Origin of the sequence: Thiocystis violacea (assembly GCF_016583565.1) — a bacterium.
Taxonomy (GTDB): domain Bacteria; phylum Pseudomonadota; class Gammaproteobacteria; order Chromatiales; family Chromatiaceae; genus Thiorhodococcus; species Thiorhodococcus violaceus_A.
The window spans coordinates 1-56,000 of the sequence record NZ_NRRF01000032.1 but is presented as its reverse complement, the minus strand read 5'-3'; the positions used below and the strand labels follow the sequence as shown (position 1 = coordinate 56,000).

At 65.0% G+C, this 56,000-nt stretch carries 43 protein-coding genes and 1 pseudogene; 23 read left to right on the top strand and 21 right to left on the bottom strand.

Features of this window, described 5'->3' with window-relative positions; translation table 11 throughout:
- A pseudogene (locus CKO23_RS14020) lies at positions 1-235 on the top strand (IS1595 family transposase); the annotation flags it as partial.
- A 153-nt stretch (positions 236-388) separates the two neighbouring features.
- On the opposite strand, the gene CKO23_RS14015 reads toward CKO23_RS14020, so the two are convergent.
- Positions 389-3,631 carry a S8 family serine peptidase gene (locus CKO23_RS14015; RefSeq protein ID WP_207168547.1) on the bottom strand — a complete coding sequence of 1,081 codons (3,243 nt, stop codon included), beginning with the start codon at positions 3,629-3,631 and terminating at the stop codon, positions 389-391.
- A 378-nt stretch (positions 3,632-4,009) separates the two neighbouring features.
- On the opposite strand from CKO23_RS14015, the gene CKO23_RS14010 reads away from it, so the two are divergent.
- Genes CKO23_RS14010 through CKO23_RS14000 form a run of 3 tightly spaced genes read left to right on the top strand, consistent with a single transcriptional unit; the run spans position 4,010 to position 6,710 of the window.
- Positions 4,010-4,588 carry a hypothetical protein gene (locus CKO23_RS14010; RefSeq protein WP_200332199.1) on the top strand — a complete coding sequence of 193 codons (579 nt, stop codon included), beginning with the start codon at positions 4,010-4,012 and terminating at the stop codon, positions 4,586-4,588.
- Positions 4,585-5,949, top strand: a complete 1,365-nt coding sequence (locus CKO23_RS14005) for an autotransporter domain-containing protein (protein ID WP_200332197.1) — start codon at positions 4,585-4,587, stop codon at positions 5,947-5,949. The genes CKO23_RS14010 and CKO23_RS14005 overlap by 4 nt, the downstream gene beginning before the upstream one ends.
- Complete coding sequence (locus CKO23_RS14000) at positions 5,946-6,710, top strand: glycosyltransferase family 2 protein (RefSeq protein ID WP_200332189.1); 765 nt, start codon at positions 5,946-5,948, stop codon at positions 6,708-6,710. Before CKO23_RS14005 ends, CKO23_RS14000 begins: the two co-directional genes overlap by 4 nt.
- Positions 6,711-7,179: 469 nt before the next feature.
- On the opposite strand, the gene fabG is transcribed toward CKO23_RS14000, so the two are convergent.
- From fabG to CKO23_RS13960, 8 genes are read right to left on the bottom strand one after another with little or no spacing between them, the layout of a single operon-like run.
- Complete coding sequence (fabG, locus tag CKO23_RS13995; RefSeq protein WP_200332187.1) at positions 7,180-7,902, bottom strand: 3-oxoacyl-ACP reductase FabG; 723 nt, start codon at positions 7,900-7,902, stop codon at positions 7,180-7,182.
- A 25-nt stretch (positions 7,903-7,927) separates the two neighbouring features.
- On the bottom strand, positions 7,928-8,374 hold the full coding sequence (locus CKO23_RS13990) for a 3-hydroxylacyl-ACP dehydratase (RefSeq protein ID WP_200332185.1): 447 nt from the start codon (positions 8,372-8,374) through the stop codon (positions 7,928-7,930).
- A complete protein-coding gene (locus CKO23_RS13985) occupies positions 8,371-9,174 on the bottom strand; it encodes a beta-ketoacyl synthase chain length factor (RefSeq protein ID WP_200332183.1) in 804 nt (267 codons plus the stop codon). The genes CKO23_RS13990 and CKO23_RS13985 overlap by 4 nt, the downstream gene beginning before the upstream one ends.
- A complete protein-coding gene (locus tag CKO23_RS13980; protein ID WP_200332181.1) occupies positions 9,167-10,366 on the bottom strand; it encodes a beta-ketoacyl-[acyl-carrier-protein] synthase family protein in 1,200 nt (399 codons plus the stop codon). Before CKO23_RS13980 ends, CKO23_RS13985 begins: the two co-directional genes overlap by 8 nt.
- Before the next feature lie 21 nt (positions 10,367-10,387).
- Positions 10,388-11,119: a methyltransferase gene (locus CKO23_RS13975; protein ID WP_200332179.1), complete on the bottom strand. Its 732-nt coding sequence runs from the start codon at positions 11,117-11,119 to the stop codon at positions 10,388-10,390.
- Complete coding sequence (locus tag CKO23_RS13970) at positions 11,116-11,976, bottom strand: polysaccharide deacetylase family protein (RefSeq protein ID WP_200332177.1); 861 nt, start codon at positions 11,974-11,976, stop codon at positions 11,116-11,118. Before CKO23_RS13970 ends, CKO23_RS13975 begins: the two co-directional genes overlap by 4 nt.
- Before the next feature lie 2 nt (positions 11,977-11,978).
- Entirely contained in the window at positions 11,979-14,357 is a 2,379-nt protein-coding gene (locus CKO23_RS13965; protein WP_200332175.1) for an MMPL family transporter, read from the bottom strand.
- A complete protein-coding gene (locus CKO23_RS13960) occupies positions 14,354-14,956 on the bottom strand; it encodes a LolA-related protein (RefSeq protein ID WP_274600217.1) in 603 nt (200 codons plus the stop codon). Before CKO23_RS13960 ends, CKO23_RS13965 begins: the two co-directional genes overlap by 4 nt.
- Before the next feature lie 278 nt (positions 14,957-15,234).
- On the opposite strand from CKO23_RS13960, the gene aroQ reads away from it, so the two are divergent.
- The 8 genes from aroQ (at position 15,235) to lpxA (ending at position 22,328) form a co-directional block, all read left to right on the top strand.
- Entirely contained in the window at positions 15,235-15,684 is a 450-nt protein-coding gene (gene aroQ / locus CKO23_RS13955; protein ID WP_200332172.1) for a type II 3-dehydroquinate dehydratase, read from the top strand.
- Positions 15,685-15,700: 16 nt separating this feature from the next.
- Complete coding sequence (gene accB / locus CKO23_RS13950) at positions 15,701-16,165, top strand: acetyl-CoA carboxylase biotin carboxyl carrier protein (RefSeq protein ID WP_200332170.1); 465 nt, start codon at positions 15,701-15,703, stop codon at positions 16,163-16,165.
- A gap of 93 nt (positions 16,166-16,258) precedes the next feature.
- A complete protein-coding gene (gene accC / locus CKO23_RS13945; RefSeq protein ID WP_200332168.1) occupies positions 16,259-17,608 on the top strand; it encodes an acetyl-CoA carboxylase biotin carboxylase subunit in 1,350 nt (449 codons plus the stop codon).
- Between the two features lie 9 nt (positions 17,609-17,617).
- The gene (prmA, locus tag CKO23_RS13940) at positions 17,618-18,511 is read left to right on the top strand and encodes a 50S ribosomal protein L11 methyltransferase (protein WP_200332166.1); all 894 of its coding nucleotides are present in this window, start codon (positions 17,618-17,620) and stop codon (positions 18,509-18,511) included.
- Positions 18,508-19,593: a tRNA dihydrouridine synthase DusB gene (dusB, locus tag CKO23_RS13935; RefSeq protein WP_200332164.1), complete on the top strand. Its 1,086-nt coding sequence runs from the start codon at positions 18,508-18,510 to the stop codon at positions 19,591-19,593. Before prmA ends, dusB begins: the two co-directional genes overlap by 4 nt.
- Positions 19,590-19,898, top strand: a complete 309-nt coding sequence (locus tag CKO23_RS13930; protein WP_200332162.1) for a helix-turn-helix domain-containing protein — start codon at positions 19,590-19,592, stop codon at positions 19,896-19,898. The genes dusB and CKO23_RS13930 overlap by 4 nt, the downstream gene beginning before the upstream one ends.
- Positions 19,899-19,963: 65 nt before the next feature.
- Positions 19,964-21,523, top strand: a complete 1,560-nt coding sequence (purH, locus tag CKO23_RS13925; RefSeq protein ID WP_200332160.1) for a bifunctional phosphoribosylaminoimidazolecarboxamide formyltransferase/IMP cyclohydrolase — start codon at positions 19,964-19,966, stop codon at positions 21,521-21,523.
- A gap of 28 nt (positions 21,524-21,551) precedes the next feature.
- Complete coding sequence (gene lpxA / locus CKO23_RS13920) at positions 21,552-22,328, top strand: acyl-ACP--UDP-N-acetylglucosamine O-acyltransferase (RefSeq protein WP_200332158.1); 777 nt, start codon at positions 21,552-21,554, stop codon at positions 22,326-22,328.
- A 187-nt stretch (positions 22,329-22,515) separates the two neighbouring features.
- On the opposite strand, the gene CKO23_RS13915 is transcribed toward lpxA, so the two are convergent.
- Together CKO23_RS13915 and CKO23_RS13910 are read right to left on the bottom strand one after the other, a co-directional pair.
- A complete protein-coding gene (locus CKO23_RS13915) occupies positions 22,516-31,053 on the bottom strand; it encodes a hypothetical protein (protein WP_200332156.1) in 8,538 nt (2,845 codons plus the stop codon).
- Positions 31,013-31,441 carry a hypothetical protein gene (locus CKO23_RS13910; RefSeq protein ID WP_200332154.1) on the bottom strand — a complete coding sequence of 143 codons (429 nt, stop codon included), beginning with the start codon at positions 31,439-31,441 and terminating at the stop codon, positions 31,013-31,015. The genes CKO23_RS13915 and CKO23_RS13910 overlap by 41 nt, the downstream gene beginning before the upstream one ends.
- Before the next feature lie 75 nt (positions 31,442-31,516).
- Between CKO23_RS13910 and purD the strand changes: the two genes are divergently transcribed.
- The 5 genes from purD (at position 31,517) to CKO23_RS13885 (ending at position 38,110) form a co-directional block, all read left to right on the top strand.
- Complete coding sequence (purD, locus tag CKO23_RS13905) at positions 31,517-32,800, top strand: phosphoribosylamine--glycine ligase (protein WP_200332152.1); 1,284 nt, start codon at positions 31,517-31,519, stop codon at positions 32,798-32,800.
- A gap of 150 nt (positions 32,801-32,950) precedes the next feature.
- Positions 32,951-34,570: a tetratricopeptide repeat protein gene (locus CKO23_RS13900; protein WP_200332151.1), complete on the top strand. Its 1,620-nt coding sequence runs from the start codon at positions 32,951-32,953 to the stop codon at positions 34,568-34,570.
- 18 nt (positions 34,571-34,588) lie between these two features.
- The gene (locus CKO23_RS13895) at positions 34,589-35,263 is read left to right on the top strand and encodes a sensor histidine kinase (RefSeq protein WP_200332149.1); all 675 of its coding nucleotides are present in this window, start codon (positions 34,589-34,591) and stop codon (positions 35,261-35,263) included.
- A gap of 52 nt (positions 35,264-35,315) precedes the next feature.
- Positions 35,316-37,175, top strand: coding sequence for a VWA domain-containing protein (locus CKO23_RS13890; protein ID WP_242482436.1), 1,860 nt, complete (start codon positions 35,316-35,318; stop codon positions 37,173-37,175).
- Complete coding sequence (locus CKO23_RS13885) at positions 37,172-38,110, top strand: hypothetical protein (protein ID WP_200332147.1); 939 nt, start codon at positions 37,172-37,174, stop codon at positions 38,108-38,110. The genes CKO23_RS13890 and CKO23_RS13885 overlap by 4 nt, the downstream gene beginning before the upstream one ends.
- Before the next feature lie 146 nt (positions 38,111-38,256).
- Here CKO23_RS13885 and CKO23_RS13880 read toward each other — a convergent pair whose 3' ends face one another.
- A complete protein-coding gene (locus tag CKO23_RS13880) occupies positions 38,257-40,098 on the bottom strand; it encodes a PhoX family protein (RefSeq protein ID WP_200332145.1) in 1,842 nt (613 codons plus the stop codon).
- Positions 40,099-40,321: 223 nt separating this feature from the next.
- Positions 40,322-41,326 carry an aminoglycoside phosphotransferase family protein gene (locus CKO23_RS13875; RefSeq protein WP_346014607.1) on the bottom strand — a complete coding sequence of 335 codons (1,005 nt, stop codon included), beginning with the start codon at positions 41,324-41,326 and terminating at the stop codon, positions 40,322-40,324.
- Between the two features lie 213 nt (positions 41,327-41,539).
- Here CKO23_RS13875 and lptD point away from each other — a divergent pair, with 213 nt between their 5' ends.
- The 3 genes from lptD (at position 41,540) to pdxA (ending at position 46,540) form a co-directional block, all read left to right on the top strand.
- Positions 41,540-44,167: an LPS-assembly protein LptD gene (lptD, locus tag CKO23_RS13870; RefSeq protein WP_242482435.1), complete on the top strand. Its 2,628-nt coding sequence runs from the start codon at positions 41,540-41,542 to the stop codon at positions 44,165-44,167.
- Positions 44,148-45,482, top strand: coding sequence for a peptidylprolyl isomerase (locus CKO23_RS13865; RefSeq protein WP_200332133.1), 1,335 nt, complete (start codon positions 44,148-44,150; stop codon positions 45,480-45,482). Before lptD ends, CKO23_RS13865 begins: the two co-directional genes overlap by 20 nt.
- A 68-nt stretch (positions 45,483-45,550) precedes the next feature.
- Positions 45,551-46,540 carry a 4-hydroxythreonine-4-phosphate dehydrogenase PdxA gene (pdxA, locus tag CKO23_RS13860; protein WP_200332131.1) on the top strand — a complete coding sequence of 330 codons (990 nt, stop codon included), beginning with the start codon at positions 45,551-45,553 and terminating at the stop codon, positions 46,538-46,540.
- Positions 46,541-46,636: 96 nt separating this feature from the next.
- On the opposite strand, the gene CKO23_RS13855 is transcribed toward pdxA, so the two are convergent.
- The gene (locus CKO23_RS13855; RefSeq protein ID WP_200332129.1) at positions 46,637-47,617 is read right to left on the bottom strand and encodes a Gfo/Idh/MocA family protein; all 981 of its coding nucleotides are present in this window, start codon (positions 47,615-47,617) and stop codon (positions 46,637-46,639) included.
- A gap of 408 nt (positions 47,618-48,025) precedes the next feature.
- Between CKO23_RS13855 and apaG the strand changes: the two genes are divergently transcribed.
- Both apaG and CKO23_RS13845 read left to right on the top strand, forming a co-directional pair.
- Positions 48,026-48,397 (top strand): Co2+/Mg2+ efflux protein ApaG, encoded by a 372-nt coding sequence (apaG, locus tag CKO23_RS13850; RefSeq protein ID WP_200332127.1) that lies wholly within the window; start codon positions 48,026-48,028, stop codon positions 48,395-48,397.
- Between the two features lie 60 nt (positions 48,398-48,457).
- Positions 48,458-49,294: a symmetrical bis(5'-nucleosyl)-tetraphosphatase gene (locus tag CKO23_RS13845; RefSeq protein ID WP_200332125.1), complete on the top strand. Its 837-nt coding sequence runs from the start codon at positions 48,458-48,460 to the stop codon at positions 49,292-49,294.
- 30 nt (positions 49,295-49,324) lie between these two features.
- Here CKO23_RS13845 and CKO23_RS13840 read toward each other — a convergent pair whose 3' ends face one another.
- The 6 genes from CKO23_RS13840 to CKO23_RS13815 all read right to left on the bottom strand — a co-directional run bounded on the left by CKO23_RS13840 (position 49,325) and on the right by CKO23_RS13815 (position 54,483).
- On the bottom strand, positions 49,325-49,858 hold the full coding sequence (locus CKO23_RS13840; RefSeq protein WP_242482434.1) for a dihydrofolate reductase: 534 nt from the start codon (positions 49,856-49,858) through the stop codon (positions 49,325-49,327).
- Between the two features lie 4 nt (positions 49,859-49,862).
- A complete protein-coding gene (gene rsfS / locus CKO23_RS13835; protein ID WP_200332123.1) occupies positions 49,863-50,219 on the bottom strand; it encodes a ribosome silencing factor in 357 nt (118 codons plus the stop codon).
- Positions 50,220-50,362: 143 nt separating this feature from the next.
- A complete protein-coding gene (gene nadD, locus CKO23_RS13830) occupies positions 50,363-50,992 on the bottom strand; it encodes a nicotinate-nucleotide adenylyltransferase (RefSeq protein ID WP_200332115.1) in 630 nt (209 codons plus the stop codon).
- 354 nt (positions 50,993-51,346) lie between these two features.
- The gene (locus CKO23_RS13825) at positions 51,347-51,505 is read right to left on the bottom strand and encodes a hypothetical protein (protein ID WP_200332113.1); all 159 of its coding nucleotides are present in this window, start codon (positions 51,503-51,505) and stop codon (positions 51,347-51,349) included.
- Positions 51,506-51,589: 84 nt separating this feature from the next.
- A complete protein-coding gene (locus tag CKO23_RS13820; protein ID WP_200332111.1) occupies positions 51,590-53,047 on the bottom strand; it encodes an NAD(P)/FAD-dependent oxidoreductase in 1,458 nt (485 codons plus the stop codon).
- Between the two features lie 161 nt (positions 53,048-53,208).
- The gene (locus tag CKO23_RS13815) at positions 53,209-54,483 is read right to left on the bottom strand and encodes a glutamate-5-semialdehyde dehydrogenase (protein ID WP_200332109.1); all 1,275 of its coding nucleotides are present in this window, start codon (positions 54,481-54,483) and stop codon (positions 53,209-53,211) included.
- 435 nt (positions 54,484-54,918) lie between these two features.
- Between CKO23_RS13815 and CKO23_RS25675 the strand changes: the two genes are divergently transcribed.
- Complete coding sequence (locus tag CKO23_RS25675; RefSeq protein WP_242482433.1) at positions 54,919-55,050, top strand: DUF4277 domain-containing protein; 132 nt, start codon at positions 54,919-54,921, stop codon at positions 55,048-55,050.
- A 33-nt stretch (positions 55,051-55,083) separates the two neighbouring features.
- Here the strand turns inward: CKO23_RS25675 and CKO23_RS13810 are convergent, their stop codons facing one another.
- Positions 55,084-55,644 (bottom strand): Uma2 family endonuclease, encoded by a 561-nt coding sequence (locus CKO23_RS13810; protein ID WP_200332107.1) that lies wholly within the window; start codon positions 55,642-55,644, stop codon positions 55,084-55,086.
- Positions 55,645-56,000 lie beyond the last annotated feature (356 nt).

The following is a 56,000-nucleotide window of genomic DNA, read 5'->3' as shown; positions in this document are numbered from 1 at the left end:
ACGCAAGCGCGTCTGCCATGGTCGCGGTGAATACGCTCGCGACGAGGACGGCGACGGCTTTCACCAGGTCCATGTCAACACCATGGAGGGGTTTTGGTCGCTGCTGCGCTCCTGGCTGCGTCCGCACAGCGGCATCTCACAAGAAAAACTGTCGCTTTATCTGGGGTTCTTCGAATTCGTGCATAACGCCAGGCGGCGGGGACGGGCCTTGCTGGGATCACTCCTTGAGACATGATTGCAGCCTGAAGCATGTTCTCAAAACCCACGATGAGCCTCCGTCACCCGCTAGAACACGCGGCCTTGCCAGGCCGCAGTGCCCTTTTAAGCGGTTGCCTTCTGAGCACCGCCGCGCATTGCTGCGGCGCTCCAAAGGACCTACACGAGACGCTCAGGGAACGACGCGCTCTCCTGTCAGGATGAGCACGGTACCGGTTTCGTCGAAGTACAGCCGATCGTTGTCCTCGACATCGCTAGGACAATCCGCGGTCATGAGCTCGCCGCTGTCACGTGCGATGACACGGATGGCGCAATCCAGCGTGCCGGGCTTACCGCATAGATAGGCCAGCCGGCGCGCATCGGCGCTCAGGGCCGGATGCTGGGCGGCGCAGTCGCCGGCGTCCTGGCGCTGGGCGAGGAGGCTGTCCTGGTCGTTGGCATAGATGCTGCTCTGCCCGGTCTCGTCCATGCGCTCGTAGACGACTAGCAGATGCTCACCACCCAGGTCGGGGTGGGCGGAGGCGGTTGGTGTTTCTTCGCCCGTCTCGGTCCAGCTGATGCGCTGAGTGTTGCCGGCACGCAGGTCGGCCAGATAAATGTCAGCGACGCCGTTGGTGTCAGCTGTCGCGGTCAGGTTGTCGGCCGCGCTGCGGTAGACCACGTACTCGCCCCAGCCGTCGATGCGCGGCTGATCGCTGGCGCCGTTGCCGACGTCGCCGTCCACGTTACGACTAAGCAGCTCCAGCTGGTCCTCGCGGGCGTGATAGAGGTAGACATCGCGCTGGTCGTTATAGTCGTCCGGGACGAGGGCAGAGGTGGTGGCAAAGACGATTGTCTCCCCGTCGGCACTGGACTGGAGATCCTCGAGATCGCTGGGATCTAGGCCCAGGGCCGCGAACTGCTGGTGCAGCGCCAGGGGCAGCTCATCAGCGCGCATCAGCCGAGGCGCCGGAATGACGGTCACCGGCGCCGCAGCTGGATTGTCGGATCCTCCTGCGTCCTGCTCACGCTCGGCGTAGCGCTGTGAAAGTGCTGACTGCGCGGTGCCCAAACAGGCGACCGCGGCGAGGCGGGCGGTGAAGCGCGCGCCGGTGGCGACGCGAAAACCGCTCGTGAGGCGGATGCTGTTCTTGGCCACGAAGGTGATATCGGCCTTGGTGCTCACACTGACCGCACCGGTGGTGCTCAAGACTGTCTCGGATTGATAGATCTGGGTCCCGTTCAGGGTCACCGGGCCGAGCATCAACGGGCCGGGCTGACAGCCAACATCCCCATCGTAGCGGGCCGCCGAACATTGCGCCACGCCATTCAAGCCCGTGCATGACCAGGACCAGGGGCCGCTGCCGCTGACGACGCTAGGCGTGCCAACACTGCACAGATTGGTCGGTTTGATCGCCAACGTTTGGCCGTTGTCGCTGCCGCAGACAGCCGAGCCAGCCGCAACCACAGCTTCGTACGCCATGATGATGCCGTGACCTGAATTACGGTCCCATCCGGGAGCCATGATGTCGATGGCGGACGCCTTGAGCGCGGCAATGACGCCTGCGTTGCTGATTCCCGGGTTGGCGGACTTGACCAGGGCGGCCAAGGCAGCCGAATGGGGGGCTGCCGCCGACGTTCCGAAGAACGGAGTTTCAAAACCGCCGGAACCGGTCACAGCATTGCCATCCGCCGCGGTAAAGTCCGGTTTTTGCAGAACTTGGCCGCCGGTGGAACTGAAATTGCCTGGGGTAATCGGGGTTCCGTCCGCTTCGAAAAAGATATGACGGGGACCGTCCGAGGTGAAGAGTTCGACGGAATTCCCGGCATTGAAGGCATTCGGGAAGGGTCCAGTCGGTGAGCCGGGGCGATAGATATCCGCCTCCGCCGCGGGAGTGGCGGCGATGGAGATGGACTTGCGCGAACCGTTGTGGCCCAGTATCTGGCCGGACGTCGCGTATTGAAGCACGCCGTCGTAGTTTCCCACGTAAAGAAACCGTGCGTTACCGCTCTGCTTCACAATGACGATGAGATTGCCCGGCTCGACTGAAGACTCGCCGACTGATTCGAAGGGGTCTTGGCTGCCGTTCTGGACGTTGGTCGACGACCCCACCACCGAGGTGCCTGTCTTGTCGAGGACGTAGAGGTCGTAGTCGTTGCTTGATCCGCCCAGAGGATCGGCCCAGTACAGATTCACGGCCGAACCTGCGTCGACAACTCGGTTCGTGATGACGCCGGGCGCGAACAAATGGACACGACCGGTGCCGCCGACGAGGTTAGCGGCGGGTCCGCCATCGGAAAAATCGCCCTGCCAGGTACCGGAAGTGCCGCTGTCCAGGTTGCCTTCATTGCCGGCCGAAGAAAAATAGAGCGCGCCATCCGCCACGACATCGTTCACGGCTTGGGTAATGGCACCGCCGTTCGTGTTTGAAATGACGCTGGGGGCCTGCCCATCCTGGAAAGGAGATTCGGCATAGGCGGTCAGGTCGTCGACGATGATGTCGCAGCCCTCCTGGCGCAGATCCCGGATGTTCTGCGCGAAGTTCTCATCGAAGCCGCTGGCGAAAAATAACTGGGCGTTGGGTGCGAGGTCGTGGATGAGCTCCAGCATCGCCGTGCCCTCTGAGCCTGAGCCCTCTTGCCCCGGCAGCACCGTGACCGCTGCCAAGTCACCCGAGGCCTGGCTGTCCGCCAAGCCGTCGACTCCATCCGACAGAACACCGATCTTGACGCCGTCGCCGCAGATGCCGAACGTGCTCCGGGCCAGATCGGCCTTGTGCGCCTTGTCGCCCTGGGAGACCACGCTCCCCTGGGACGCGCACGACGCCAGCACCTGATTCAAAGCGCCGCCCACCTTTGGAAACGGCAGGGCGGCAGGACCGACTCCATTGCCTGCGCCATGCGTGACGACCTTGCGCCGCGGACTGATGAAGTAAATATCGTCCCAAGCCGCGATGTCATCCATTTTTTCGAACGGGACGAGCGCCCTGATGTTGTGACCGGGCGTATTGGAATGCACGATCGATGCGCCTGCCGCTACGAGGCGGTCTTGAAGGTCAGCGCTGACCTTCGCCGAGATGTCGACGTAGAGCCTGTTGCTGTCATCGAGCTCGACATCCGTCTCCAGCGTCGGGACGCCTTCTGCGACCGGTCTTCCCTGCAGCATGCGTATGGTTTGAAGCAGCCGAGAATCGATCTTGTCTTGCGCGGCGGCGCGCGATTCCTTTTCCAAGTCCAGAGCATTAATCTGCTCTATCGCGGTGGGGCCCAGGTTGCGCGCGCCCACAGGCCCTGCTTCCGTCGATGACTCAACACGGGCGCCCTGCTGCGCAACGCCGGTTGGCGCAGCCTTGGGGTGAAAGGTGTGAACCTCGATGTTGAGCCCTGGCACGCTGGCCGCGTATAGCAGCGTCCACGGCGCCGCAAGCAGTGCCATCCACGGAATCAAGTTCAGAGTGACACGTCCGCTCATCATATTACCGATCTCAGTTGAGTGAGGTTCACGCGGCTTATTGTCAGCCGAGGGCGCACAGGCCGCGAGCATAGTCTTCATTCTCCGCCCACTGCAATGCTGAATGCTGAATGGGTTTTTTCTCTAAACGTCCGGTGTCGCCCCCGGTGTCAGGATAGAGGCGCCACCCGCGTCCTTGTCGGACCTCGAGACTTGCGCGCGGCTTTCCTGCGGGTGGAGCTTGGTCGCTCGGATACACACCGACATCCTTCAACGATGTCGTGATCGATCTCCCTGCCGGTCCGGTCATGGAATCGCCTGACGCAGCAGCCGCCACGCTCTACGTTGGCCGGGTCGGGCTCCTTGAGCATTCTCGCGGGCGGCTCGCCGACCGACGCACGCGCCATCATCGGCGAGACTGGCGACGCGGTCGGCGCCGTGAGCGTCATTGGCAATGGCTCATTCTGGACGAATGCCACGGAGCTATTCGTCGGTCAGTCGGGGAGCGGATCCCTGGTGATCCAAGACAGCGCTGGCGTCAGCAGTCGGCAAGGCACCATCGGCGACGCGCCCGGCGCATCCGGCGCATCCGGCGTCGTCAGGGTATCGAGCGGCTCGATTTGGGTGGTCAACGGTGACGGCGGGGAACTGAGGATCGGCAACTTTGGCGCGGGCGTACTCCTCGTCGAGAATGGCGGCTCGGTGGTATCGCAGGGCGGTTTGATCGGCACGATGCAGGGCGGATCAGGGAGCGTCCGGATAGATGCCTCGTCCTGGAGCACCCCGTGGATTCAAATCGGGATCCTCGGCGGCAAAGGCGCACTGACGATCGATTTCGGCGGATTGGTCACCACCGACCAGGTCACCATGGGCCTCAGTTCCGATGCATCCGCGTCCATCCGCGTCTCCGGTGCGTACTCCGTCCCAGCTACCCCTTCGTGAGCAGCGCAACCGTGTTCCTCGCGGCCATGCCCGGATCATCCGGCACACTCAACATCGGCGCCCCTGCTGGTCAGCCGCCGGTGGCGCCTGGGACGCTGATTGCCGACCGCGTCAGCTTCGCCAACGGCACCGGCGAACTCGTCTTCAATCATACCTCGCGCGGTTATCGCTTTTCGCCGGCCATCACGGGTGCGGGCAGCATCACCCTGCGTTCCGGCTCGACCATCCTGGCCGGCGACATGAGCGCATTCAGCGGTTCCATTCAGGTGGAACCGACTCCCCGGCAGGTTGCTGGCTATACGACGCCCGCCGCTCAGCAGGCCACGGTCCAGGCGCTGGGCGATCAGCAGATGGTGATGGCCGTGCAGAGCCGCGCGACCCCTCATCAGCTTCTCGGTCTCACGCGCCCGATCCAGCAGGGCAGCTACGTCTTCGTGGGAGGAATATTGGGGAGCAGCGCGGTCATGGTCGGCGGTCAGGTTTCGCTAGGCCAAGCCACGCTCATCGGCGGGATCAGCCAAGGCGCTCAGGACGATGGAGACCTGACCCAAAGCACCGACCCTACCTTGGCCGCGGCCGCTCGCTTCGAGTTCGACGACCCCGTTGCCCTTGCCGGATACGCCTTGCATCCGTTCGCCGAGATCGGCGGATGGGTGACCCCCGATGAGACCCTGACACGCACCCGCGTCTATGACGCCGGTCTTGGCCTGGTCTCGGGCCATGGCAGCAGCGATGCCACCGCCTGGGGCGAATACGCTCGCGCTGGCCTGATCTGGAAGATCGACGACAAGAACCAGCTGGCTGGCTTTGCCGAGTTCGGCGGCCAAGGCGTGCGTTTCGGCCGTTACACCGAGGCCTACGGTCAGAACAACCCGTTTCCAGCGACCGTTGACTCGGGCACCCTCTCTTTCGGCGTCTTGCGCTTCGGTGCCTCGTGGACTGCCGACCTTCAGAGCGCGCTGGGGCAGCCCTGGACACTGACGCTGGCAGGCGCCCTCGCCCGCCCCTTCAGCATCGATTCGGGCCTCAGCGTCACGGAGGCCGGGCTCGACCCCATGACGGACAGCCCCTTGGGTCCGACCTGGGGCGAGTTGGGCGCCCAAGTCGATGCGCAGCTCACGAAGCAGCTGTCGGTCAGCCTGTCCATGATCGGCTGCACCGGCTCGCATGACCTCGGCTCGACCTTTCACGGAGGACTCGCGCTGAACTTGACTCGCCCCGCTCGATGCCTGGCTGCGCTACAACGGTATAATTCGCGAGACGTCCCGTCGTGGAGCCAGTGCGACGCCTCGTTGCGCCTTGCCAAACACCATGCTCGACGCGCCCTGGATGCCGCTCAACCGCCGGATCGAGAACCATGACAGAGAGGACGCGGATCGTTCTGATCCCAAGCTACGACCCGGGCCCCATCCTCTATGAAACGGTGGCGGCCGCGCGGGAGCAATGGCCGGATGTTTGGGTTGTGGTGGATGGAAGCTCGGACGGAACGGCTGCGGGGCTTGACCGGCTTGCCCAAGCGGATCCGGGGCTGAGAGTCATCAAGCTCGCCGAGAACCGGGGGAAAGGAGCCGCTGTGCTCCGAGGGCTGGAAGCCGCGGCGGCGGAAGGCATCACCCATGTGCTGACCATGGACGCGGATGGGCAGCATCCGGCCGGGCTGATCCCGCGCTTCATGGCGACCTCGGCGGAGCACCCGGACTGCATGATCCTCGGCAAGCCGGTTTTCGATGCGCAGGCTCCACTGCTCCGGGTGCGCGGTCGGCGCGTCTCCAACTGGTGGGCAAACCTGGAAACGCTCTGGATCGGCATCGGCGATTCACTCTTCGGTTTTCGCGTCTACCCGGTCGCCCCCCTGCTCGCCGTGATGCGAGGGCAGCGTTGGATGCGCCGCTTCGACTTCGATCCCGAGGCCGCCGTGCGGCTTGCCTGGCGCGGGGTCCGCCCCGTCAACATCGACGCACCCGTGCGCTACCTGAGCGCAGACGAAGGCGGAACCTCACATTTCAACTATTGGCGCGACAATGTGCTCCTGACCTGGATGCACATGCGGCTCTTGGCGGGCTTCCTGGTCAGGCTGCCCGCACTGCCAGGGCTTCGATCTCGGGCACGCCGAGCGGTTTAGGCGATGTCCGGAAATGACCTTACCCAAGTGGATCCGGATCGGTAGGATGGGCAAAGTCCGCGCTCTGGGCTCACGCCCAACCTCGACGCCAGACGGACGTGCCCATCTTGCAAGACGCCGAGCGGGGATGATGGGCACGCCCCGCCACCCTCGGCACTCCGAAAGAAGCGCATCGCCAGGGCTTTGCCCATCCTACGGGATCTTCGATCTCGGGCACGCCGAGCGGTTTAGGCGATGTCCGGAAATGACCTTACCCAAGTAGATTCGGATCGGTAGGATGGGCAAAGTCCGCGCTCTGGGCTCACGCCCAACCTCGACGCCAGACGGACGTGCCCATCTTGCAAGACGCCGAGCGGGGATGATGGGCACGCCCCGCCACCCTCGGCACTCCGAAAGAAGCGCATCGCCAGGGCTTTTCCCATCCTACTGGATCTTCGATCTCGGGCACGCCGAGCGGTTTAGGATGCCGTCACACCATGCCCCCGTTGACCGAAATCACCTGTCCGCTGACGTAGGAGGCGGCCTTCGAGGCAAGAAAGGCGACGACATCGGCCACCTCTTCCGGCCGGCCGGCGCGCTTCATGGGAACCAGCTGGGCGATGGCCTCGGTGGAAAAGTGATCCTCGCTCATCGCGGTCTCGATGATCCCGGGCGCGACCGCGTTGACGGTGATGCCGCGCCCGGCCAGCTCCAGGGACAATGAACGGGTGGCGGAGTGCAGGGCGCCCTTGGCGGCCGAGTAGTTCACCTGGCCGCGGTTGCCGAGAATGGCGGCGACGGAGGTGATCGAGATGATCCGCCCCCAGCGGGTGCGGATCATGGGCAGGGTGAGCGGCTGGGTCACGTTGAAGAAGCCGTTCAGGTTCACGTCCAGCACTTCCCGCCACTGCCCGGCGCGCATCCCAGGAAAGACCGCGTCATCGTGAATGCCGGCGTTGTTGACGAGGATCTGCACCGGCCGCTCATCGGTCAGCGCCTCCAGCACTTCCCGGCAGCGCTCCGCGTCCGTGACATCGAGGATGAGCGGCCGGGCGGCTCCACCCGCGGCCTTGATCTCATGCACCACCGCCTCGACGCGCTCTCCATTGCGGTGGCCGTGAACCAAGACCTCATGTCCATCGGCGGCGAGGCGTCGGCAGATGGCGGCGCCGATACCGCCGCTGCCGCCGGTGACGAGCGCGCGTGTTGTCACTGAATCCTCCTGGGGCGCCACTCGATCATCGCCCTGTCGCCTGGCACGGAATCGCGAGGACGATGGTCAGCCGACCGCTCATGAGTCGGCGGCCGTCCCCGTGAAGCTCGAAGTCATAAAGCAGCGCCGATGCATCCCCGCCCAGTCGATGGACGCGCACCTGCAAGGGTCCAGCGACACTGTCCAGCCGGTCGCAGTCACAAGTGAGGCCGCGAACGCTCCCCAGCATGCCCGGCGCGGCGCCTGAACCCTGCAAGGCCCCATGAATGGCGACCGCCTGCGCGGCATACTCGATGCCCATCAGGGCGCTCAGTCGGTCTTCCAAGCGCAGCGGGTTCTCCACCGAGCGATGACTCCAGGCGGTACAGGTCAGGCTGTCCCGATCCCAGGACTCGACAGCATCGTTCAGACACATGACACCCTGATGCGGGATCCGCGCCAGGATCCAGTCGCGGTCGAGCGTCTGAGTCATGGCTGAACCTCGACGATCAGTGTCTGACCATTCAGAGACTCCAACGCGACAGATGCGGCAACTCCACCCGCGAGCGCCCTCAGCAGGGGCAGGCAGCGCGCGGCGGGAACGCTGCGACGCAGCGCCTCAAGCACGGGGTCCGCGAGTCGATCCGCCGGCGCGCAGCCCAGTCCGCGCAGGTTCAAAACCGGTCCGGAACCGCCCTCCACCGCGAGCAGGAGACCCACGCCGAAGGCAGGCCCAAGCGGGCGACACTCGTTCAGGGGCGAGGGATAGGGATGGTCATAGGTCACCAGAAGCACCGGTTCCCCGTCCGTCGCGACCAGCGCGAAGGCCTCCATGAGCCCCACGACGAAGCTGCCATCAAAGGCCGAGAGGACGCTGGAGCCCGTCTGGGCACCCGTCGCAATGCCCCAGTAGCCAGAGGCCGCGTTGTTCACGGAATTGTGGAAGCGGATCGGCGAGATGCGCCGGTCCTCGCCCGCCAGCAGCTCGCAGATGGCGTGACAGTTCTCGCCGTCGCCCCCCGAAGAGGCGAAGACGGTTGCCGGCCCGGCAGGATCGATCCCCGAGTCCCGGCATGCACCCAGTCCCGCCGCGAGGGCGAGCTTGACGACCTTGCCAACCCGACGCCGCTCCGTCGGCGGAAGCCCCTCGGGGTTGGGAATCTGTGTCGGCGTCAGGGGCTGGCCGCTGTCGGCCAGGAGCCGCTCGCGCATCCCCGACCAGTCGCTCATGCCCGGTCCCACGACACCGATGCCGGCGACACGCGCGCGCATCGAGAACCCGTGCTCAGTCATGGCCGCCCTCCTGCCCCGCGCGCGCGAAGATCAGACTGCAGTTGGTCCCGCCGAATCCGAACGAGTTCGTCAGGACATTGCGCGGGCGAGCCCGGCGCGTGACTGGCTCCAACCCGATTCGGATCGCGGGATCCGCCTCGATCAGGCCGACGCTGCCGGGGATCAGCCCGTTCTCGAGTGCGAGCAGACAGAGCACCGCCTCGACCCCACCGGCGGCGCCGAGGGTATGCCCAGTGGCGCCCTTGGTGGAACTGGCGGGCACGGTCGTGCCGAAGCGCTGGGCAACCGCCTTGCCCTCGGCCAGATCGCTGGACGGCGTCGCGGTCCCATGCAGATTGATGTAGTCGATCTCGGAGGGCGCCAGCGCCGCACGCGCAAGCGCCGCGTCCATCGCCTGAAGCGCGCCCCGCGCCTCGGGATGCGGTGATGACATGTGGTAGGCATCGCTGGATTCGCCGTAGCCGCTGAGCCAGAGGCTGGCAGGCACATCAGGCTCCAGGAGGGCAAAGGCCGCGGCCTCGCCGATCGACAGACCTTCGCGATGGCGGTCGAAGGGGCGGCAAGGCCCCTTGGCGAGCAATTCCAGCGAGTTGAAGCCGTAGAGCGTCGTCAGACAGAGCGTATCCACGCCGCCGACAATGGCCGCATCGACCAGCCCGCAAGCCATCTGGCGAGCCGCGGTGGCGAAGGCCTTGGCGCTCGATGAGCAGGCCGTGGAAATGACCGCGAGAGGTCCGGTCGTGCCGACGATCCGACTGACGCACTCGGCCAGCGATGAGATGCTGTGACTGGCGCGGTAGTCCAGCCATGACGGCAGCTGGCCGTTCAGGGGATCGCGCGTCCGGTAGGCTAGCTCGGTCTCCAGAATTCCGGACGTGCTGGTGCCCAGATAGACCGCGACCCGAGCGGCCCCATAGCGGCTCACGGCGTCGCGCGCGGCGTCGAGAAAGCCGTCCTGCTCCAGCGCCAGCGCCGCGAGCCGATTGTTGCGGCAGGCGCGCGGACTGGCGCCATCCGCTGGCGGGGGCGCATCCAGTCCCTCGACCATGCCGATCCAGGTGTCGAGATCGACATCCTCGAACGCGCGGGCGGCGAGACCGCTGCGGCCGCTCACGAGGGCCTCTCGATGCGCCTCGTTGCCCCGACCGAGACAAGTCGTCAGTGTGTGTTTAGTAACGGCGATCCGCTTCAATCCGGCTTCCTTCTCACTGCGTCAGGCGGCGTTGCGCCCAGGGTCTCCAGGGTGAGCGATCAGCAGATGGTTGGCAAATGGGGTGCCGGCGCTCATGGGGACGGCCCGCACCGCGAAGCCCAGCGCGCTCAGTTCCGCCAGCCAGGCGCTGAGGGGCCGACACTGCAGTCGCCCCAGGGACTGTCCGCGCAGGCGCGTCACCAGGGCGTCCACCGCCAGGCTGATCCGAAACGGTAGCCCACCGGCGGCGTCGCCGACGCGCAAGAGCAGCGTCCCGCCCGGCTGGAGACAGGCGCGGACCCGTTCGAGCACGCGCCGCTGGTCCGCAAGCGCGATGTAGTGGAGCACGTCCAGGATGACAACGAGGCCGGCCTTGCCGAGCGCCGCATCCCGGATGTCGCCGCGCTCGACGCGGAAGACCGCTGGGAGCGCGCAGCGCGCACGGGCCACGTCACGCGGCTGCAGCTCGATTCCGCGATAGGCCTCGATCCGCGGCGGGGCCGGCCAATCCGCGGGCCAATCACCGCGCGCGTGCAGCTCGGCGGCGGCGAGCAGCCAGCTCGCCAACAAGGCCTCGCCGCAGCCGAGGTCCAAAATGGTCGTCGGGCTCGGCAGGAGCCCATCTCGAAGCATGGCGACGAAGACCGGATCGCCCCCCAGCTTGCCGCGCGCGAAGTGCCAGGCATAAGGGCCGGCGACCTTGTAGCGGGCAGCCGCGTGCGCGATCAAACGCCGTTCGAAGTCCGTACTCACGCGCCGCCCTCCTCCGCAAACGCCTCGCCCAAGGTCACGGGTTTCAGTCCAGCCGCACGGATGCGCTCGATCAGGGCCGGCAGGACCTCCAGGATCACAGCCTGCCCCCGGCTGCCGCGTGCCGCATTGCCGTCATGCAGGAGCAGGATCCCGCCCGCTCTTACCCCAGGCTCCAGGCGCGCCAGGACGCGCAGCGGATCGCGCTCGCGGGTGTCGAAGCCGCGCCGCGTCCAGCTCACCAGCTGGAGCCCAACCCGCGCGAGCACGGGTTCGAGAAAGGGATTGCGCAGCCCGGCGGGGGCGCGAAAGAAGCGCGACGGGGCGCCCGCAAGCCCAGTGAGCAGGGTCTGTGCGCGGTCGAGATCGGCCCTGATCCGACGAGGACCGAAGAGCGAAAAGTCATGACGATGCCCGTAGGAGTGGTTTTCGACCGCGTGTCCCGCGGACAGGATTTCAGCGACCAGCTCCGGATGCGCGGCTGCGCGCACGCCGATGCAAAAGAAGGTCGCCTTGACGCCATGGCGCGCCAGGATGGTCAGGACGGCCGGGGTCACGGACGGATCGGGGCCGTCATCGATGGTGATCGCGATCTCCCCGCGCCGGGCGGCGCACGGCGGCAACCCGCGCCAGTTCGGCCCGAGCCAGGTGGAGCGCGGCCAGAGTCCGGCGAGCGTGAGCACCAGATGATTGGCGACCAGCACGGCGAGCCACCACGGCCAAAGGCCTGGCCGCCACAGCCAAACGAGGGCGATCACGAGGTGCAGGATCAGACTCAGCCAAATCAGCGCCGAGGGTCGCCAGGGTCGCGCGCACCCCGCGCGATTCGCCGGCTGGCTGCTTGCGCCACATTGAGCCATGGCTAGGTCGCCCTCCCCCACCGCGGACGACTGAGCATGGCCGCGAAGAGGAGCGCCAGGAAGGCACCTGGTCCCACGGTGAGGCCGATCGCCTGGAGCACGGGGACGGAGGACGTCGCCAGCAGACCGAAACCGGCCAGGGTCGTCAGGTTGGCGAAGAGGAGCGACGCCAGCGTGCGCGGGGCCGGAATGCCGTCCGCCCCGGAGCCGCGGGCGAAGAAGAGCGCGTAGTTCGAGCCGACCGCCACCACCAGAAGGAGCCCCACCAGATGCATCAGGATGAGCGACTGACCAACCATGATCAGCGCCGCGGTCACGGTCAGCACCGCCGCCAGGAGCGGCAGCACGACCCGCCAGACGGCCACAACGGACCGTAGCGTGATCGCGAGCAGCACGAGCACGGCCAGGAATCCGGCCAGTGATAGCCAGATCGCTTCTTTCAGATAGTCCGCGTAGAGCGCGTCGGATTCGCGCTTGAGCTGGAGCAGGCGCAGCGTCACGCCGTCCGGGTGCGCGGTCTCCGCCAACGCCTCGGTCAGCCGCTCGGCATCCATGTCAAGGTTGCCGGCAGCGTCTTCCGCCGCTCTGAGCGGCAGTGTGACGCGCCAGCCGTCGGCCCCCTCGTTCAGCATGGAGACCACCGCGAGCGCGAATGAGGTCTCGGCCAGCGCATCCGCCCCGATCGGCCCGCCCTGCCGTGCCGCGTCGACATCGTCGAGAAATGGCTGAAGTCGCTCGGTCTTGAGGGGCAGATCGGCCGTCGCGGCCGTCAGCCTGGCGGCCAGGGCATCGCGATCCGGCAGGCTTGCGAGCCTGGCCTGCTGAGTCCGCAGACTGGGCAGGTAGGTTGCTGGGCTGTCGAAGCCCGCGATGGCGCCCTCCTCGACCAGTCCGCTCAATGTCTCGGCGACCCGCTCGGCCTGACCCAGCGCGGTCTCGCGGTCCGGGGCGTCGATCACGACCAGCGCGCTTGCCTCGGGTGCGCCCATGTCCGCGCGCAGCCGTGCATCCAGGGCCTGAGCCTCGGGTGAGACCGGGCTCAAGGCGAGCAGCGAGTCGTTCCAGAGCCCGTCGCGATGGGTCCAGATCACCAGCAGGCCAACCAAACAGATGACCGGGACCAGCCAACGCAGTCGCGCCAGTGCAGCGGTCATCCGAACGAGCGCCTCGCCAAAGGCCGTCAGGTCGCGGAGCTTGGGCTTGGCTGGCAGAAAGGCCGGCAGCACCAGGCGCGTGACCAGCGCCGCCGCGATCAGACCGGTCGTGGAGTAGAGCCCCAGCTGGGCGAGCCCAGGGAACCCGGAGCCCAGCATGACGCCGAAGCCGCAGATCGAGGTCAGCAGACCGATCCGGATGGTCGGCCAGAGCCCGACCATCGCCGCTTCGTCAGAATCGGCGCCGCCGCGCTGGACGAAGAGATAGATGCCGTAGTCGACCGCCTCACCGATGAGGGTCGCCCCGAAACCGATGGTCAGGCCGTGGACGACACCGAAGCCCAGGCTCACGGCGGCGATGCCGGCCAGGGCGCCGGTCACCACGGGCAAGAGCCCGAGGAGCAGGACCGGCACCGAGCGGTAGACGAACAGCAGCAGGGTCACGATGATCGCGGTGGCGAGCAGCGCGATGCGCGTGACCTCCGCCTTGATGGTCGCGCGCGAGCTGACCGCGAAGACGCCAGGTCCCGTCTTGACCAGCGCCAGCGCCTCGGCGTCGGGTAGCGCCGCGCGGGCGCTTGCAAACGCCGCGTCGATCTCCGCGAGTGCGGCCTCCTGCCCATCGAGATCGGATCCGGCCGCGCGCGTCAGGGCGAGCAGCAGGGCCTGCTGCCCGTCGCGGCTTACCCAGACCCCTGCGTCACGCCTTGGCTGCGTTCCGGATTCGATCCGCTCGAGGATCTGGATCAGCTCGGACGTCGGGTCGCGCGGCACCAGGTCCTCGATCAGCATCCCGGCGGGCGAGACGAGCCAGTCCAGCGTCTCGGTCAGCGCGGCACGCAAACCCTCGACGGTGAAGCGCTGCGCGTCGACCGCCGGACTCAGGAGATAGCGATGCGCGAAGAGCCAGGCGCGGTCCTTCGCCAGCGCCGCCTCGTCTCCATTCGTCACCAGGTCGAAGGTTCCGCTCGAACGCAGTGCCGCAGCCATGGCCTTGGCGACCTGCGCGCGCTGCGCCATTTCGCCGCCCGCGATGGCGACCAGAACCAGTCGCGAGACCGTCCCCTCCTGGAGCTGATCGACCAGAAGCGCCTGCTCGGGCGTGGGCGACCGGGGCAGGAAGACCGACATGTCGGCCGAATAATCGGCCTTGACGACCAGCACCACCAGCAGCACGACGGCCATCAGCCAGCCGAAGAAGCGCGCGAGCCTGCCGCCTGTCGTCATGATCGGGCGTCACCGATCTCGATGACGCTGCGATCGCCGTCCGTCTCGATCATCTCGACCCGCTCGACCTGCCCGCCGCGCCCGACGAGGTGGATACGGCGCAGCGCGGGCGTCAGCTCGGGCTCTCTGGGCAGGAGGTCGAGGATCCAGGCGTCCGGCGTGCCGGCATGATTGATCGTGAAGTCGCGTTCGAGCCGCGCGCGGTCGCCGCCCAGGACCGCCCTGAGACTACCGATGAGGAGCGCAACGCTGGGATTCTCGCGCAGGGACATCGCCCGACGGCGGCCGTCGCGGACCAGCGTCAGGGTATCGCCGTCCAGGATCGCCGACTCCTCACGCGGCTCCCGAGTGTGGCGCTCCAGCCGGTCGGGCGGGATATAGACCAACTCACCGCGGGCCTCGATCGGCCGATCGAGCAGCGCCAGGTGGCGTGTCTCGACGAAGCTCACACGACCGTGTGGATGATCGGCCAACAGCCTCATGAGCGCGTCCAGGTCGAATCCTGCGCAGAATGCGGGCGAAGGATTCCAGAAGCAGCAGGCCAGGATCCAGACCAGGAGGAAAGACGGCTGGCAATGTCGGGGGCGTCGGGATGGCATTCGGTTGGATGGGCTCCAAGGTGACTTCCGGACATGACTTTACCAAAACCACAAACGCCGATTGAACTGCACGCCTCGGCGCGAGCGGCCCATCATTGACCCAAGCTCGGACTCGAACTCATGGGTCCCCACGCGGGCCGGATGACCCGCTCCTGCACAATCCTTCCTTACTGGACAAGATCCGCTGAAATCGGGACAATTCGCCGCGATTTGCCGCCGATTCCGTCCGGACGGCAGTACCGCTGGTTTTCACCCTCGTCTGGAAGGCAGTTGGCACGATGGCCACGATTCTGGTCCTGAACGGACCCAACCTCAATCTGCTCGGCACGCGCGAGCCCGGCCACTACGGCCAGGTGACGCTCGCGCAAATCCAGCGCTCGCTCGAAGCGACGGCGCAGGCAGAAGGCCATCGGCTCCAGTTTATCCAGAGCAACGCGGAGCACCTGCTTATCGAGGCGATTCACAAGGCTCCGCAGGATGATGTCCATTACATCATCATCAACCCCGCTGCGTTCACCCATACCAGCGTCGCGCTGCGCGACGCCCTGCTGGCCGTGGCCATTCCCTTCATCGAGGTGCACCTGTCGAACGTGCACGCCCGCGAGCCCTTCCGCGCCCACTCCTATTTTTCGGACGTGGCGGTCGGCGTGATCTGCGGGCTCGGGGCCGAGGGATACGCACTGGCGCTGCGCGCCGTGCTGAGCCGCCTGGCGCAGAACAACAAGTAACGAGAACAACTGAACAATGGACATCCGCAAGGTTAAGAAGCTGATCGAGCTGTTGGAGCAATCCGACGTCGCCGAGATCGAAATCCACGAGGGCGAGGAATCCGTGCGCATCAGCCGCCACGGCAGCAACGCCATGCCGATGTACATGCCTCAAGGCATGCCGATGCCCTACGGCGCGCCGGCCGCCCCCGCACAGGCCCCCAGCGCCGCGGCCAAGGAAGACGACGACGCCGAGGAAGACTTTGCCGGCACGATCGTCCGCTCTCCCATGGTCGGCACCTTCTATCGGGCGCCCTCTCCGGGCTCCAAGCCCTTTGTCGATGAGGGCCACTCGGTCAAGGCCGGCGACACCCTCTGCATCATCGAAGCCATGAAGATCCTGAACCAGATCGAGTGCGAGCAAGCAGGGCGCGTCACGCGCATCCTGGTCGAGAACGGACAGCCGGTCGAGTACAACCAGCCCCTGTTCGTGATCGAATGACGCCCGAGGCCCGCGCCCTGCCCCGCGGCTGCGCCCGGGGCGGGGCGCGGGCCTTGACTCCATCTGCCGTCACCAACTGAAGACATTCCCATCATGGCTGCAACCATCGAGAAGGTTCTGATCGCGAATCGGGGCGAGATCGCGCTCCGCATTCTGCGCGCCTGCCGCGAACTCGGCATCAAGACGGTCGCCGTGCACTCCGAGGCGGACCGCGATCTCAAACATGTGCTGCTAGCGGACGAGTCGGTCTGCATCGGCCCCGCCCCGGCGCTGCAGAGCTATTTGAACGTCCCCGCCATCATCAGCGCGGCGGAGGTGACGGATACGGTCGCCATCCATCCGGGCTATGGATTCCTCTCCGAGAACGCCGACTTCGCCGAGCGGGTCGAGCATTCGGGCTTCATCTTCATCGGCCCACGTCCCGAAACCATCCGGATGATGGGCGACAAGGTCTCGGCCATCGCCGCCATGAAGGCGGCCGGCGTGCCCTGCGTGCCCGGCTCGGACGGTCCGATCGACGACAACAAGAAGCGCACCCTGGAGATCGCGCGCGAGATCGGCTACCCGATCATGATCAAGTCCTCCGGTGGCGGCGGCGGGCGCGGCATGCGGGTCGTGCACTCGGAAGCCACGCTGCTCAGCGCCATCGCGCTGACCAAGGCGGAGGCGGCGGCGGCCTTCAACAACGACATGGTCTACATGGAGAAGTACCTGGAGAACCCGCGCCACGTGGAGTTCCAGGTGCTGGCCGATCAGATGGGCAACGCCATCCACCTGGGCGAGCGCGACTGCTCCATGCAGCGTCGCCATCAGAAGGTGGTGGAGGAGGCACCCGCCCCCGGCATTACCGAGGAGCAGCGCAACGAAATCGGCGAGCGCTGCGCGGCGGCCTGCCGCAGCATCGGCTACCGCGGCGCCGGCACCTTCGAGTTCCTGTACGAGAACGGCCACTTCTACTTCATAGAGATGAACACCCGCGTGCAGGTGGAGCACCCCGTGACCGAGATGATCACGGGCGTGGATATCGTCAAGGAACAATTGCTCATCGCCGCCGGCGAGCCGCTGAGGTACACCCAAGAGGACATCGCGATTCGCGGTCATGCCATCGAGTGCCGCATCAATGCCGAGGACTCCGAGACCTTCATGCCGAGTCCAGGCAAAATCACCGAGTTCCACGCCCCCGGCGGACCTGGCGTACGGGTCGAGACCCACATCTATTCCGGCTACACCGTGCCCTGCCACTACGATTCCATGATCGGCAAGCTGATCACCCACGGCGAGGACCGCGAGGCGGCCATCGCACGCATGTGCAACGCCCTGCGCGAGACGGTGATCGACGGCATCAACACCAATATCAAGCTGCAGCGCTCCATCCTGCGCGACGGCGCCTTTCTCGCCGGTGGAGCCAATATCCACTACCTCGAAAAGAAGCTCGGGATGTAGTCCAGACACATGCCTTGGCTTCAACTCAAGTTCCAGGTTCCTCAGTCCGAGGCGGAGGTCACGGAGTCCGCCCTGGAGGCGGCCGGCGCCCTCTCGGTCACACTCGGCGATGCCGGCGACGAGCCGCAGCTCGAACCCGGGCCGGGCGAGACCCCGCTGTGGTCGGAGGTCGTCGTCTCGGCCTTGTTCGAGGCGGATGCCGCCAGTCAGGCGTTGGTCGATCGGCTGGCCGCCGGGATCGCCGCACGAACGGGCACGGCTCCGACGGTCGAGCGGATCGAAGACCAGGTCTGGGAGCGCGTCTGGCTGGATGATTTCAAGCCAACCCGCTTCGGCACGCGGCTGTGGGTCTGCCCGCACGGACAGCCAACCGACGCCAAGGATGCCGTCGTCGTCTGGCTCGACCCCGGCCTCGCCTTCGGCACCGGGCATCACGCCACCACGGCCATGTGCCTGGAATGGCTCGACGGCGCCGACGTCGCGGGCAAGACGGTCCTCGACTTCGGCTGCGGCTCCGGCATCCTCGCCATCGCCGCCCTCAAGCTCGGCGCGGCGCGGGCCGTCGCGGTCGATCATGACCCCCAGGCCATCGACGCGACCCGCGACAACGCGGCCGCCAATGGGGTCGCCGAGCATCTGGATGTCTATCTGCCGGATGAGGCGCCCGACATGACCTACGATGTCGTGCTCGCCAACATCCTCGCCGGCCCACTGGTCGCACTCGCCCCCAGGCTCATCGAACGCATGCGCCCAGGCGCGGCGCTTGTGCTCTCGGGCGTGCTGGCGGATCAGGCAGACGCGGTCTGCGCGGCCTACACTGAGGTGGTCGATCTGGATCCGCCCCGGATTCGGGAGGATTGGGTCTCCATCGCCGGCAGCAGGAAGACGAAGCAGTCACCATGAACCAGCGCCACCGCCACGACGGGCGCCGATCCGATGAGGCGCCCGCGTTGAGCGCTGGCCTCATCCGCCCCTTCAGCATCGGCCCCTACCGACTCGCCAACAATCTCGTCCTGGCGCCCATGGCCGGCGTCACCGACCGCCCCTATCGCGCCATCTGCCGCGAACTGGGCGCGGGTCTCGCCGTGGCCGAGATGGTCTCCGCGAACACCACACTCTGGAACACCCGCAAGTCGATCCGGCGGCTGGACTACGCCGGCGAGACGGGACCGGTCGCGGCGCAGATCCTGGGAACGGACCCGGCGGCCATGGCCGCGGCCGCCCGCATCAACGTCGACCTGGGCGCGCACATCATCGACATCAACATGGGCTGCCCGGCCAAGAAGGTCTGCAAGGTCGCGGCGGGCTCCGCACTGCTGCGTGACGAACGGTTGGTCGGGCGTATCCTGGAAGCCGTGGTCTCGGCCGTCGACGCCCCCGTCACCCTCAAGATCCGCACCGGCTGGGCGCCGGAGAGCCGCAACGCCGTCCAGATCGCCCGGATCGCGCGCGAGTCCGGCATCGCCGCACTCACGGTGCACGGGCGCACACGGGCCTGCACCTATGGCACGCCGGCCGAGCACGAGACCCTTCGCAGGATCAAGGACGAGGTCGAGATACCGCTGATCGCCAACGGCGACATCGACTCCCCGGAGCAGGCTAGACGTGTTCTGGACTACACGGGCGCTGATGCTATTATGATCGGACGCGCTGCCCAAGGACGTCCCTGGATCTTCCATGAGATCGCCAGGGCACTGGATCCAGCCGACCCCGCGCGCCCCCTGGCACACGCCGGCGGTCGAGTCCCACCCAGGGACTGGATCAAGAACATCCTCAGAACCCACCTCGAGGCGCTCTACGCCTTCTACGGTGACCGTGACGGGGTACGTATCGCCCGCAAGCACATCGGCTGGTATTGCCGAGAGTTGCGTGACGCGGCATCGTTCAGGCAAGCGATCAACCGAACCGAGCACCCGGCAGATCAGTTGTCGCAGGTTCTCGCGTTCCTCGACCAAAGCCCCGAGATGGAGACAGAAGCAGCATGAGAGTCGAAGCTGCACGACCGGCACCCGACATGGACTCGACGGGGCTGAGTATCGTCGATGCCGACCGCACCGACCCACTGAGCAAATGCGTTCGGGACGCCTTGCGGTTCTATCTCGAGAACATGGCCGATCACGAGGTGAAAGGGCTTTACGCCCTCGTCATGGAAGAGGTCGAGCGGCCCTTGTTCGAGACCGTGCTAGACCACACTAGCGGCAACCTCAGCCACGCCGCCAAGATGCTTGGCATGACCCGCAACACCCTGCGCAAGCGACTCGGCGACTACGGGATTGCGCGCGAGCGCTGAAAGCCCCCCGTCGTTCCCTCAGAACCCAGGTCCTCAGGACCCAAGAACACCCGAGACACCCCCAGATGCAAGCCATTGAACGCGCCCTCATCAGCGTCTCCGACAAGACCGGCCTGGTCGACTTCGCCCGCCAGCTCGCCGAGCGTGGCATCGAGATCCTCTCCACCGGCGGCACCGCCCGACTGCTCGCCGACAACGGCATCGCCGTCACCGAGGTCTCCGACCACACGGGCTTCCCGGAGATGATGGACGGGCGCGTCAAGACGCTGCACCCGCGCATCCACGGCGGCATCCTCGGCCGTCGCGGGATCGACGACCAGGTGATGCAGGCCAACGAGATCGCGCCGATCGACCTCGTGGTGGTCAATCTCTACCCCTTCGAGGCAACGGTCGCGAATCCGGACTGCGACCTGCCGACCGCGATCGAGAACATCGACATCGGCGGCCCCACCCTGCTGCGAGCGGCCGCGAAAAACCACGCCAGCGTCACCGTCGTGGTCGACGCGGCCGACTACGCCCGGGTCGCCGAAGAACTCAAGACCAACGGCGGTGTTGGCGATACGACCCGCTTCGATCTCGCCGCCAAGGCCTTCGAGCACACCGCACGCTATGACGGCGCCATCGCCAACTATCTCGGCGCGCGCGCGGAATCCGGCTCGGAGGTGGATTTCCCCCGCACGCTGAGCCTCCAGTTCAAGCGCAGCCAGTCCATGCGCTACGGCGAGAACCCTCATCAGAAGGCGGCCTTCTACGTCGAGCACAGGATCGAGGAGTCAGGCATCGCGACCGCGCGTCAACTCCAGGGCAAGGAACTCTCCTACAACAATATCGGCGATACGGATGCCGCCCTGGAGTGCATCAAGCAGTTCGACGAGTCACCTGCCTGCGTCATCGTCAAGCACGCCAACCCCTGCGGTGTCGCCCTCGGCACCAGTCTGCTGGAGGCCTACGACCGCGCCTACCGCACGGATCCCGAATCGGCCTTCGGCGGCATCATCGCCTTCAACGGTGAGCTGGACGGCGAGACCGCGCGCGCCATCGTCGAGCGCCAGTTCGTCGAGGTCATCATTGCGCCCAGCGTCTCGCAAGACGCCGTCGCGGTCGTCGCCGCCAAGAAGAACGTCCGTCTGCTAGCGTGCGGTGACTGGACGAGCGAGTCCATCCATCGGCTCGACTTCAAGCGCGTCAACGGCGGCCTGCTAGTGCAGGACGCGGATTTGCAGCTGAGTCATGAGACACGCGTCGTCACCGACCGCGCGCCATCGGACAAAGAGATGGAAGACCTGCTCTTTACCTGGCGGGTCGCCAAGTTCGTCAAGTCCAACGCCATCGTCTACGGCCGCGACCGCATGACCATCGGGGTGGGTGCCGGCCAGATGAGCCGGGTCAACTCCGCGCGCATCGCCCGCATCAAGGCCGAGCAGGCGGACCTCGCCGTGGTCGGCTCGGTCATGGCCTCGGACGCCTTCTTCCCCTTTCGCGACGGCATCGATCAGGCCGCGGACGCCGGGATTACGGCCGTCATCCAACCGGGCGGCTCCATGCGCGACGAAGAAGTCATCGCCGCGGCCAACGAGCACGGCATCGCCATGGTCTTCACCGGCATGCGGCACTTCAGGCATTGAGATGACGATCGGCAGGATGGGCTAAAGAATGAAGATCCACCCAACCGCCATCATTGAGGACGGTTCGTCCGTCCACGCGTCAGTCAGCGTCGGCCCCTACTCCATCGTCGAGTCAGGCGCCGAGATCGGCGAGGGCTGCCGCATCGACAGCTGCGTGCGCATCTACGGCAACACCCGCATGGGCGCCCACAACCGCGTCTGCCACGGCGCGACCCTGGGCTCCGAACCGCAGGACCTGAGCTTCACGCCAGAGAAGGCCAAGCCGCTTGTCATCGGCGACCACAACCACTTCAAGGAAGGCGTCAACATCAGCTGCGGCGTCAAGTCCGAGGAAGGCACGCGGATCGGCAGCCACAATTACTGGATGGCCTTCTCACACGCCGGTCACGACTGCATCGTCGGCGACCACAACATCTTCGCCAACACCGCGACGCTCGCCGGCCATGTCGAAGTCGCCCACCACTGCTTTCTCTCGGGCCAGGTCGCGGTCCACCAATTCTGCCGAATCGGCGCCTACGCCATGGTCGCCGGCGTCACCGGCGTCCCCCAGGACGTCCCCCCCTTCGCGCTAGTCGACGGGCACCGCGCCCGCCTGCTCGGGCTCAACGTGGTCGGACTGCGACGCAATGGCTTTTCGCAGGAGCAACGCAGCCGGATCAAGGGCGTCTATCGCCTGCTCTTCAAGTCGGGTCTGCCGCTGAAGCAGGCGGTCTCGGCCGCGGAGCGGGACTATCCGGGACCGGAAACCGAAGAGATCCTCGCCTTCGTCCGAACGAGTCAGCGAGGCATCGTCTCCTTCGCCTAATACAGCGGCCCCGGAGTCTCGATCACGCCGCTGCTTCATCGCAGCTCCAGCTTTACGCGTTCGGCCGCCGGACCTTGCCGGACGTTGAGATCGACCGTTGTCACCTCGCGAAGCAGCGGGTTTGCTCTGGACGACGCAGCTCACGCTGCGCCGCCAGGGCGGCTATCGAGACTTCGACGCGGCGGTACTAGGGGCGCAGCGGATTAGAGGTGCTCAGGCGCCCTGTCTGCTCATCCGCATCCGAGCGAAGCGACCAGATAACCGCGTCGTTCACGTCATCGTAGTCTGCGCCAATGAGTTGGCTGAACTCCAACCCGCCGGGACAGGCCTGATAGAGCGTCTCCCCAGTGTCTCGGTCCTGCGTAACCACGCGGCAAGGCTCGGATGCCATCGGCTGTTCCAGGTAGACGACGTAGCGACCGTCCGCACTGATCGAGGGCGAGTAATTGTCCAGCCACCGCCCTTGCTCGTCTCGCTCGCGGCTCCAGAGATGAACCTGCTGATCCGTGTAGCCGCCGTCACTGGTGGCGTAGATTTGACTGTAGCCGAGGCGGTCCTGGCGCTGATAGAGGACGAGCGGACCCTCACCGCCGATGGCCGCATGCGTCGCCGGCGTCACGCCCTCGGTGTCGTTGGAGGCCCAGCTCAGTCGGTCCGTCCATTGGGTGCGAATGTTGTAGAGGTAGATATCACTGACCGTATTGGGATCCGTATCGGTCAGGTTATCGGCCGTTGACTGGTAGACGATGTAGTCGCCACTCCCGTCAATGCGCGGGTGCGTGCTCGCACCATTGCCAGCCTCACCGGTCGGACAGGCGCTGACCAGCACCAGGTGATCCCTGTCGACCTCATAGAGATAGATGTCAGCACGCGCGTTGCTGTCCCAGGGATCGAGCGGCTGCGCGGTGCTGAAGACGATCGACTCGCCATTGGCATCACTCTGGAGATCATCGGGCTGGACATCCGCCGCCTGCAGGACCGTTTGCAGGGCTTCTGGCAGCATATCCCAGGCAAGCGTCACCGGCGCGGGCGCAGCCGTGTCGGCAACCACCGACGTCGCTAGCGAAGATACCGTATCGAGTTCCATCGCAGGGCTGGCGGCGCAGTTGACGGCTGCCTTGCGGATCTGCACCCGGCTGCCCGCCTTGGCTTGAAAGCCCCGATTCAGCGTGATGCCTCTGCCAGCCTCCAGCAACGCCGATGCACCGCGCGCGACAACGACAGCGCCACGGGTCGTGATCGTCGCCGACGAGCGCAGACGCAGGGTCTGGCCACTGCCGTAACTGGCGGGTCCAAGATAGAGGGATGCGGCGAAGCATTGATCGCCCGCGCCGTTGAATGGCTCAGCCGAGCAACTGGCATCGCCACCACCGTTGGTCCCTTCGCAGCTCCAACTCCAGGGCCCGCTGCCAGTCACCGCGCTCGCGATGCCCGCGGTACAGAGCGCCTCCGTTGGTGCGCTGGTAAAGCGTGCTCTATGACTTTCACCGCAAACGCCATCGGTCACGGGCGGATCGTCCGGATCCCGTGGATCCGTGCCCATCTGATACTCCTCCAGGTTGGTGAGGCCATCGCCATCCGAGTCTTGTTCGGGTCGCGCCGAGGTACTGCCGAAATACTCACGTTCCCAGGCGTCTGGCAGACCGTCCAGGTCTTCGTCGTCCGTCAGCACGGTGCGGCCGTCCATGGTGAAGGTGACCGCTTGCGGTGAGGTGGCGGTGTTGGCCATGAGCAGGTAGTAATCATGCCCCGGTTGCCAGGGGTAGTTGTCCAGCGTGGCGCTCTCGTAAAGATACTTGCTGTAGTTGGCGTTGGCGGCACGACTATACCAATGGGCAGAGCTGCTCTCGGTCGGCACGGTGTCCTGCATCAGATACAGCTTCACATCGGCGCTGTGCTGGGCCAGGTGACGCCAGCGCATGGCATCGGCGGGCACCGAGACCCTGTAGAGCTGCTTCTGCCCCGCCGCCAACGTGGTGGTGACCGTCCCGGCATCGAAATCGAGCAAGCCATCCAGGTTTAACCGCTCGGATCCCACCCGCGAGTCCAAGCTGAAGTTGGCATCGTTGCAGGCATAGACACCTAGATAATAGGTCTTGCCAGGTTTCACCGGCGGCATCTTCAGCGTGTATTCGCCCGGATCCTTGAGGAAGAGATAGGGGTTGTCCGGCAGGGTGCTGTTCTCGTCCCGCCAGTCGGTCGCGTCGCTCTCAGTGGCGCAGAGGCTGTTGCGTCCATCCTTTGCCGAGTTCCCCGGCGGCACCTGGTCCCGGATGAAGACCCTGACGTCGCCGCTCTGTTTGGACAGCCGCAGCTTCCAATCGAGCGGCGTGCTGCTCGCTTGGTTGATCGACGAGGCCGGCACGACAACCCGATAGAAGCGCATGTCATTGCCCGCCAGGGTCTGGCCCGAGACCTGGCCACCCGATTGGGCCAGATCCTGGACGAGACCGATGGTATCCAGCAGATGCCCCTGGGTGTCCGCCACCCCGCCGGCACTGACCGTTAGGCGGTAGCGGACGTTCGTGCCATTGGCACGGACCGCGAGCCACCAGTCGCCTGGCGGCAACTGCGCGCCCAACCGCGCGTCCAGCGGGACCCAACTGCCGTAGAGGCTGACGTCGCCGGTATGGGAGCGGTCGTAGAGGGAACCGCTCCAGCCGCCACTCCCGTTATCGTGATTCAAGGTCGGCGGGGCGACCGCACGCAGGTAGAGGTCCACATCACCGCTCAGGGCGATCAGGCGCGTGTGCATGAGGCCCGCGTTGTCCTCCGGCACTTGCACGCGGTAGTAATGGAAGTGCTCGTCCGCAAGATCAGTGCCCTGATCGCCCGTCTCTGGATTGATGATCGCCTGACCGCGCTCGTCGATGCCGGAATCACCGATCTGCGGGGCCGTGAGCCCAGGATGGGTCGCCGCCGCCCAAGTGCCCGTGAGCACAGCCGGCGGCATCTTCCAGGTGCGCAGCGGCTCGAGACTCTCGCTGCGTAACCGGAAATCGGTCAGACCCTTTGCGATGACCTCCACGAACCAGGTTCCCGGCGTCAGATAGGGCGCCGTCAACATGGTTTCCACGGTGCTGCTGGCGAGGGTATTGCTGTCCCCATTGGGAACCCCATCCTTCCGGAAGCGCAGTGTGGCATCACCGATGTCCGCGTAGAGCCAGAGTCTCCAGCCGATGGTCCCTTCCGGGACTTCCACACGAAAGAAAGCGGATTGATTGTCGACGAGGGTTCCTTCGACATAGTCGTAGGGATCCTCGCCAGCGCCGGGGTCAGGAAGCATTGGGGTCACGAAGTCGATGCCCCTAGGCTCGCGAACGCTGATGGCGAGATCAAAGCTGGCATCGGCTTCGGCAATCCCGGCCTTATCGGCCGCCACGACCAGGGTGTAATCTCCCGCCGCCGGCTGTGGAAGAGTCATCAGCGCCGCATCATAGGCCGTGCGCGATTGACCGCCTTCATGTGCCACATAGCCGCTGACATAGGCCGTCGGCAGCAATCCCGCATCCACGTCGGCGCGATAGAGCGCCACCTGGGGATTCCCGACGCGGTTCTTGAGACGGATCTCCAGTGCCGGCAGGCCCGCCGGCACGCGGAACCGATAGGCCTTCTGTTGACCGTACAAGGCCGTCTGGCCGAGCCAGGTCACCGGCGCACTGGCCGACAGGGGTGTCGCCGTCTTATTTGCCACTGGCATTCGACCCTGACTGGTCAGAGAGAAACTGACCGTCTCCGAGCCGACCTTGGTGCTCGTCTCGGGATCTAGCCCCTCGCTGACCACCGCGATGTAATAGTCGCCCGGCTTGATCGTGGCTTCTCTGTCATAGGCGTATTTGTAGAAGAACTCGCGACCGGTCTTCTGGCGCTTGATACCGGCGTATGCCGTGCTGTCGCTCTTACTGCTCGCACTGCTGCTCGCCTTGACGTTTGGCAGCACCGCTTCACGAATTGCGAGTAGGGATTCACCCAAGGTCGGCTCCAGGGTCAGCGACCAGGAATCCTGGTGCTCCGGCACCGTCACGCGATAGTAGGCGGCTTCGCGCGGCGCCAGATCCGCACCTGAAAGCGTCCCGCCGGTGAAGGGCAGATCCTGGATCTGAATCGCCCACGGGAGGCCATCACTGTCGTCGCCGGCCCCGATGCCCCGGCTCTGCAGGGTATAGCTCAGCGGCGCGGCTGGCGCGCGCGCCTTGGTGCTCACACCGATATAGTATGTGCCGGCCTCCAGCGGCGAGCCCATGCCCATCGCCAGGATGCGGTATTGCTCGTCCTCGCCCGAGGCCGACGAGCTGCGGCCCGTCCAGTCAGAATCGGCCGCCCAGCAGGCACCGCTCGGCCAAACACTCCCGTTATAGAGGTTGCTGCTGGCGAAGCTGCTTGGCGAGACGTCGCGGCAGACCACCAGGCCCGGTTGCCCCGAGGTGACATCCTTGAGGCGCAGATCCCAGCCCTTGGTATCCGCGGGCACCTCCACTTGGAAATAGCGCCAGGTCGCCGGCTCCTGCTCAGCGACCGTCGCCGTGCCTCCATTGAAGCGAAAGACCGACTCGGTCTGCGCGATCACTTCGACCGTATAGCCGGCATCGGCCTCGACGTTCGACGCCTTGTCGGCGGCGACCACCAGGGTGTAGTCGCCCGCCGCCGGTTGGGCAAGTGTGATCAACTCAGCGCCGGAGGCAATTCTGGTTTGACCACCCTCGTCAGCGACATAGCCACTGACGTAGGCGTCGGGGAACAAACCCGCGCCCGCCTCGGCGCGGTAGACCGCCATCAGCGGATTGCCCACACGATCCTTCAAACGGATCTCCAATGCAGGCAGGCCCGCCGGCACGCGGAACCGATAGGCCTTCTGCTGACCATACAAGGACGTCTGACCCAGCCAGATCACGGGCTGACTGGTCGACAAGGGCGTCGCCGTCTTGTCCGCCACCGGCATCCGTCCCTCACTGGTCAGGGTGTAACTCACTGTATCGGTGCCGACCTTGGTACTGCTTTCCGGGTTCCGCCCTTCGCTCACGACCGCGATGTAGTAATCGCCGGGCAGGATGATGGGGTCCCCGTTCGAGGCATATTTGTAGAAGAACTCTCGGCCGCTCTTTTGCCGCTTGACGCCATTGAAGGCGGTGCTGTCGGTCTGCGCAGTGGCGCTGTTGCTTGCGGTGATGTTCGGAAGCACGGCATGGCGCGCCGCCATCAGCGCCTCGCCCAGGGTCGGGACCATTGCCAGCGACCAACTGTCTTGGTCCGCCGGCACGGTCACTCGGTAGTAGGCTGCCTCACGCGGCGCTAGGCCGGTTGTCGAGAGGCTGCCGCCGCTGAAAGCGCCCAGATCGCGGATCTGAATCGCCCAGGGCTGGCGGTCGCCGTCATTGCCCACGCCGATGCCACGGCTGTGCAGGGTATAGCTCAGCGGGTTGGTGCCCGCCCGCGCACTGACCCCGACGTAATAGGTGCCCGCCTCCAGGGGTGAGCCCATGCCCATCGCCAGGATCCGGTATTGCTCATTCGCGCCGGTGGCCGAGAAGGAGCGACCCGTCCAATCCGCATCGGCGGCCCAGCAACTCCCGCGCGCCCATTGGTCTTTGCTGGAGAGACCGCCGGTGGTGGCGAAGCTGCCCGGCAAGACGTCCCGACAGACCACCAGACCAGGCTGCCCCGAGGTCACATCCTTCAGACGCAGGTCCCATCCCTTGGCATCAGCGGGCACCATCACCTGATAGTACCGCCAGCTTGCCGCCTCCTGATCGGCGACGGTGGCCAATCCCCCATTGAAGCGGAAGACCGATTCGGCCGTTGCAGTGACCTCCACGTCAAAGCTGGCGTTAGCCTCAAGGTTCGACGCCTTATCGGCCGCCACGACCAAGGTGTAGTCGCCCGCCGCCGGCTGGACAAAGGTGAGCAATTCCGCATGGGCGCCAATACGCGTTTGACCGCCCTCCTCGGCTGCGTAGCTGCCGCTATTAGCGTCAGGGATCAGCCCGGTATTCAGATCTGACCGATACACTGCCATCAGCGGATTGCCGCTGCGATTACGCAACCGGACTTCCAGGGCTGACAGCCCTGTCGGGACCCGAAAACGATAGACCTTCTGCTGACCGTAGGCGGCACTCTGGAGCAGCCAGGTCACGGGCGAGGCAGCAGAGACAGGCGTCGCCGTCTTGTCCGAAACGGGCATCCGACCCTGACTGGCCAGGGTGTAAGCGACCGGACTCACGCCCACCTTGCTGCTACTCTCGGGCTGCTGACCCTCGCTCACCACCGCGATGAAATAGTCTCCGGGCGTGATCGTGGTTTCACGGTTGTCGGCGTATTTGTAGAAGAATTCCTGGCCCGTTTTCTGGCGCTTGATACCGGTGTAGGAGGTGCTGTCGGTCCTGGCGCTTGCGCTGGCGGTGATGTTTGGCAGGACATCCTTACGCACCGCCATCAGTGCCTCACCCATAGCGCTAGGCACCATCTCCAGCGACCAACTGTCCAGATCCGCGGGCACGCTCACCCGATAGTAGGCCGCCTCGCGAGGAGCCAGATCCGTACCGGAGAGCGAACCTCCGACAAAGGCCAGATCCCGGATCTGGATCGCCCAAGGCTGGCCTTGGCTGTCGTTCCCCGCGCCGATGCCGCGACTGAGCAGTCGGTAGCTCAGCGCCACTGTGCCCGATTTCGAACCCACGCCGACATAGTAGGTGCCCGCCTGCAAGGGAGCGCCCATGCCCATCGCCAGGATCCGGTATTGCTCATTCTCGCCGGTTGGCGACGAGGAACGACCCGTCCAATCCGCCGCGGCCGCCCAACAGGCACCACTTGCCCAGACGGAGTTGCTGTTGATGCCGCTCGTGGTCGTAAAGCCATCCGGCAACAGCTCCCGGCACACCACCAGCCCGGGCTGCCCGCCGCTCACATCGGTCAAGCGTAGATCCCAGCCCTTGGGATCCGAGGGCACGTTAACCTTAAAGAAACGCCAGTCCGTGCCCCTCTGAGCCGTGACCGTTTTGCTGCCACCATTGAACGCCAGGTTCTGGCTTGGGACCGATCGGGTCTCCAACTCGAAGGCACCCAGCGCCCGCTCCGGTTGATAGATACCGATATACCAGACATCCGCCTGGTGGCGGGGCCGTTGCAGCAGACCGGAGGTACTGCTGGCATCGAGGTGCGCACTGCCCCTAAGCGTCGTACCGCCGTCGGTACGATAATTCCAGCGGGACGGCAGGGCATTGCGTCTCACAGCAATTTCGGTCCCCGCTTGCTGGGCGGACAACTCGAGCTCCCAGCCGAGGTACTGGAGCTGCGTGTTGATATCGTCAACCCGGTAATAGCGCCAACCCACATGATCCCGATGAGCAACGTCATTGATGATCGGTGTCGGGCTGTTGATGAAGGGTTTGACGTCGACATCCGGGTTCTTGTTGCCGAGGTCGTAGGTAAAGCTCCCGTTACCAAAAACGGTGATATACCAGGCGCCGTCGGTCAATGAGGGCCGACTCTTGCTATCCGGCACCAGGGTCAGGCTGTCCTTGATCCCCGTCACGTTCTCTGAAAGGCCGTCGTTATTCCACTGGTTGGGAATGTCCCCGTGACGTACATAGAGTTCGGGATTGCCGCTGCCGGGGGTTAGGGTAATCTCCCAGCCAATCTGCTCGATGGGCACATCGACCCGGTAGGTCACGAAACCGTAACCACCATCGTCGCGGCCGGAGACGGTACCGCCACTGAAAGCCAGCGGAAGGATCGCATGCTTGCGCGAATCCAGCGCCAACGTGGTCCCTGGATCGCCCGGCACGCCAACGAAATAGAGATTGCTTTGGAGGTAAGTCGGAACCAGCAGCATCTGGCCTTGGGCGGTCTTTTCCTTGGCGGTGCTGGTCGGTGCGTTATTCTTTTCCACCAAGATCGGCAAATCGGCCCCCTTCAACCAGAGGCGCCAGGCCTGGGTGGCATCATCGCCGGTGGGGGCCTCGATGGATGTCTTGAAATAGACGGTGCCTTCCGGCCCGATGGTGACATCGCCGCTGCCACTGCTGGCATCGCTGGCCAGGACGCCGAGGTCATGGACATGGATGTCGCCGCTGACCAACTTCCATCGGGAACCGGGCGCGGCATGCACCCGGTAGTACCAGGTCTGGTTGTCTTGAAACTGCCGATCGTCGAGCACGAAGCCATCGGATCCGGAACGCGAGGAGCGATAGCTCCCCGTATTCGTCCCGGTGGGTGCGGAGCCTTGCTTCAGATACAGATCCGCTTCACCGCCGGTGACCGTCAGCGCATGACGCCACACGCCGTTGGCACTGGTGCGGCTGGTGATGCGCAGCAGATAGTCGCCGCCAAAGGTATCCGGTTGGTTGAATGCGATGGTTCCGCTCTCGGAGGTACCGGGATCCCACGTCAGATCGTAGGCATAGACCCACTCCCAGCTCAGGGTGTACTCCAGATAGGCATCGGCATGAATCTGGATGTAGTAGGCATCGCCCGGCGAGAGGTCGGCCTCGGACACATGGAAGCTATGGAGCTGGGCATTGGAGCTCGTGCCAATTCGAGTATCCGGGCTGGGATCCGGCAGATCTCGGTAGAGGGAAACGTCCGCATTGGCGGTCGCCGACAGGACGATGCGGAGCCCCTTCTGACCAGCCGGCACCGTCAGCGCGTGAGAGCTATCCTTGCCGGTCAGAAGCGTACCCGTGAGGCTGTCAGCGGCGAATGCCGGTGAGAGCGATGCCACCCAGAGCAAAAGAAGGCTCGGCAGAAGGCCGAGGGAGCGTCGACAGCACGCGACAAGTGCGGACGACAACAAAGAGGAGACGAAACGACCAGACGAAGGTGTTGCTTGCAGCATCCGCTGAACTCCCGCACAGGTTCCTTAGACTCGAATCAAGCACCCTGCCATCACCAACAGCATCCACGCTGGGCGCACGAAGCCAGGACCATACTGTACGCACGGCGTTGACTACAGTGAGCTCGATCACGTTTTCGACATTTGAATCCGACATCGTCGAGGTGTCCCAGAGTTCGCCCGGGTTCACGCCTTCATCCGACTGCGCGCTGGCGAAGCCCCGCCCGGCCGGGCGCACGCCCGCTCCCAAAGGGCAAGACTCCAGTTCGGCTACAATGGGCAACAACTCTCGTCCGTCCTATCAATCTTGCAAATCCTGTCGATGCATGGGGTGTGCAGGACGCACCTTGCGGAGAATTGCATGAAAGTTCTGATCATCGGCGGTGGCGGGCGCGAGCATGCACTCGCCTGGAAAGCCGCCCAATCCCCCCTGGCCGATAAGGTCTTCGTCGCGCCCGGCAACGGCGGTACCGCCCGCGAGCCGGACTTGGAGAACGTCCCCATCCCGGCGGACGACATCCAGGGACTGCTGGACTTCGCGCGCGAGGAGTCGATCGGGCTGACCATCGTCGGCCCGGAGGCGCCCTTGGTCGCCGGCCTCGTCGATGCCTTCCAGGCCGCTGGACTGCCCTGCTTCGGCCCAACTCAGGCGGCGGCCCAACTGGAAGGCTCCAAGGCCTTCACCAAGGACTTCCTGGCCCGCCACGGCATCCCGACCGCCGCCTATGGGGTCTTCACGGAGATCGCGCCCGCGCTCGATTATCTCAGGCAGGTCGGCGCGCCCATCGTGGTCAAGGCCGATGGGCTGGCGGCCGGCAAGGGCGTGATCCTGGCCGACGACCTGACGACGGCCGAAGACGCCGTCCGCGACATGCTCGGCGCCGGGCGTTTCGGCAACGCCGGGGCCCGGGTGGTCATCGAGGAGTATCTGACCGGCGAGGAGGCCAGCTTCATCGCCATGATCGATGGCCGCCACATCCTGCCCATGGCCTCCTCGCAGGACCACAAGGCGCGCGACGACGGCGACCAGGGCCCCAACACCGGCGGCATGGGTGCCTATTCACCCGCCCCCGTGGTCACGCCAGAGGTCCACGCGCGCATCATGCGCGAGGTGATGGAGCCCACGGTGCGCGGTCTCGCCAGCGAGGGCATTGCCTACCTCGGCTTCCTCTACGCCGGCGTCATGATCGCCCCGGACGGGGCGCCCAAGGTGCTGGAGTTCAACTGCCGCATGGGCGACCCCGAAACACAGCCGCTCCTGATGCGACTCCAATCCGATCTGGTCGCGCTCTGCCAGACCGCGCTCGCGGGGCGGCTCGACAAGGTCAGCGCCGACTGGGATCCGCGTCCGGCGCTCGGCGTCGTCATGGCGGCGGGCGGCTATCCTGATCAGTACGAGAGCGGAAAGCCGATCTCCGGACTCGAGGACGTGCCGCCAACCCTGGCCAAGGTCTTCCACGCGGGTACCAAAGAGCAAGATGAGACCGTCGTCACCAGTGGCGGACGCGTGCTTTGTGTCACAGCTCTCGGACAGGACATCGCATCCGCGCACACACTCGCCTATCAGGCCGTCGATCGCATTCATTGGGACGATTGCTACTGCCGACGCGACATCGGGCATCGGGCCATCGCGCGGGAGTCCTGAGCCGGTCCTCGGGGCGTCGCGCCCCGCCAACCCGGCGCGTAACATGAGGACCTAGAGCCGAGGAGCAGTCGTCTGGATGCGGGCGCAGGGTCGCGGCCCAGCGTTCGGTCGACCCTCTCGGCCGATGTCTCGCGTGTGGAGCGCACTCAAATGGCGAACGATTTTTCCGATAAGTCCTTCCTGATCATCGACGACTTCGCCGACATGCGCTCGGCGATCAGGAATTTGCTGCGCTCACTCGGCGTGGTCAAGCTGGAGCAGGCACGCGATGGCCAGGACGCCATGACTCAGCTCGCGCACAAGAGCTTCGATGTCGTCCTCTGCGACTACAACCTAGGCCCCGGCAAGGATGGCCAACAGGTGCTCGAAGAGGCACGCTATCGTCAGCTGCTCGGCGTCGACAGCCTTTTCATCATGATCACCGCCGAGAACACGCGCGAGATGGTCATGAGCGCCATCGAATACTCGCCGGACAGCTATCTCGCCAAGCCGTTCACCAAGGAGCTGCTCAAGACGCGCCTGACCAAGCTCTTCGCCCTCAAGGCCAATTTGTCCCAGGTCAACAAGGCGCTGCTCACCAAGAGCTACGGGGCCGCGCTCAAGGCGCTCGACGGGCTCATCGAGGCCAAGCCCAAGAATCTCTCCGAGCTTATCCGCACCAAGACCGAGATCCTGCTCACCGCGAAGCGCTACGACGAGGCCAAGGCGCTCTTCGAGGAGGTTCTGAACGCGCGCGAGCTGCCCTGGGCGCGGCTGGGACTCGGCAAGGTGCTCTTCTGGCAGAAGAAGTACGCGCAGGCCCAAGAGGTCTTCGAGCATCTGCTGACGCTCGACACGAACATGGTCGCGGCCTACGACTGGCTGGCCAAGACCCAAACGGCGCTCCAGCACTTCGCTGAGGCCGAAGAGATCCTCAAGAACGCCGCCAGGCTCTCCCCACGCGGGCTGTCGCGCCAGCAGCTGCTCGGGACGCTCGCGCTGAGCAACGGCAACAGCGAGGAAGCGGAGCACGCCTTCGGCAGAGCGGTCGCGCTTGCCAAACACTCGGCGTTGAATCATCCATCGCTCTTCGCCGGTCTGGCGAAAGCGAAATCGGCCAACGGCAAGCATGTCGAGGCCCTGAAGGTCATCGGCGAGATGGTCAAGACCTTCGCGGCGGAGCAGGAGGCCAAGCTCTATGCCGCCACGGCGACCGCCTTCGTCAAGAAGGGTCTGGGCGACATGGAGGGCGCCACCGAGGCATTGCGGGCGGCCGAGGAAAGCATGCGGCAGATGGCGGGCACGGGCCGCCCCACCAGCCTGATGCTGGAGATGGCCAAGACCTATGCCCAGCTTGGCGAGCAGGACAAGGCCACCGCGCTCATCCATGAGGCGATCGCCAATAACCACGACGAAGACGAACTCCTGATGGAGGTGGTGCAGGTCTGCCGTGAAGCGGAGCTCGACTACGATGCGGAGACCGCGATCCGCGAGATCCAGAAAGCCGTCGTCAAGACCAACAACGACGGAGTCCGGTTGATCAGGCAAGGTCAGTTCGACGACGCCATTCAGCTGCTCAGCGGCGCGGCCGACGAGATGCCGGCCAACAAGACGATCAACCTCAACGCTGCCAAGGCTATCATCATGAAAATGGAGAAACTCGGCGCGACGCGGGAAGACATCTCCGCGGTTCGCTACTTGGTCGAGCGGGTTCGCGGATTGGATCCCAACGACTGGCGTCTCGGCGACGTCATCGCGCGCCTGCGCCATCTCGCAGCCACGGCTTCCTGACGACGAGGGCAAGATCGCATGGATTTCTCAGACATCCTGGCTTCATCCATCCACGACATCAAGAACTCGCTCGGGTTGATTCTGGGCAATCTGGACGAGCTGATCGACAACCCGGACAACAAGATCGCCGATCTGCGCCAGGCCAGTTTGCTCAAGCACGAGGCACAGCGCGCCAACAGCAATCTCATCCAACTGCTGACGCTCTACAAGCTCGGCAATCAGCAGCTCGTGGTGCGCGTCACCGAGAACAATCTCGATGACTTCCTCGAGGAGATCGTTGCCAACAACTCGGCCGTCTGCGAGGCCCTGGACGTCCAGCTGAGCTATACCTGCGACCATGACCTCGGCGGCTACTTCGACGCCGATCTCGTGCGCAGCGTCCTCGACAGCACCATCGGCAACGCGCACCGCTACGCCAAGACCCAGATCCAGGTCAACGCCGTCCAGGAAGACGGCTATCTGGTCATCCGCGTCGAGGATGACGGGGGCGGTTTTCCAGCCTCGCTCTGCGGACTTCTGGAAACCATGGCGGAGCGGCCGCAAAACGCGCAGAGCGCCGGGCGCACCCAGCTCGGGCTCTTCTTCGCGAGCAGCATCGCGGAACTGCACCAGAACGCCGGCAAGAAGGGCCGCATCCGCTTGAGCAACGGGCACAACCTCAGCGGCGGCTGCTTCGAACTCTGGCTGCCCTGAGATCGGCAGGCCCGTGGCTCAAGAATCGCGGCCCGCCGCCGTCATACACAGCATGATGCACTCACACCCGCACGCCCCGCGACTCAAGCGGCTGCGCACGCTCGCGCTCCTGGCGCTCGTCCTCATCAGCAACAGCCTCTGGGCGAACACCGAGGTGCGCGTACTGATCGACGTCTCCGGCAGCATGCGTCAGAACGACCCCCAGAACCTGCGGGTGCCCGCCCTGCGGCTCGTCAACGAGCTGCTGCCCGCGGGCACCCAGGCCGGGGTCTGGCTGTTCGCCGAGAAGACCGAGCTCCTGGCACCGCCCGGCACGGTCGACGCCGCCTGGAAGCGCAAGACCAGCGCACGCCTCGAGCGCATCCATTCGCGCGGCCTGCTGACCGACATCGAGCAGGCGATCAAGACCGCGGTGAGCGGGTGGGATGGCCCGGCCGGCAAGGACGACGAGCGCCACCTGGTCCTGCTGACCGACGGTCTGGTCGACGTCTCCAAGGACGCGGGCGAGAACGCCACCTCGCGCGAGCGCATCGTCAAAGAGCAGCTCGAACAGCTTAAGGCACTGGGCGTGCAGGTCCACACGGTGGCCCTCTCGGACAAGGTCGACATGGCGCTGATGGGCCTGCTGTCCAAGGAGACCGGCGGTTGGCTGGAAACGGCGCAGAGCGCGGACGCCCTGCAGCGCGTCTTCCTGCACATGCTGGAGCAGACGGCCGCGCCGACCACCGTCCCCCTGAAGGCCAACCGCTTCGAGATCGACGATCAGGTCTCCGAATTCACCTTGCTCGCGTTTCGTGCCGAGGGCGCCGAGACGTTGCTGATCTCACCCAGCGGCCAACGCATCTCCGCCAAGCAGTTGCCGAAGGGTGCGGCCTGGCGGTCGGAGGCGGGTTACGACCTGGTGACGCTCTCCAGCCCCGAGGCCGGCACATGGCAGCTCAAAGGCGTTCAGGACCCGGACAACCGTGTCGTCGTGGTCACGGCACTCGATATCGCCACCAGCGCGCTTCCAGGCGCCTTGAGCGCGAGCGAACGGCCGAAGATCGAAACCTGGCTGACCGATCACCAGCAGCCCCTGGTTCGCAAGGATCTGCTGCGGCTCCTGACGGCCTCGGTCGAAGTCTCACGCGCAGCCGCCAGCGAGCCGGGGCAGCGCGAGGACGGCGCGGCGGCGGACACCGACCAACCGCCGAGCGCCGCGCCAGCCGACGCGCCCTCGGCCATCAAGATGCCGCTGGACACCAAGAGCGGGCGCTTCGTGACCGAACTCGACACCGAGGGACTCGCGCCAGGCGCCTACGAGCTGCGGCTGCTGATCGACGGCGGCACCTTCAAGCGTCAGACCATCAAGCACTTCAAGGTGACGGGCACACCCATCACCATCGCCTACGACCAGCAGCTCCCGAGCGAGGAGGATCCGAGCGCAAGGATCGCGCTCACCCTGAGCTGCGAGCCCGACCTGATCGACCCCGAGGGCGTCCTCGGCTACCTGCTCATCCAGGGTCCGGACGGCAAGGACTCCGTGGTCGAGATCCCCGCCTCCGTGCGGCTGCCGCTCGCGATCAAGGTCCCGGTCCAACGCCCCGGGGACTACCTCATCAAGAGTCAATTCATCGCCCGGACACTCGGCGGGGAGAGCATCAGGGTTCAGCCCGAGCCGCATCGCATGACCTTCGACTTCCCGAGGCCCGACGAGCCGTCGCAAGAGACCGAGGACGGAGCACCCAAGCCGCCCATTCGCTGGCTTGCGCTCGGCGGCTATCTGCTCGGCGGCAACCTCCTGCTCGGCGGCGTGCTCGGTCTCACCTGGTGGCTCCTGCAGCATCCCAAAGCGGCGGGCGGCACGGTGCCCGGGGAGACGTCCGAGAAGACAGCGGCGAAAGGCAAGACGGTCAAGGGGACGCGTTCATGACGACACTGGAGCTCAGCGGCCTGATCCTGACCGGGGAGTTCGCCCTGATCTCCTGGGCCATCCTCTTCCTCATGCTGCGCCGCCAACGCCACCACCACCATCAAGACCAGGCGCACGCAGGGGCGGTCATCAAACACCTGGAGACGAACGAGGTCTCGCGACGCGACGCCCTGGCAACCCTCTTCGAAACCACCTATCGGCTCGATGGAGACGATCTGAACGCCAAGGTGGACGAGTACGTGGCGAGGGAGAAGGCCTTCTACAACGCCATGCTGAGCCTCTATCTGAGCCGCGATGGCAACCGGCTGAGCGAAATCCCCGAGGAGCTGGCCAAGGTCCTGACGCCCTGGGTCGAGATGACGCCGAACGGCATGATCCCCGCGAGCGATGTCAGCGACCTCGAGAATGAAAAGGCCGCCTTGGCGGCTGAGCTTGGAAGCACCAAGGACACCTTGGAGCAGCTGATGGACGAGTACATGGCGGCGTTCAAGAAGACCCAATCCGTGGCCGAGCCGCAAGCGGTCCCGTCGTCACCGGAGCCAGGGCCAGAAGAGCCAGTGGACAGCGCGGCGGTGACGGAACGACCGCTCGGCGCCGAGCTGGACGACGCCGACTTCGACGTCCAGTCAGACGAAGACGAAGACGCAGCACCTCAGCCGCCAGAGACGGCGATCGCAGCACAGCCCGATGCCGACCAATCGCCCCCAGAACCAGAACCAGAACCAGAACCAGAACCAGAACCAGAACCAGAACCCGAGGATCCCATCGATCAAGCCGCGCTGGATACCATGCTGGACGCCTTCGGGTCGGAGCCCGAGGAACGCCCTGAAGCGCCGGCACCGAAGGCGGCGGAGTCGATCGACGAAGAGGCACGCGCCCGCGAGGAGCTGGAGGGACTGGCCGATCTCTTCGGGGATCCCGAGGACGACAAGTAGATCCCGCCCGGCCGTCTCGAGCGCGACCGCGGCTTCAGAGCAGAGGCTGTCGGACGCCCGTCGGCTGATGCTGGTTCAGCCGCGCATGCAGCTTGGCCGGGGCGTCGGGCACGGCGCGTCCCTGCGCCTCGGCCCGCCAGAAGGGCTCAGTCGAGCGCGGGGAAGGGACCGATGTAGCCGACGTGCGACTCCTTGTCGTCCGGGCTCTGGGCCTGATCCTCGTCCGACTCACCGTAAGGATGCTGCGTGACCAGGGTCAGGTAACCGTAGCCGTTGATATCCGCGTGCCAGAAGGGCGAGGTCGTCTCCGCGCCATAGGGCGTGGTGGCGATCCGCGTGAGCTTGCGAGTACCGACATCGAAGCTCCAGACGTAGTCGTTCTGATGGGCGCTGGTGTCTTCGCCGATCACCAACGTCTTGTGCTTGGGCAGGTAGCTGAGGTTGTCCGGGGAGGCGATGCCATTGACGTCGCAGCTGTTCTCGGACAGCGCGGTGCCACTGTAGTCCCTGGGGCTGCCGGCGACCACGCCATACATGTTGAAGGCGACGAAGTTGCTCTCCATGGGCTTGCCATCCGTATCCGTCGCCTCGCCCTTGAGGTTCAAGCCGTAGACGGCACCGCACTTGTCGGCCTCCGCCAGGCGAATGTGGTTCGGCCCACCTACGTCATTGGATGAGCCGTCCAACATGCCCTTGGCGACCTCGCTCATGGCAACGTAGAGGACGTAGTCGTCCGGATTGAAGGTGATGCCCTCCTCTTTGCGGAACTCCGTCGTGGCGCCCTTGTGCGCGGCGTAGAGCCGAGTCTCCAGGCGGGAGGCGATTTTCTCCATCCCGGGCACCAGACGGGTGCAGAGCAGGCCTTCGTCGTAGGTGTTGGTGCTGGTGTAGCCTTCCGGACAGATGCCCGCCGCGGCGTCGAGCGGGTCCGCCTTGTCGAACATGCCGCCGAAGGTGGTCTTGCGCGCGATGGCGGCACGAATCTCGTCGTTCGTGGCGTGTCCCAGATTGATCCACTCGAGATTCGCCGCACCGACGCCCTCACCCGACGTCTGCACCCAGCGCGCCGCGTAGAGCGTGCCGGCACTCAGGACCTTGGGCCGGTCGGCAATGAACATGAAGAGGCCGACGTTGGTGCCGTCGTCGGAGAGATAGACGGTGCGGTTATCGGGCATCACGTAGGCCAACTCATGGGCGAAGCGGCCCATGGCGAAGTGCTTGTTGACGCGCTGGTCGCCATTCGCCGACGTGATCTTGATCTCGGGTATCCAGCCGTACATGTAGCCCAGATAGGCGGCGTTCTCGGCCGTATTCTCGATGTGGTTGTAGTCCGCGATGGCCTGGACGTGCGCATCGTGCCAGCTCGGATCGTCGAACCAGGCGCGGTCCTCGGCGTTGGGATTGAAAATCGCCATGGGCGGCTCGTATTCCTCGGAGCCGAGGTGCGAGTTCCAGGGCGTGGTCATGCCGGCGCAGTTGACGTAGGTCCCGAAGACATCGGAGAAGTCCACCGAGCGGGTCGCGATCGCACTGAGATTGCCCTGGTCGTCCTGCGCGAGCTTGGTGACATAGGCGCCGCCCAGGCCGCACTCCAACTGAGTGACCGCGAAGAGGTTCATGCCATATTTGATGAGCGAGGTGTAGTCCGGGCCGGACCCGTTGGTGCAGACCCAGGGACTGCCATCTTCGAGCATCAGGGGGGCGCCGTTCTTGTCCTTGAGCAGACCGAAGACCTCCGTCTCCAGCGGGCGGCCGGCGAGCTTCGGCAGGACCTGATTGGTCCGCACCAGATCGCGGTAGCCGATGGCATAGGCCCGACCGTCCACCGTGACGCTGTCCGAGGCGCGAATCTCGCGCTTCTCTTCCTGGGTCTGGGGGACGGAGACCTCCGCGAATTCCAGCGCGCCGAGGTCGGCGGATGTCTGGGAGCAGCCCAGCGCCAGCGACAACGCCGGCAGGCTGCAGAGGGTTCTGCCTAGCTGATTCATGGTGTGCGTTCCTGAATGGCTGAGTGAGACACAGGCGCCATGGACGCCGTGCCACCATCGTGTTTTGAACGCGGGAGACTAAGAAAAAAGGAAGAAATCCGGATCAGGGAACGATGAAATTTCGATGACGATCCCATGACCATCCAGCGCACGCCGGCACGGCACCAGGGAACCGACGGGCGAGGAGCAACAGCCAGAAGCCAGACGACGGCCGCGCGATCGCTCAAACGGCCGCTGCGTCGGCAGCGGTCATTCTCGGCAGCACCCGCAGGCGCAGCAGCGCGGAGAGGCCCGCCAGCTCGGGGTAGCGGTCCGCCACCTCCAGCATGTAGCCGAGCGTTCGCGGCAGATCGTCCAGATAGTGCGGCTTGCCGTCGCGGATATTCAGCCGGGCGAAGATACCGCAGACCTTGAGGTGGCGCTGCAGCCCAATGAGATCGAACCAGCGCAGGAAGGTTGCGGGGCTCTCCTCTTGGATGACCCCGGACTGACGGGCGAGGCGCTGGTAGCCAAGCGCCCAATCGGTCACCTGCTCGGCCGGCCAGCTGATGTAACAATCGCGCAGGAGCGAGACCAGGTCATAGGTGACAGGTCCGACGACCGCGTCCTGGAAATCCAGAACACCGGGGTTGCCGACCTCCGTCAGCATGAGATTGCGCGAGTGATAGTCTCGATGCACGCAGACCTGGGGCTGCTCCAGGGCACTCTCGACCAGCAGGGCGTCGACACCATCCAGCATGGTTCGATCAGCCTCGCTCAGATCGAGCCCCAGGTGCCGCTCCAGGAACCATTCACGGAAGAGCCCCAGCTCGCGCAGCAGGAAAGGCGCGTCATAGACGGGCAAGCCGTCCAGCGGACCGCGGGCCTGGATGGTCAGCAGGGCTCCCAGGGCATCGCCATAGAGCCGGTCCGCGGTGTCCTCGCGAAGATGGCTCAAGTAGACGCCATTCCCGAGGTCGGAAATCAGAAGGAACCCCTGCGCGCGATCCTCGGCCAGGATCTCGGGGGTGTTGATGCCGATGGCGCGAAAGCGACGCGAGAGGTCGGCATAACGTCCGCAATCCTCGTGTTGCGGCGGTGCATCCATGGCAATGGTGGTGCGCCCGGCGTGGGTGACACGCCAATAGCGGCGAAAGCTCGCATCCGAAGACGCGGGCGCCATCTCGAACCCGTTGGCGCCGATCACCTCGGCCAGCCAAGCCAGCAATGCCTGATTTCGTTCTGACACTCGCCTCTACCCCAAGCCGCCGAGCGACTCGGCGGAATTGACGATACCCTGATGGAAACACCGAACCGACGGGAAGACCGGGCCGGAGGGGTGCCAGCATCCGCGCGGATGGACGGCTTTGCGATTGCTGGCAGGTCGCGGATGTGCCATGGTTACAGGTTGAACATCAGCCGTCCACTTTTCTATAGCGAGTCCGCCTGACGGATGCCGACTATGGCCAACCTCAAAGGCAATGTGCAGAGCGCGACCCTGCTCATCCTGCTTGTGCTCTCGCCTCCCAGCCTGCCCAAGGATCAGACGGCGGCCGCCGAGCACTCAGACTGCACTGGCGCAACCGACGCCGGCCAAGCCGAATGCCAGGCCACGCCGGCGCCGGCGGGAGGCGCATCCGTGCAGCAGGGCGCCTCCGCAACCCAGGCACAGCCACCTGATCCGGAAGAGGAGGCATCCGCACGGGGCGAGATCTTCCAGCCGACCCCGCCCGAGGCCGATGACTCGGCCCTGCCGACGCTGACGCCCAGCACGCCGACACCAGGCGACCCTGGACTCGGCCCCTTGGAGCCCCGAGGCCCCTCACCCAAGGTCGACGAGCCGGCCACGCCCCCCGCCCCAACGGGGCCGCCAGCGACGAGGCTGGAGAAGGGTCGCCGCTCGGATGACGAACGCCTGCATGCCGGGCTGACCTGGGATTACTGCGGCCCCAAGCCAGGTGTCAACAAGCTCGCATCCATGTCGGCGCTGACAGCCAATGAGCAGCAACCCATCGATATCACTGCCGACCGGGTCGGCTATGATCAGAATGCCGACCTCATCGACCTGCTCGGAAACGTCGAGATCCTTCAGGAGGGACGCCGCTTCGAATCCGACCGCTCCAGCTACGACCGACACAACGGGGATGTGAAGGCCGCGGGTCACGTCTTCTTGGAGTACCCAGGCGTTCGCCTCACCGGCGAGTCCGCGCAGTACAACCTCGAGACCAAGAAGGGGACGATCGAGAAGCCCGGCTATCGCATGTCCGGCAATGCGAACCTGCGCGGCGAGGCCGAGCAGGCGTGGCTGCTGAATGAGCAGCAGAGCCGCTATCGCGACATCATCTACACCACGTGCCCGCCGGGTAACGCCGACTGGTCGATCCTGGCGAGCGACCTGGAACTCGACCAGGCGGCGGGGCTCGGCACGGCCCGTCACGCGCGCATTCGGATCGCCGACATCCCGGTGCTCTATACGCCCTATCTGCGCTTCCCCATCGACGGTCGTCGTCGCAGCGGCCTGCTGATCCCGACCTTCGGCTCATCCGATTCGACCGGGACGGATATCAGCCTGCCCTACTACTGGAACATCGCGCCCAACATGGACGCGACCATCACCCCGCGCTACATGAGCATGCGCGGCCTCATGCTGGGTGCGCAATTCAGGCATCTCTCCTCCTTCCAGCGCATCGAGATCGACGGAGAAATCCTGCCGCACGATCAACAGGCGCCGGATGACGGCGTGCGCAGCGCCTTGCGCATCAAGGAAAACGGTCATCTGGGCTCGCGCTGGACGTCCTCCATCGACTACGCCTCGGTCTCGGACGATGCCTACTTGGAGGATTTCGGCAACCGGCTGGACGTCACCAGCATCCGCAACCTGAGCCAGCGGGGCGACATCCGCTACAACGGCGAGGGATGGCGCCTGCTCGGACGCCTCCAGCAATTCCAGACCGTCGACGCCAGCATCGAACCCGCGGACCGCCCCTATGGTCAGCTGCCGCACATCGAGCTGGCAATGGACCCGGACACCTGGAAGGAATTCCTCGAGTATGACTTCGACAGCCAATACGACTACTTCGATCACAGTGCCGCCGTGCATGGCAACCGCCTGGTCGCCATCCCGTCGCTGCGCATACCGCTGCGCCGCAGCTTCGGCTACCTGATCCCACGCACCCGGCTCTACTACACGGGTTACGACCTGGTCGAGCAGGAGGACGGCGCCCCCGACCAGCTCAACCACTTGATCCCGAGCATGGACATCGACGGCAAGCTCATCTTCGAGCGCGAGGCCAACTGGCTCGGCAACAGCGCCCTGCAAACGCTCGAACCACGCCTCTACTACGTGCTGACCCCCTACGAGGATCAGGCGGACAACCCGCTCTTCGACACCACGGCGCTCGACTTCAGTTTCGCGAGCCTCTTCCGCCCCAATCGTTTCACCGGCTATGACAGGATTGGCGACGCGAACCGCCTCACAGTAGGCGTGACCTCCCGCACCATCAACCACGGCGGCGAGGAGTTGCTGCGCGCCAGCCTTGGCCAGATCTACTACTTCGACAATCCCCGCGTCCAATTGGAAGACGATAGCACCGAGGACGACATCAGCTCATCGCTGGCCAGCGAGCTGTCCGCGCGCCTGCATCCGGACTGGACGGCGACGGCAAGCCTGCAATGGAACCCGCACGAGACGGAACAACCCTGGGAAAAACAGGTCTTGCAACTGAGATACGCCCCCGACCGGGACCACCTGATCAACCTGGCCTACAGATACAATCTCGGCAACACGACCTCCGAGGCATACGAGAATACGGATCTGTCCTTCCAGATGCCGGTGACCTCCGACGTCAGATTGGTCGGACGCTGGCTCTACTCGATGCTCAACGACGAAACGGTCGAGGCCTTCGCGGGCGTCGAATTCGGGCGCTGCTGCTGGCGACTGCGCTTGCTTGGCCAGCACCTCAAAAGCAGTGCCGACGAAACCGCCAGCACCAGCGTCATGCTTCAACTGGAGCTCGCCGGTCTGGGCTCTTTTGGCAACCAGATCGACAAGCTCCTGGAACGAGGAATCTATGGATATCAGTCGGAATAGCCGCGCCCCGAAGCGGCTTGCGTCCCTCCTGCCCGGGCTGGCGACCGCCCTGCTCCTCTACACGAGCGCGAGCGGCCTTCTGGCAGCGTCCCAGGAGCTGGACGCCATCGTCGCCGTGGTCAACGACGACGTGGTCGTCCAGAGCGAGCTGGATCGGGAGGTCGACCTCACCATCCCCCAGCTCAACCGCCAGGGGACCGCCGTGCCGCCGCGCGCCCAGTTGGAGAAACAGGTGCTGGATCGCCTCATCCTCAAGCGCCTGCAACAACAGCGCGCCAAGGCTCTGGGCATCACCGTGGACGATGCGGCGCTGACCGAGGCCATGAACAACATCGCCAAGCGCAACGGCCTCTCGCTCGAAGAGCTGAAGGCGACGCTGGAGGCCGGCGGCATCCGCTTCGAGGATTTCCGCAATGACACCCGCTCGCAGATCCTCACCAGCCGCCTGCAGAGCCAGGAGGTCGTGAAAAAGATCCAGGTCAGTGAGCGCGAGATCGACCTCTTCCTGGCCAAAGAGGCCAGCCGCCTCATCGAGCGCGAGCAGGTCAGGCTTCAGCACATCCTCATCGCGCTGCCTGATAACGCCTCAACGCAGCAGATCCAGGCCGCGGAGGACAAGGCGAAACGCCTGGTCGCGAAGCTGCGCGCCGGGGCGGATTTCGCGGAGGTCGCGGTGCGCGAATCGGACGGGCGCAATGCACTCGAGGGCGGCGACTTGGGCTGGTTCGAGATGGGTGCGGTCCCGGCCCTGGTCTCGGACCTCGCCTATTCCATGGCCGAGGGCGAGATCAGCGACCCGCTGCGCAGCCCCAGCGGCTTCCACATCATCAAGATGCGCGAGATCAAGGCCGCGACCCCCGAGAACGTCACCCAGACGCACGCCCGACACATCCTGATCCGCACCAACGAGATCGTCTCCGACGACGACGCCAAGCAACGCCTCGGTCAGCTCAAGCAGCGCATCCAGGGCGGGGACGACTTCGCAACCCTGGCACGCGCGCACTCCGACGACACCGGCTCGGCACTCAAGGGCGGCGACCTCGGCTGGGCGAGCCCCGGCGACACCGTGCCGGAGTTCGAGGAGACGATGAACGGGCTCGTCGTAAACCAGATCAGCGAGCCCTTCAAGAGCCCCTTCGGCTGGCATATCGTCCAGGTCCTGGAGCGGCGCAGCCAGGACACCAGCGAAAGCATCCTACGCATCAAGGCCCGCGAGGCGCTACAGCGCCGCAAGGCCGAAGAGGCGACCGAAGAATGGCTGCGGCAGCTGCGGGACGAGGCCTATGTCGAGATCCGACTGACCCGCGAGCAATAGCTCAGGCACCACTAAACGCCCTCGCGCGCAGACGAGCTTCAGAACGATCCCGAGCCTCACAACGATCCATGAACGCCATCCTTCCACGCCTCGTCATAACACCGGGAGAACCGGCTGGCATCGGACCAGATCTGCTCGTGCGCCTGGCGGCCACAAAGACCCCAGCCGAGCTGGTCGCCGTCGCCGACCCTGATCTGCTGGCCTCGCGCGCAGAGATGCTCGGCCTGCGCCTCCAGATCCAGGTGTTCGACCCGAGCCAAGCAGCCGCCCCGAGACGTCCGCATCAGTTGCTCGTGATGCCCACCCCGCTCGCGCAACCGGCGAGACCCGGCCAATTGGACCCAGGCAACGCCCGCTATGTGATCGAGACCCTCGAACGCGCCTGTGACGGCTGCCTGGATGGGACCTTCGACGCACTGGTGACCGGCCCGGTGCACAAGGGCGTCATCAACGACGCCGGCGTTCCCTTCACTGGGCACACCGAATTGCTCGCGGAGCGCTGCGGCGCCGAGCCGGTGATGATGCTGGCCATCCCCGAGCTGCGCGTCGCGCTCGCCACGACACATCTCCCCCTGAGCGAGGTCAGCCGCGCCATCACGCGCCCCCACCTCACGCGCGTCGTGGAGATCCTGCATCGCGATCTCCGCGACACCTTCGGCATCGCGGACCCGCGGGTGCTCGTCTGCGGGCTGAACCCCCATGCGGGGGAAGGAGGGCATCTCGGCCGCGAGGAGTTGGAGGTCATCGAGCCCGTGCTTGCGCTGCTGCGGGAACGGGGCTGGAATCTGGTCGGTCCGCTGCCAGCCGACACCGCATTCGTGCCCGACCGGCTCGCCCAAGCCGATGCCGTGCTGGCCATGTACCACGATCAAGGATTGCCCGTGCTCAAGCACCTGGGCTTCGGTCGCGCCGTGAACGTCACCCTGGGACTCCCGATCATCCGGACCTCGGTCGATCACGGCACGGCACTCGATCTGGCGGGGACGGCGAAGGCGGATCTCGGCAGTCTGAGCGCCGCCGTGGAGATGGCGAGCGCCATGGTCCAGCACCGCCGCTAGCGGGCGTCGACACGCAAGAGGTCGCGCGACCCGAAGCAGTCAGCGCCAAGCGGTCGGACGAATCGAAGAGATGGTGCAGCGAGCGGCGGGAGGGCGTCAAAGCCCCCGTAGATGCCGCTTCTGCAGATCGGTTGAGCGCTGAATACAGGCGCGGACCTCAAGCGCGACTTCAAGCGCCGCAAGCCCGGTTCGTCCATCGACAAGAGGCGGCCGAGCCTCGCGGATACACTGCACGAAGGCCGCCAGCTCGGCATCCAACGGCTTCACAGGCTCGACCTGAATCCGCTCGCGGACGATCTCCGGGCGGGGAGCCCCCGCGACCTCGCGCGGCGCGGCGATATCGATGGTCTGCGCGACGAAATCGAGCGAGAGATAGCCGCGCGCCTGAAAGACCCGAATACGTCGCGTCGTCTTGTCCGAGACCCGGCTCGCTACCACATTCGCCACAGCACCATTGGCAAACTCGAGGCGCGCGTTGGCGATATCCACATGCTCGGTCAGGATAGAGGCACCCACGGCGGAGATCGCCGTGATCTCCGCACCCACCAGCGAGAGGATGATATCGATGTCGTGGATCATGAGATCCGAGACGACGTCGACGTCGGTTGCCCGCTCGACGAAGCTGCCCATCCGCTGCGCTTCGAGATAGAGCGGCGCGCGGATGCGCTCGGCAAGCGCCATGACACCGGCGTTGAAGCGTTCGACATGGCCGATCTGAAGCCGTGCCCCATGCTCGCTCGCAAGGCGGACGATCTCGGCGCCGTCGGCCGCGTTGGCGGCGATGGGTTTTTCAAGCAGGACATGGATGCCACGCGCGAGGAAGGGCGCCGCGGCCGCGAGGTGTGCGCTCGTCGGGACCACGACGCTGACGGCATCGACGCGATCGAGGAGCGCGTCGAGGGAGTCAAAGACCGCGCACCCGGCCTCTTCCGCAACGCTTCGGGCGCGCGCGTCATCCGTATCGAAAACGCCGACCAACTCGACGTCAGCCATCCGCGAATAGATGAGGGCGTGAAAACGGCCGAGATAGCCGACGCCCACGACCGCCAATCGAAGCTTGTCGGCAATCTGCATCATCGTTGCGAAAAGGACCGGACCGCCGCTCGCGCGGACAGTCGTTCGAACATCGTGGTGATCGCCACGAGGGATGCCGCCCTTAGCCGCCGACCTGGACGGCCGGCGGCGACTGCCTTGCGAAGATCGTTTGGCCCGCGTCAGAGTAGATGAGCACCTGGTAACTGACCGTGACACACATCCCGATGGCAACGAAGGCCATCAAAAGGAGGAGTGGATCCGGTCTCCGGTGACGACGTTTTGAAGTGATCAAGATCCTGCCCATGGATTCGCGTAAACTTTCAAGATTAGCGTACAACTATTTCAAAATATTACAAGCATTCCACCCAAATTCACGGTTTCGAATCAACGGCCTCCAAGGCGGCCAACCTAGCCGCTCGCCCGACTCGACGCCCTTCAGCGGAGACAGACGTGAACGATTACTCCATCAAGGTCTCGGCCGAGAGCCAGTACCAGGCGGACAGCTCCTCCCCCAACGAGGGCAGGTATGTCTTCGCCTACACCATCACGATCGAGAATCGCGGTGAAAAGGCGGCACAGTTGCTCGACCGCCACTGGATCATTACCGACGCTGACGGCAAGGTGCAGGAGGTCAGGGGACAGGGGGTCGTCGGCGAGCAGCCTCATTTGAGACCCGGGGAATCCTTTCGCTACACCAGCGGCACGATCCTCGCGACGCCCCTCGGCAGCATGCAGGGATTCTACGGCATGGTCGGCGACGACGGAATCCGGTTCCAAGCAGAGATCCCGGTCTTCTCCCTCACCTCGACGCGCATTCATTGAGCCCGGTCAAGAGACCGACGGATCGAGCCAACCGCCACCACCGCAACTGAGCAGGCGCCCATGTCAACCTACGCCATCGGCGACATTCAAGGCTGCTACGCGGAGCTGAGGAGACTCCTGGACAGGCTCGCCTTCGATCCCTCGAGCGATCGGCTGTGGTTCGTTGGAGACCTGGTGAATCGCGGGCCTCAATCCCTCGAGGTACTGCGCTTCGTCCGCGACTTGGGCGACGCCGCCATCGTGGTGCTGGGCAACCACGATCTCCATCTGCTCGCCGTGGCAGCGGGCAACGCCAAGCATGCCAAGAAGAGCACCCTCGACGCGATCCTGGATGCACCGGATCGCGACGCGCTGCTGGACTGGCTGCGCCATCGCCCGCTACTCCATCACGATGCGGACATCGGCCTGACCATGATCCACGCCGGACTGCCACCAGAATGGAACCTTCAGGAGGCACGCCGCTACGCGGCCGAACTGGAGGCCGTGCTGCGAGGCGACGGCTACCGGGATTTTCTGCACGTGATGTACGGGAATCGGCCCAACCGCTGGTCATCCGGGCTGGCCGGCATGGATCGCCTCCGCTTCATCACCAACTGCCTCACTCGCCTGCGCTTTTGCGAGCCGGACGGCACCCTGGCCCTGAAGGAAAAGGGCGAGATCGGGAGTCAGGCGAAAGGACGTCTGCCCTGGTTCCAGATGCCGGGACGACGCACGCGACAAGACCGCATCGTCTTCGGCCATTGGTCGACGCTGGGATTCTGGTCCGGCGACAACGTGTGGGCGATCGACAGTGGCTGCCTCTGGGGTGGGGCGCTGACTGCGCTCGTACTGGATCAGGGTGCCATGCGGACGGCGCAACTCGAGTGCCCGGGTTTCCTCAAGCCAGGTTGCGATTGACGCGGACCGGCGCCCGTGCGTGCACCGGCCTCAGGCCAGACGCCGCAGCTCGACGAAAGTCATATCGAAGGGGTTGCCCTCATCTGCCGGACGCTGGATTCGAGCGACCTCCCGCCATTCGGAGCGATCCCATTCTGGAAAATAGGTGTCGCCCTTGGCCTGAGTATGCACCAGTGTGAGATAGACAAGCGAGGTCAAGGGCATGGCCTCGGCATAGAGAGAGGCCCCACCCACGACCATCAACTCAGGCTCGCCGGCCGCATCGGCGATTGCCGCCTCCAATGAGTCACACACCTTGCAACCCTCGGCCTGAAAGCGCGCATCCCGACTCAAGACCAGGTGGCGACGTCTCGGCAGTAGCCCCGGCAGCGACTCCCAGGTCTTCCGCCCCATGACGATGGTCTTGTCCAACGTGAGGCGACGGAAGTGCGCCAGATCCGCTGGCAGCCGCCAAGGAAGACCCTTGGCGCGCCCAATGACGCCATTGTCGGCAACGGCGGCGACGATGGACAAGCTCGGTCGCCCCGTATCGTCGCCAAGAAACCCCTGGGGATCGGCCATCATCGGGTCAGATCGAGTGCGATGCGACCTTGGGCACAACCGCTGGCGCGGACCAGAGGCGCTCGAGATTGTAGAAATCGCGGACCTTGGGGAGCATGACATGCACGACCACGCCATTCAGATCGACCAGCGCCCACTCGCCCTCCGCCACGCCTTCCGTGCCGAGCGGCGCCTCCCCTGCCTCCTTCGAGCGGAAGGCAATGGTCTCGGCGATGGCCTTCACATGCCGATCCGAGGTTCCCGAGGCCACGACCATGTAGTCCGTGACCGCCGTCTTGCCCCGAACGTCCATGACCTCGATATCGCGTGCCTTCATATCGGCCAAGGCGTCGAGGACCAACTGCCGAAGTTGCTCAAGCTGCATGCGTTCTCCTCTGCAATAAAAAAAGCGGCAGGCGTTCCCGCCGCGTCAAAGCCAATGGCGGACGCGGTGACGGACCGCGCCCACGGGAAGATGTCCAATCGACGGATCCCAGCGCAGCCAGGATCGACACCGCCGCCTCCTGCTCAGCGGTAGAGCCCTTCACGAGCGATCAGCTCCAGCACGGCGTCCGGCAGCAGATAGCGTGGACTGCATCCCTGCTCGACAAGTCGCCTGACCTGCGTCGAGGAGATCTCCATCTGGGTGACGTCGTGAAAAAGGATGCGTCCGCCCGGCGATCGCGCCAGCTTAGTCACACAGTCACAGCCGCGCTCCAGGTAGAGATTGCGCAGCGCCGGACCCGCGACAGGATCATGTCCTGGGCGCCGCATCACCACGAGATGAACGAGCTCCAGGATCGCGAGCGGACGATGCCAATCCAGAAAGCCGCCGTAGGCATCCGCCCCCACCAGAAGGCACAGCGGGCGTTGCGCACCGAAGTCGCCACGCAGTGACACCAGGGTATCGTAGGTGTAGGAGCCGCCCGTCCGCGCCAACTCACGCGCGTCGACAACGAATCCCGGCTGCGCCTCGATCGCGGCTTGGAGCATCGCCAAACGCAGGTCCGCGGGCGCCAAAGGCTGGGGGCGATGCACGGCGACGTTGAGCGGGATGAATCTGACCTGCTCCAGCCCCAGCCCCTGGAGCGCATCCAAGGCTGGACGCAGATGCCCGAAATGGACGGGGTCGAAGGTGCCACCGAAAACGCCGATCATTCGCTGCGGCACCTATCCGGCCGCAGACCCGCGGCTCGCCCAACCAACACTGAGCGGCTCGAACGGCAGAGCGCGCGAATCAACCGACAATGGCCGCGCCGGCTGCCGGCCGGCTCAGGTTGCTCGCACCCTAGAATGGCGGGGCCTGTCTGAAGCAAGATCTCCTTGTCCGATCACAGTAAAACCAAGAACACCGATACGGTGGACGGTAGCAGAATTCCGCCCCGTTGTCCCCCGCGGCCGCCGAACGAAGGCGACCTGGAAACGCAGGAGCCGTGTCGGCCTACACCGACACGGCTCGTCAGGATCCTGCTCGCTCCGGGGCCGCCTCAGCGCCCCGAAGCCCTCGTTGCATCAGTTATGCGACTTCAGCAAGAGCTTGAGAATCTTGAAATTGATGATCCAAAAACGCAGGAACTGCCAGATGAGCGAGCGGCGCATGTATCTGGTGAACCCGGTTGGAACGGGTGGATAGTAGGCCTGCTGATAGGGCTCTTTGTTCTTGACTGCCATTTGCCTCTGCCTCTCTTGTTCTAAGTCGTCTTGTTCTGATGTCGACGATCGATACGGTAGACGATCAATGAAGTCGATGGTCGATCAGTCGGGAAGGATCGACCAACCCGGCCTGAGCTTGGCCTGATAGATGAAGACATGGTGCAGGATGTATTTCATCCAATGCCCGGCCAGCCCGATTTCGCCGAAGGTGAGGTCCATGTCGCGGCCGTATTCCGGGTAGGTTTCATAGTCCGGCACCACGGGGAAGACCGTCATGGTCGCGGCCGTCCCCTTGAAGATATCGGACCCGGTCGAGGCCACGCAGGCCGCGCCCATCTCGGCCATGGAGGCGGTATGGGTCGGCGCCGAGGCCCCTTTGAGCATGTCGCGAATACTGCCTGCGACCGCCTTACCAATGGTCGCCGATGGCATCCCGGTCCTTGGCGGCGTTGGGCTGATCTGGGTACCGCTGGGACTCTTCATAACCTTGCTGATTGGGTGCGGCGGCGCGAAGGCAATGCCGACGGCGAAGATGTTCTTATATTTCGGCGTCTGATAGGTCTTGGGCCAGTCGTGCTTGTCCCAGTCCTCGAAGGCCTTGGGGTTGTAATCCGCGTCGACCTTCATGAAGCCATTGGGGGCGAAGACCTCGGCGGTGATGTCCTCGCCGCCCTTGCCGTAGGCCTTCAAGCCAACGCCGGCGAACGGCGGAATCAGCATGCTGAAATCGTACTCCAGCTCATGCTGCGTCCCGTCCAGGAGCTCGTAGTGGATCTTAGTCGGCTCAACCTTGCTGACATGCGCCCGAGTGATCCACTCGATACCGCGCTCGACCATCAGCGATTCCGCGAAGACCTTGCCATTGGTGAGATAGCCGCCGCGCTGGATGTGCACCCCGCCCATTCCGAAATCGCCCAGCTCGTATTCGTTGCTGATCCAGACGATGCGGGCCAGATCGCGCATACCGGCCTCGCGCACGGCGTGATCCACGTTATAGATGTACTCGAAGGCCGCGCCCTGACAGGTGCACATCCCGTGCCCCGTTCCGACGACGAAGGTCTTGCGGGCACCCTGCTTCATCTCCTCGATACACTTCTGCAATGCGGCATTGGCATGCAGCGCATGCCCTGGGGTGCAGACGGATTGACTGTAGCCCTCATCAGGCCCCAGGCCAGGCGTCGCGCCAAAATTCAGCTTGGGTCCGGTCGCGTTGACCAGGAAGTCATACTCGAGCGCCGCGCTCTGCCCGGCGCGCGCCTCATTCGTGTATTCGATCGTCACGAAGGGCTTCTGGTGCTCGGCACTACCCTCCGGGTTGATGGAGACAGCCTTGGCCTGATGGAAGGCCACATTGATCTTCTTGTAGATGGGCGCCAGCTCGAAGGTGACCTGAGACTCGGTCATCTCACCAACGCCGACCCAGATGTTGGACGGCACCCAATTCCACTTTGCATTGGGGGAGACAACCACGATCTCGTGTTTCTTTCCGATCCACTTGCCCAGGTATCTGGCGACCGTGTGACCAGAGATGCCGGCGCCAAGAATCACTACTCGTGCCATACGAAAACTCCAGGTTTGGTTAACGCGGGGATTCGAACAACCAATACTCGACCTAACAACAGGCCGAATCGATCTAGTCCGCCATTCTTAACAGCCCGATTGACAATTGTCGAGGACGAGATACAAGTCGATCTGCTAGGCATTAGAGCGCCCGGCAGGTCCTAGGTTCGGATCTCGCCGTCGCCCAGAACGACGAACTTGACCGACGTCAAGCCCTCCAGCCCGACCGGGCCACGGGCGTGGAACTTGTCCGTGCTGATTCCGATCTCCGCCCCCAGGCCGTATTCGAAACCATCCGCGAAACGGGTGGATGCATTGACCATGACGGAGCTGGAATCCACCTCACGCAGAAAGCGTCTAGCGCGCGTGTAATTCTCCGTCACGATGGATTCGGTGTGACCCGAGCCATGGGCGGCAATATGATCCATCGCCTCGTCCAGACCCTCGACGATCCGAATGGAGAGGATGGGCGCCAGATACTCGGTGTCCCAATCCTGCGCGGATGCCGGCACGGCGTCGCCCAGCAGCGCGCAGGTGCGCGGACAGCCGCGCAGCTCCACGCCCTTCTCCCCGTAGGCGTCGCCAAGTCTTGGCAGAATCGCCTTGGCCACGGCCGCGTCCACCAGAAGGGTCTCCATGGTGTTGCAGGTCCCATAACGCTGCGTCTTGGCATTGAGCGCAACCTGGAAGGCCTTCTCAGGATCCGCATCGGCGTCGATATAGACGTGGCAGATGCCATCCAGGTGCTTGATGACAGGAACACGCGCGTCGCGGCTGATCCGCTCGATCAGCCCCTTGCCGCCGCGCGGGATGATGACGTCGATCGACTCCGGCATGGTGATCATCGCGCCAACGGCCGCGCGGTCCGTCGTCGCCACGACCTGGACACCCTCCGCAGGCAGCCCCGCCTCGGCCAGGCCGCGCTGAATACAGGCCGCGATGGCCTGATTGGAGGCATAGGCCTCGGAGCCACCCCTCAACACCGTCGCATTGCCGGATTTCAGACAGAGCGCGGCGGCATCCACGGTCACGTTGGGCCTCGACTCATAGATGATGCCGACCACGCCCAGCGGCACGCGCATGCGCCCCACCTGGATCCCCGACGGGCGGTAGTTGAGATCGAAGATGGCACCGACCGGATCCGCCAGCGCGGCGATTTGACGAACGCCCTCGATCATGGCGTCGATCCGCCCGGGCGTCAGTTCGAGCCGATCCAGCAGCGCGGCATCCAGACCCTTGGCGGCGCCAGCCTCCAAGTCCCGCCCATTGGCCTCGGCGAGCGACGCGCGCGCCTGATCCAGGAGTTCGGCGATCCTCAGCAAGGCCGCATTCTTCTCCCCCGTGCTCGCTCGCGCGAGGCGGCGCGACGCTACACGCGCCTTCTGACCAAGCGCCGCCACGTAGGCGGCAACATCGGTGATCTTCTCGTCACTCATCTGCGGAACCTGTCGAATCTAAGGGACACCGTGAGAACGCCCGGCAAACCTCGCCGTCCGTGCGCCGCCTCGATGCCAACGCATGAGCGAGCGCCTCGGGAGCCGGGCATCCGAGCGGGCAAAAACCTCGGAGGCGTCGATCTCCCCGCGCGCTGGCCCGAGTGGAGCCAAGCCCGGCGACGACACCTCGACTGCCTGGCTGCAATTCTGACAGGATTTCGCGGGATCGACAGGATCTGAACAGCGATCCTCGTCCCCGCGGCGACGCCAGACACGAGAAGCCTCTCCGACGGCGACCGAACCGACTGCGCAAACGGGCTCATCGACACCCCAAGAACCCGTTAGCCGACATTCCGCACCCGTTCACCCTACCGAAAGATTCCCCTCCAACTCCCCTATCACCGCGTTTTCCGCGAACACTGAGGGGAAGTACGCATGGCCGTCCACAGCGAAACCGGCTCAATGGCCAGCCCGCGCCACTACAGCGGCAAAGCGCTCAACCACCTGGGGCTGGTTGCCGGGACGTACGACGAGCTGGGCCTCGGCGAATACTTGCGGGGCAGCTAAATGGTGACCCCTGCCATACGGCCATCCGCTCGATCATGGCGCCAGAACATCCTCATAGATCACATCCAGCGGCAACTCGACATCTAGACAATCGAGCCGAACGCTGCCTTCGGCGACGGTCTCCAGCGCCCAGCCCCGCGCGCGACGGTGGATCTCGACCTCGCGCGCACTCTGCGAAATCAGCAGGCATTCCTGCAGGCTCGGAATGGTCTGGTAGGCCCAGAGCTTCTCTCGGCGGTCGATCCGCGCGGTGGAGTCGGACAGCACCTCGACGAGCAGACAGGGCTGGGCGCGATAGTAGGTCGCGCGATCATTCGGATCGCAGCTCAGGAGCAGATCGGGATAGTAGAAGATGTCCTGATTCTGGACGTGCAGTCGCACCTTCATGTCGTTGGCGAAGAGTTGGCAGGAGGTGCCTCGCAGCAACGGGCGTAACAGCGCGTAGATGTTACCGACGATCAGGCCATGACGGTCGCTGGCACCAGTCATGGCATACAACTCCCCGTCGATATACTCGTGACGGACGTCGGCGCCATCCTCACTGGCCAAATAGTCTTCAACGGAGCAGGGTTGGGCACGGGCAAGATTCGTCATAGCCGTTTGACTCCGTGGTGTTGCGGCATCCCTTAAGGTGAGCCTGGCAGAGTGATAGCGCAAGCGTTTGAGATTGCCGCCTCACCGCGCTGCTCAATGCTCATCAAAAACCGGGCCTTGGTCATCGGTTGGACCGGTAGGGTGGACGAGCGAGAGCGAAGTCCACCGAACCCCGCGCCGTTGTTGGTGGACTGCGCTGCGCTTGTCCACCCTACCGAAGAAGACTGGTACCGGGTGGCCACGGGTGCTTACGCACCCGCGGCTCCCACAGATCCGGACGTGCGGGACTACCGCATCCGGCTCCTCGGTTGAGCACACGCTACGCGACATAATTGCCGTCACGCACCCGCTGGTCG

What these genes read in the sequence shown, in the direction of transcription:
- CKO23_RS13990 (WP_200332185.1), bottom strand. Translation starts at nt 8,374, where the DNA reads ATGACTCAGACGCTCGACCGCGACTGGATCCTGGCGCGGATCCCGCAT.
- CKO23_RS13985 (WP_200332183.1), bottom strand. Translation starts at nt 9,174, where the DNA reads ATGACTGAGCACGGGTTCTCGATGCGCGCGCGTGTCGCCGGCATCGGT.
- CKO23_RS13970 (WP_200332177.1), bottom strand. Translation starts at nt 11,976, where the DNA reads ATGGCTCAATGTGGCGCAAGCAGCCAGCCGGCGAATCGCGCGGGGTGC.
- purH (WP_200332160.1), top strand. Translation starts at nt 19,964, where the DNA reads ATGCAAGCCATTGAACGCGCCCTCATCAGCGTCTCCGACAAGACCGGC.
- CKO23_RS14000 (WP_200332189.1), top strand. Translation starts at nt 5,946, where the DNA reads ATGACAGAGAGGACGCGGATCGTTCTGATCCCAAGCTACGACCCGGGC.
- CKO23_RS13930 (WP_200332162.1), top strand. Translation starts at nt 19,590, where the DNA reads ATGAGAGTCGAAGCTGCACGACCGGCACCCGACATGGACTCGACGGGG.
- CKO23_RS13890 (WP_242482436.1), top strand. Translation starts at nt 35,316, where the DNA reads ATGATGCACTCACACCCGCACGCCCCGCGACTCAAGCGGCTGCGCACG.
- CKO23_RS14015 (WP_207168547.1), bottom strand. Translation starts at nt 3,631, where the DNA reads ATGGCACTGCTTGCGGCGCCGTGGACGCTGCTATACGCGGCCAGCGTG.
- CKO23_RS13965 (WP_200332175.1), bottom strand. Translation starts at nt 14,357, where the DNA reads ATGACGACAGGCGGCAGGCTCGCGCGCTTCTTCGGCTGGCTGATGGCC.
- CKO23_RS13810 (WP_200332107.1), bottom strand. Translation starts at nt 55,644, where the DNA reads ATGACGAATCTTGCCCGTGCCCAACCCTGCTCCGTTGAAGACTATTTG.
- rsfS (WP_200332123.1), bottom strand. Translation starts at nt 50,219, where the DNA reads ATGCAGCTTGAGCAACTTCGGCAGTTGGTCCTCGACGCCTTGGCCGAT.
- pdxA (WP_200332131.1), top strand. Translation starts at nt 45,551, where the DNA reads ATGAACGCCATCCTTCCACGCCTCGTCATAACACCGGGAGAACCGGCT.
- prmA (WP_200332166.1), top strand. Translation starts at nt 17,618, where the DNA reads ATGCCTTGGCTTCAACTCAAGTTCCAGGTTCCTCAGTCCGAGGCGGAG.
- CKO23_RS13825 (WP_200332113.1), bottom strand. Translation starts at nt 51,505, where the DNA reads ATGGCAGTCAAGAACAAAGAGCCCTATCAGCAGGCCTACTATCCACCC.
- CKO23_RS13845 (WP_200332125.1), top strand. Translation starts at nt 48,458, where the DNA reads ATGTCAACCTACGCCATCGGCGACATTCAAGGCTGCTACGCGGAGCTG.
- purD (WP_200332152.1), top strand. Translation starts at nt 31,517, where the DNA reads ATGAAAGTTCTGATCATCGGCGGTGGCGGGCGCGAGCATGCACTCGCC.
- CKO23_RS13960 (WP_274600217.1), bottom strand. Translation starts at nt 14,956, where the DNA reads ATGCCATCCCGACGCCCCCGACATTGCCAGCCGTCTTTCCTCCTGGTC.
- CKO23_RS13900 (WP_200332151.1), top strand. Translation starts at nt 32,951, where the DNA reads ATGGCGAACGATTTTTCCGATAAGTCCTTCCTGATCATCGACGACTTC.
- accB (WP_200332170.1), top strand. Translation starts at nt 15,701, where the DNA reads ATGGACATCCGCAAGGTTAAGAAGCTGATCGAGCTGTTGGAGCAATCC.
- CKO23_RS13855 (WP_200332129.1), bottom strand. Translation starts at nt 47,617, where the DNA reads ATGATGCAGATTGCCGACAAGCTTCGATTGGCGGTCGTGGGCGTCGGC.
- CKO23_RS13895 (WP_200332149.1), top strand. Translation starts at nt 34,589, where the DNA reads ATGGATTTCTCAGACATCCTGGCTTCATCCATCCACGACATCAAGAAC.
- accC (WP_200332168.1), top strand. Translation starts at nt 16,259, where the DNA reads ATGGCTGCAACCATCGAGAAGGTTCTGATCGCGAATCGGGGCGAGATC.
- CKO23_RS13865 (WP_200332133.1), top strand. Translation starts at nt 44,148, where the DNA reads ATGGATATCAGTCGGAATAGCCGCGCCCCGAAGCGGCTTGCGTCCCTC.
- lpxA (WP_200332158.1), top strand. Translation starts at nt 21,552, where the DNA reads ATGAAGATCCACCCAACCGCCATCATTGAGGACGGTTCGTCCGTCCAC.
- CKO23_RS13815 (WP_200332109.1), bottom strand. Translation starts at nt 54,483, where the DNA reads ATGAGTGACGAGAAGATCACCGATGTTGCCGCCTACGTGGCGGCGCTT.
- CKO23_RS13885 (WP_200332147.1), top strand. Translation starts at nt 37,172, where the DNA reads ATGACGACACTGGAGCTCAGCGGCCTGATCCTGACCGGGGAGTTCGCC.
- CKO23_RS25675 (WP_242482433.1), top strand. Translation starts at nt 54,919, where the DNA reads ATGGCCGTCCACAGCGAAACCGGCTCAATGGCCAGCCCGCGCCACTAC.
- CKO23_RS13880 (WP_200332145.1), bottom strand. Translation starts at nt 40,098, where the DNA reads ATGAATCAGCTAGGCAGAACCCTCTGCAGCCTGCCGGCGTTGTCGCTG.
- dusB (WP_200332164.1), top strand. Translation starts at nt 18,508, where the DNA reads ATGAACCAGCGCCACCGCCACGACGGGCGCCGATCCGATGAGGCGCCC.
- lptD (WP_242482435.1), top strand. Translation starts at nt 41,540, where the DNA reads ATGGCCAACCTCAAAGGCAATGTGCAGAGCGCGACCCTGCTCATCCTG.
- CKO23_RS13820 (WP_200332111.1), bottom strand. Translation starts at nt 53,047, where the DNA reads ATGGCACGAGTAGTGATTCTTGGCGCCGGCATCTCTGGTCACACGGTC.
- aroQ (WP_200332172.1), top strand. Translation starts at nt 15,235, where the DNA reads ATGGCCACGATTCTGGTCCTGAACGGACCCAACCTCAATCTGCTCGGC.
- CKO23_RS13840 (WP_242482434.1), bottom strand. Translation starts at nt 49,858, where the DNA reads ATGATGGCCGATCCCCAGGGGTTTCTTGGCGACGATACGGGGCGACCG.
- nadD (WP_200332115.1), bottom strand. Translation starts at nt 50,992, where the DNA reads ATGATCGGCGTTTTCGGTGGCACCTTCGACCCCGTCCATTTCGGGCAT.